The 57,671-nt window shown below is 71.8% G+C and carries 49 protein-coding genes and 1 tRNA gene (2 of these 50 only partly in view); 36 read left to right on the top strand and 14 right to left on the bottom strand.

Annotated features, from left to right (window positions below):
- From ABIE38_RS00785 to secA, 10 genes are all read left to right on the top strand, one after another.
- Nucleotides 1-607, top strand: the 3' portion of a protein-coding gene (locus tag ABIE38_RS00785) for a hypothetical protein (RefSeq protein WP_354053562.1). 488 nt of this gene lie to the left of the window's left edge; only the last 607 of its 1,095 coding nucleotides appear in the window; its start codon lies off the left edge, out of view; it ends in the stop codon at nucleotides 605-607.
- Nucleotides 608-611: 4 nt separating this feature from the next.
- Nucleotides 612-1,853, top strand: coding sequence for a mannose-6-phosphate isomerase, class I (gene manA / locus ABIE38_RS00790; RefSeq protein WP_502914696.1), 1,242 nt, complete (start codon nucleotides 612-614; stop codon nucleotides 1,851-1,853).
- Between the two features lie 60 nt (nucleotides 1,854-1,913).
- Nucleotides 1,914-3,380, top strand: a complete 1,467-nt coding sequence (ahcY, locus tag ABIE38_RS00795) for an adenosylhomocysteinase (protein ID WP_354053564.1) — start codon at nucleotides 1,914-1,916, stop codon at nucleotides 3,378-3,380.
- Between the two features lie 9 nt (nucleotides 3,381-3,389).
- Nucleotides 3,390-4,043: a dTMP kinase gene (locus tag ABIE38_RS00800; RefSeq protein WP_354053565.1), complete on the top strand. Its 654-nt coding sequence runs from the start codon at nucleotides 3,390-3,392 to the stop codon at nucleotides 4,041-4,043.
- A 176-nt stretch (nucleotides 4,044-4,219) separates the two neighbouring features.
- Nucleotides 4,220-4,900 carry an MtrAB system response regulator MtrA gene (gene mtrA, locus ABIE38_RS00805; protein WP_187700704.1) on the top strand — a complete coding sequence of 227 codons (681 nt, stop codon included), beginning with the start codon at nucleotides 4,220-4,222 and terminating at the stop codon, nucleotides 4,898-4,900.
- Nucleotides 4,897-6,624: an MtrAB system histidine kinase MtrB gene (gene mtrB, locus ABIE38_RS00810; RefSeq protein WP_354053566.1), complete on the top strand. Its 1,728-nt coding sequence runs from the start codon at nucleotides 4,897-4,899 to the stop codon at nucleotides 6,622-6,624. Before mtrA ends, mtrB begins: the two co-directional genes overlap by 4 nt.
- A complete protein-coding gene (locus ABIE38_RS00815; RefSeq protein WP_354053567.1) occupies nucleotides 6,621-8,360 on the top strand; it encodes an LpqB family beta-propeller domain-containing protein in 1,740 nt (579 codons plus the stop codon). The genes mtrB and ABIE38_RS00815 overlap by 4 nt, the downstream gene beginning before the upstream one ends.
- A 76-nt stretch (nucleotides 8,361-8,436) precedes the next feature.
- Nucleotides 8,437-9,132: a ComF family protein gene (locus tag ABIE38_RS00820; protein ID WP_354053568.1), complete on the top strand. Its 696-nt coding sequence runs from the start codon at nucleotides 8,437-8,439 to the stop codon at nucleotides 9,130-9,132.
- Nucleotides 9,133-9,375: 243 nt separating this feature from the next.
- Nucleotides 9,376-10,059 carry a ribosome hibernation-promoting factor, HPF/YfiA family gene (hpf, locus tag ABIE38_RS00825; protein ID WP_354053569.1) on the top strand — a complete coding sequence of 228 codons (684 nt, stop codon included), beginning with the start codon at nucleotides 9,376-9,378 and terminating at the stop codon, nucleotides 10,057-10,059.
- A 165-nt stretch (nucleotides 10,060-10,224) separates the two neighbouring features.
- Nucleotides 10,225-13,002 (top strand): preprotein translocase subunit SecA, encoded by a 2,778-nt coding sequence (gene secA, locus ABIE38_RS00830; RefSeq protein ID WP_354053570.1) that lies wholly within the window; start codon nucleotides 10,225-10,227, stop codon nucleotides 13,000-13,002.
- Between the two features lie 22 nt (nucleotides 13,003-13,024).
- Here the strand turns inward: secA and ABIE38_RS00835 are convergent, their stop codons facing one another.
- Nucleotides 13,025-13,612, bottom strand: a complete 588-nt coding sequence (locus tag ABIE38_RS00835) for a hypothetical protein (protein ID WP_354053571.1) — start codon at nucleotides 13,610-13,612, stop codon at nucleotides 13,025-13,027.
- 131 nt (nucleotides 13,613-13,743) lie between these two features.
- Here ABIE38_RS00835 and ABIE38_RS00840 point away from each other — a divergent pair, with 131 nt between their 5' ends.
- From ABIE38_RS00840 to ABIE38_RS00855, 4 genes are all read left to right on the top strand, one after another.
- Nucleotides 13,744-14,154 (top strand): HAD family hydrolase, encoded by a 411-nt coding sequence (locus tag ABIE38_RS00840; protein ID WP_179524785.1) that lies wholly within the window; start codon nucleotides 13,744-13,746, stop codon nucleotides 14,152-14,154.
- 3 nt (nucleotides 14,155-14,157) lie between these two features.
- Nucleotides 14,158-15,564: a wax ester/triacylglycerol synthase family O-acyltransferase gene (locus tag ABIE38_RS00845; RefSeq protein WP_354053572.1), complete on the top strand. Its 1,407-nt coding sequence runs from the start codon at nucleotides 14,158-14,160 to the stop codon at nucleotides 15,562-15,564.
- Between the two features lie 62 nt (nucleotides 15,565-15,626).
- Complete coding sequence (locus tag ABIE38_RS00850) at nucleotides 15,627-16,148, top strand: DUF6912 family protein (protein WP_354053573.1); 522 nt, start codon at nucleotides 15,627-15,629, stop codon at nucleotides 16,146-16,148.
- A gap of 144 nt (nucleotides 16,149-16,292) precedes the next feature.
- Nucleotides 16,293-17,411, top strand: coding sequence for a ferredoxin reductase (locus tag ABIE38_RS00855; RefSeq protein ID WP_179524788.1), 1,119 nt, complete (start codon nucleotides 16,293-16,295; stop codon nucleotides 17,409-17,411).
- 13 nt (nucleotides 17,412-17,424) lie between these two features.
- On the opposite strand, the gene rsgA is transcribed toward ABIE38_RS00855, so the two are convergent.
- Nucleotides 17,425-18,474 (bottom strand): ribosome small subunit-dependent GTPase A, encoded by a 1,050-nt coding sequence (gene rsgA, locus ABIE38_RS00860; RefSeq protein WP_354053574.1) that lies wholly within the window; start codon nucleotides 18,472-18,474, stop codon nucleotides 17,425-17,427.
- A gap of 4 nt (nucleotides 18,475-18,478) precedes the next feature.
- A complete protein-coding gene (gene aroA / locus ABIE38_RS00865; protein WP_354053575.1) occupies nucleotides 18,479-19,801 on the bottom strand; it encodes a 3-phosphoshikimate 1-carboxyvinyltransferase in 1,323 nt (440 codons plus the stop codon).
- Between the two features lie 32 nt (nucleotides 19,802-19,833).
- Here aroA and ABIE38_RS00870 point away from each other — a divergent pair, with 32 nt between their 5' ends.
- The gene (locus ABIE38_RS00870) at nucleotides 19,834-20,634 is read left to right on the top strand and encodes an SOS response-associated peptidase (protein ID WP_354053576.1); all 801 of its coding nucleotides are present in this window, start codon (nucleotides 19,834-19,836) and stop codon (nucleotides 20,632-20,634) included.
- Nucleotides 20,635-20,641: 7 nt separating this feature from the next.
- Here ABIE38_RS00870 and ABIE38_RS00875 read toward each other — a convergent pair whose 3' ends face one another.
- The gene (locus ABIE38_RS00875; protein ID WP_354053577.1) at nucleotides 20,642-21,178 is read right to left on the bottom strand and encodes an aminoacyl-tRNA deacylase; all 537 of its coding nucleotides are present in this window, start codon (nucleotides 21,176-21,178) and stop codon (nucleotides 20,642-20,644) included.
- Between the two features lie 105 nt (nucleotides 21,179-21,283).
- On the opposite strand from ABIE38_RS00875, the gene ABIE38_RS00880 reads away from it, so the two are divergent.
- Together ABIE38_RS00880 and ABIE38_RS00885 are read left to right on the top strand one after the other, a co-directional pair.
- Nucleotides 21,284-21,961, top strand: coding sequence for a sigma-70 family RNA polymerase sigma factor (locus ABIE38_RS00880; RefSeq protein WP_354053578.1), 678 nt, complete (start codon nucleotides 21,284-21,286; stop codon nucleotides 21,959-21,961).
- Nucleotides 21,958-22,287, top strand: a complete 330-nt coding sequence (locus ABIE38_RS00885) for a zf-HC2 domain-containing protein (RefSeq protein ID WP_354053579.1) — start codon at nucleotides 21,958-21,960, stop codon at nucleotides 22,285-22,287. Before ABIE38_RS00880 ends, ABIE38_RS00885 begins: the two co-directional genes overlap by 4 nt.
- Before the next feature lie 74 nt (nucleotides 22,288-22,361).
- Here the strand turns inward: ABIE38_RS00885 and ABIE38_RS18085 are convergent, their stop codons facing one another.
- Nucleotides 22,362-22,436 carry a 50S ribosomal protein bL37 gene (locus ABIE38_RS18085; RefSeq protein ID WP_370650909.1) on the bottom strand — a complete coding sequence of 25 codons (75 nt, stop codon included), beginning with the start codon at nucleotides 22,434-22,436 and terminating at the stop codon, nucleotides 22,362-22,364.
- 104 nt (nucleotides 22,437-22,540) lie between these two features.
- Here ABIE38_RS18085 and ABIE38_RS00890 point away from each other — a divergent pair, with 104 nt between their 5' ends.
- Nucleotides 22,541-22,756, top strand: a complete 216-nt coding sequence (locus ABIE38_RS00890) for a biotin/lipoyl-binding carrier protein (RefSeq protein WP_017836613.1) — start codon at nucleotides 22,541-22,543, stop codon at nucleotides 22,754-22,756.
- A gap of 167 nt (nucleotides 22,757-22,923) precedes the next feature.
- On the opposite strand, the gene ABIE38_RS00895 is transcribed toward ABIE38_RS00890, so the two are convergent.
- On the bottom strand, nucleotides 22,924-23,172 hold the full coding sequence (locus ABIE38_RS00895; protein ID WP_179524794.1) for a WhiB family transcriptional regulator: 249 nt from the start codon (nucleotides 23,170-23,172) through the stop codon (nucleotides 22,924-22,926).
- A 392-nt stretch (nucleotides 23,173-23,564) separates the two neighbouring features.
- On the opposite strand from ABIE38_RS00895, the gene ABIE38_RS00900 reads away from it, so the two are divergent.
- Nucleotides 23,565-23,996: a hypothetical protein gene (locus tag ABIE38_RS00900; protein WP_338404193.1), complete on the top strand. Its 432-nt coding sequence runs from the start codon at nucleotides 23,565-23,567 to the stop codon at nucleotides 23,994-23,996.
- Between the two features lie 38 nt (nucleotides 23,997-24,034).
- Here the strand turns inward: ABIE38_RS00900 and ABIE38_RS00905 are convergent, their stop codons facing one another.
- The gene (locus ABIE38_RS00905; protein ID WP_354053580.1) at nucleotides 24,035-25,327 is read right to left on the bottom strand and encodes an Rv3212 family protein; all 1,293 of its coding nucleotides are present in this window, start codon (nucleotides 25,325-25,327) and stop codon (nucleotides 24,035-24,037) included.
- Nucleotides 25,328-25,353: 26 nt separating this feature from the next.
- Entirely contained in the window at nucleotides 25,354-26,898 is a 1,545-nt protein-coding gene (locus ABIE38_RS00910; RefSeq protein ID WP_354054060.1) for a DEAD/DEAH box helicase, read from the bottom strand.
- Between the two features lie 288 nt (nucleotides 26,899-27,186).
- Between ABIE38_RS00910 and ABIE38_RS00915 the strand changes: the two genes are divergently transcribed.
- Nucleotides 27,187-27,414, top strand: a complete 228-nt coding sequence (locus tag ABIE38_RS00915; RefSeq protein WP_107748545.1) for a DUF3107 domain-containing protein — start codon at nucleotides 27,187-27,189, stop codon at nucleotides 27,412-27,414.
- Here the strand turns inward: ABIE38_RS00915 and ABIE38_RS00920 are convergent.
- Entirely contained in the window at nucleotides 27,411-28,070 is a 660-nt protein-coding gene (locus ABIE38_RS00920; protein WP_354053581.1) for a TetR/AcrR family transcriptional regulator, read from the bottom strand. The genes ABIE38_RS00915 and ABIE38_RS00920 overlap by 4 nt on opposite strands.
- 159 nt (nucleotides 28,071-28,229) lie before the next feature.
- Between ABIE38_RS00920 and ABIE38_RS00925 the strand changes: the two genes are divergently transcribed.
- The 8 genes from ABIE38_RS00925 (at nucleotide 28,230) to nudC (ending at nucleotide 41,489) form a co-directional block, all read left to right on the top strand.
- On the top strand, nucleotides 28,230-29,273 hold the full coding sequence (locus tag ABIE38_RS00925; protein ID WP_354053582.1) for a DUF3152 domain-containing protein: 1,044 nt from the start codon (nucleotides 28,230-28,232) through the stop codon (nucleotides 29,271-29,273).
- Nucleotides 29,270-30,496, top strand: coding sequence for a molybdopterin-synthase adenylyltransferase MoeB (gene moeB / locus ABIE38_RS00930; protein WP_354053583.1), 1,227 nt, complete (start codon nucleotides 29,270-29,272; stop codon nucleotides 30,494-30,496). The genes ABIE38_RS00925 and moeB overlap by 4 nt, the downstream gene beginning before the upstream one ends.
- A 26-nt stretch (nucleotides 30,497-30,522) precedes the next feature.
- A complete protein-coding gene (locus ABIE38_RS00935; RefSeq protein WP_354053584.1) occupies nucleotides 30,523-31,416 on the top strand; it encodes a TIGR02569 family protein in 894 nt (297 codons plus the stop codon).
- A complete protein-coding gene (locus ABIE38_RS00940) occupies nucleotides 31,413-32,645 on the top strand; it encodes an MFS transporter (protein WP_354053585.1) in 1,233 nt (410 codons plus the stop codon). Before ABIE38_RS00935 ends, ABIE38_RS00940 begins: the two co-directional genes overlap by 4 nt.
- Nucleotides 32,646-32,712: 67 nt before the next feature.
- Entirely contained in the window at nucleotides 32,713-36,012 is a 3,300-nt protein-coding gene (locus ABIE38_RS00945; RefSeq protein WP_354053586.1) for a PD-(D/E)XK nuclease family protein, read from the top strand.
- Entirely contained in the window at nucleotides 36,009-39,335 is a 3,327-nt protein-coding gene (locus tag ABIE38_RS00950) for an ATP-dependent DNA helicase (RefSeq protein ID WP_354053587.1), read from the top strand. The genes ABIE38_RS00945 and ABIE38_RS00950 overlap by 4 nt, the downstream gene beginning before the upstream one ends.
- A 62-nt stretch (nucleotides 39,336-39,397) precedes the next feature.
- Nucleotides 39,398-40,477, top strand: coding sequence for a potassium channel family protein (locus ABIE38_RS00955; protein WP_354053588.1), 1,080 nt, complete (start codon nucleotides 39,398-39,400; stop codon nucleotides 40,475-40,477).
- Between the two features lie 97 nt (nucleotides 40,478-40,574).
- Complete coding sequence (gene nudC / locus ABIE38_RS00960) at nucleotides 40,575-41,489, top strand: NAD(+) diphosphatase (protein ID WP_354053589.1); 915 nt, start codon at nucleotides 40,575-40,577, stop codon at nucleotides 41,487-41,489.
- On the opposite strand, the gene ABIE38_RS00965 is transcribed toward nudC, so the two are convergent.
- Nucleotides 41,486-41,758 carry a mycoredoxin gene (locus tag ABIE38_RS00965; protein WP_354053590.1) on the bottom strand — a complete coding sequence of 91 codons (273 nt, stop codon included), beginning with the start codon at nucleotides 41,756-41,758 and terminating at the stop codon, nucleotides 41,486-41,488. The genes nudC and ABIE38_RS00965 overlap by 4 nt on opposite strands.
- A gap of 85 nt (nucleotides 41,759-41,843) precedes the next feature.
- On the opposite strand from ABIE38_RS00965, the gene ABIE38_RS00970 reads away from it, so the two are divergent.
- The gene (locus ABIE38_RS00970) at nucleotides 41,844-43,964 is read left to right on the top strand and encodes an ATP-dependent DNA helicase UvrD2 (protein ID WP_354053591.1); all 2,121 of its coding nucleotides are present in this window, start codon (nucleotides 41,844-41,846) and stop codon (nucleotides 43,962-43,964) included.
- Between the two features lie 21 nt (nucleotides 43,965-43,985).
- On the opposite strand, the gene ABIE38_RS00975 is transcribed toward ABIE38_RS00970, so the two are convergent.
- The gene (locus ABIE38_RS00975) at nucleotides 43,986-45,302 is read right to left on the bottom strand and encodes an ABC1 kinase family protein (RefSeq protein WP_354053592.1); all 1,317 of its coding nucleotides are present in this window, start codon (nucleotides 45,300-45,302) and stop codon (nucleotides 43,986-43,988) included.
- 8 nt (nucleotides 45,303-45,310) lie between these two features.
- Complete coding sequence (locus tag ABIE38_RS00980) at nucleotides 45,311-46,291, bottom strand: hypothetical protein (RefSeq protein ID WP_354053593.1); 981 nt, start codon at nucleotides 46,289-46,291, stop codon at nucleotides 45,311-45,313.
- Nucleotides 46,292-46,414: 123 nt separating this feature from the next.
- Between ABIE38_RS00980 and ABIE38_RS00985 the strand changes: the two genes are divergently transcribed.
- On the top strand, nucleotides 46,415-47,113 hold the full coding sequence (locus ABIE38_RS00985) for a M48 metallopeptidase family protein (protein ID WP_354053594.1): 699 nt from the start codon (nucleotides 46,415-46,417) through the stop codon (nucleotides 47,111-47,113).
- A 73-nt stretch (nucleotides 47,114-47,186) separates the two neighbouring features.
- Here the strand turns inward: ABIE38_RS00985 and ABIE38_RS00990 are convergent, their stop codons facing one another.
- Nucleotides 47,187-48,557 (bottom strand): zinc-dependent metalloprotease, encoded by a 1,371-nt coding sequence (locus tag ABIE38_RS00990; RefSeq protein ID WP_354053595.1) that lies wholly within the window; start codon nucleotides 48,555-48,557, stop codon nucleotides 47,187-47,189.
- 80 nt (nucleotides 48,558-48,637) lie between these two features.
- On the opposite strand from ABIE38_RS00990, the gene ABIE38_RS00995 reads away from it, so the two are divergent.
- The 6 genes from ABIE38_RS00995 to ABIE38_RS01020 all read left to right on the top strand — a co-directional run bounded on the left by ABIE38_RS00995 (nucleotide 48,638) and on the right by ABIE38_RS01020 (nucleotide 55,160).
- Entirely contained in the window at nucleotides 48,638-49,696 is a 1,059-nt protein-coding gene (locus ABIE38_RS00995) for a YlbL family protein (protein WP_354053596.1), read from the top strand.
- A gap of 66 nt (nucleotides 49,697-49,762) precedes the next feature.
- Nucleotides 49,763-52,801, top strand: coding sequence for a UPF0182 family protein (locus tag ABIE38_RS01000; protein ID WP_354053597.1), 3,039 nt, complete (start codon nucleotides 49,763-49,765; stop codon nucleotides 52,799-52,801).
- 113 nt (nucleotides 52,802-52,914) lie between these two features.
- Nucleotides 52,915-52,991 (top strand) — tRNA-Met (locus ABIE38_RS01005).
- 120 nt (nucleotides 52,992-53,111) lie between these two features.
- Nucleotides 53,112-53,663 (top strand): TetR/AcrR family transcriptional regulator, encoded by a 552-nt coding sequence (locus ABIE38_RS01010; RefSeq protein WP_354053598.1) that lies wholly within the window; start codon nucleotides 53,112-53,114, stop codon nucleotides 53,661-53,663.
- Nucleotides 53,656-54,411 carry an ABC transporter ATP-binding protein gene (locus ABIE38_RS01015; protein WP_354053599.1) on the top strand — a complete coding sequence of 252 codons (756 nt, stop codon included), beginning with the start codon at nucleotides 53,656-53,658 and terminating at the stop codon, nucleotides 54,409-54,411. Before ABIE38_RS01010 ends, ABIE38_RS01015 begins: the two co-directional genes overlap by 8 nt.
- Entirely contained in the window at nucleotides 54,408-55,160 is a 753-nt protein-coding gene (locus ABIE38_RS01020) for an ABC transporter permease (protein WP_354053600.1), read from the top strand. The genes ABIE38_RS01015 and ABIE38_RS01020 overlap by 4 nt, the downstream gene beginning before the upstream one ends.
- A gap of 139 nt (nucleotides 55,161-55,299) precedes the next feature.
- Here the strand turns inward: ABIE38_RS01020 and ABIE38_RS01025 are convergent, their stop codons facing one another.
- On the bottom strand, nucleotides 55,300-57,671 hold the 3' portion of the coding sequence (locus tag ABIE38_RS01025; protein WP_354053601.1) for a type II toxin-antitoxin system Rv0910 family toxin. Its footprint extends 571 nt past the window's final position; the window shows 2,372 of its 2,943 coding nt (coding positions 572-2,943); the start codon falls outside the window, past its right edge; its stop codon occupies nucleotides 55,300-55,302.

Raw genomic sequence — 57,671 nt, forward strand, 5'->3', positions numbered from 1 at the left:
CCTCCCGCCGCACCGCGGGGTCCTGCACCATCTGGCCGCCGGGATGGCGGTCCTGACCGCCCTCGGCGTCCCCGGACTGGATGTCGGTGTGGCCGCGGACGCCGTCGACGTCGAACTCGAGGGTCTTGGGCCCGATCTCGCGACACCGGTCAACCCGGCCAAACTCCTCGCCACCGCGGTCGCCGGCTCGGACCCGCTCGTCTGGATCTACTCGGATCCGTTGTCCGCGGCCTACTGCGACAGGGCGGTGGCCGCGTTCTGCGACGCGGGCCGGGTCACGGCGGCCTCCTCCGTCACCGACGCCGTCCGGTCCCAGGCCGAGCGCGCCCGCGGGCTGCCGGCCGTGGACCCCCTCGCGAGTCTGTTCCACGACGACCAGCTGGACGGCGAACGGGAGGACAGGACCATCCGGCACCTCGGTATGGTGCTGAGCGCGGACGAGGATTTCGTCCGCCTGGCCGCGGGCCCGCTCGCGGACGTCGAGTGGATCTCCGATCGTGGTCGGGACACGGTCGGTGCCGCACCGGCCCCGTTGAGCGGAAAGGTGGCCGCGCTCATGGCACGGACCGAACTCTCCGCCGCGTACCTGCTGGTGGGGGGGCTCTAGACCCGTGGTGGCTCTCAGTCCGGTCGTCCAGGCGTACGCATGGGGCTCGCGGACCGCGCTCCCCGAGTTGTGCGGAACCCGCTCCCCGGCACCGCACCCGGTGGCCGAGCACTGGTTCGGCGCCCACGACTCCGGCTCGTCGCTCTGCGCCGACGGGCGGAGCCTGGACGCGCGGATCGCGGCCGATCCCGAGGGAGAGCTCGGTGCGCGCGTGGCCGCGGAACACGGGGGCGGGCTGCCGTTCCTCGTCAAGCTCCTGTCCGCCGAGCAGGCGCTCTCCCTGCAGGCGCACCCGTCCCCGGAGAGGGCGAGGGAGGGTTTCGCCGCCGAGGATGCGCGGGGGATCGCCGTCCACGCCCCGGATCGCAACTACCGCGACACCAACCACAAGCCCGAGATCCTGGTGGCCCTGACCGAGTTCCACGCGTTGGTGGGATTCCGTCCCGTGGCCCGGACCGTGGCGTTGTTCGACGCCCTCGACGTGCCGGCCCTGCGCCCCTACCGCGACATGCTGGACGGCCAGCCGGACGCGGAGGGCCTCCGTGCGGTGTTCACCACCTTCGTGACGATGCCGCACCTGGCGCTGGAGACGGTGGTGGCGGACCTGGTCACCGGCGCCGTGGGTTACCTCACCGCGGAGGGTGTCGCCGGGGAGTGGTCGAACGAGGCCACGACCGTGGTCGAGCTCGCCGAGCGGTATCCCACGGATCCCGGTGTCCTGGGTGCCCTGCTGCTCAACAGGGTGGTGCTCCGGCCGGGACAGGCCGTGTACCTGGGACCCGGTCAGCTCCACGCGTATCTCCGCGGTGTCGGGGTGGAGGTGATGGCCAACTCGGATAACGTCCTGCGCGGGGGCCTGACACCCAAGCACGTCGACGTCCCGGAGCTGATGCGGGTGCTCGCGTTCGACCCGCTGCCGGACCCCACGGTGCGGCCGGTCCCCGCCGATCGCGGGATCCCCGGGGAGGTGGACTACCCCACACCCGAGCCCGACTTCGCGCTCTCGCGCATCGTGCTGCCCGCCGGCGCCGACCCCGTCAGCTACCGGACCGACGGCCCGGAGGTCCTGTTGTGTACCTCCGGCCGGGTGTGCGTATCCGAGAACGGGACCACGGAGACGCTGGGACCCGGCCACGCGGTGTGGGTCCCCGCCTCGACGCCGGTGGTGGAGCTGGAGGGGGCCGAAGGGGCAACCGTGTTCCGCACCCGGGTCGGCGGTCCGGAGACGGGGGCGGCGTACCGGTAGAGCTCCCCGCTAGTGTGGTGCGGAAGTCTTATTTCGAATCACGAGGAGCTGGTCGCACACATGTCCGCTGATCTGCACGTGCAGTCCGTCAACGGTGTCGAGTTCAAGGTGGCGGATCTGTCGCTGGCGGAGGCGGGCCGCAAGCAGATCCGTCTGGCCGAGCACGAGATGCCCGGCCTGATGGCGCTGCGTGAGGAGTACGGGGCGGAGCAGCCGCTGGCGGGGGCCCGGATCGCCGGGTCCATCCACATGACGGTGCAGACCGCCGTGTTGATCGAGACCCTGACCGCGCTGGGCGCGGAGGTCCGGTGGGCCTCGTGCAACATCTTCTCCACGCAGGACGAGGCGGCCGCCGCCGTCGTCGTGGGCCCGGAGGGCACGCCCGAGGCGCCGTCGGGCGTGCCGGTGTTCGCGTGGAAGGGCGAGACGCTCACCGAGTACTGGTGGTGCACCGAGCAGATCATGACCTGGCCCGGCACCGATCCCAACATGATCCTCGACGACGGTGGCGACGCCACCATGCTCGTGATCAAGGGCAAGGAGTTCGAGCAGGCCGGGGCCGTGCCGTCGGACGACTCCGCCTGGTCGGCGGAGGAGAAGGTCTTCCACGCGCTGCTGCGCGAGTCCGTGCCGGCGCACCCGGGCAAGTACACGGCCATCGCCGAGTCGGTCCAGGGCGTCACCGAGGAGACCACCACCGGCGTGCACCGCCTGTACCACTTCCACTCCGAGGGTGTGCTGCCGTTCCCGGCGATCAACGTCAACGACGCGGTCACCAAGAGCAAGTTCGACAACAAGTACGGCACCCGTCACTCGTTGCTGGACGGCATCAACCGCGGCACCGACGCCCTCATCGGCGGCAAGAAGGCCCTGGTGTGCGGGTACGGCGACGTGGGCAAGGGGTGCGCGGAGGCCCTGGCCGGCCAGGGCGCGCGCGTCCAGGTCACCGAGATCGACCCGATCAACGCGCTGCAGGCCCTCATGGACGGCTTCGACGTGGTGACCGTGGACGAGGCCATCGAGGCGGCCGACATCATCATCACGGCCACCGGCAACAAGGACATCATCACCTTCGACCACATGAAGCGGATGAAGAACAAGGCGATCCTGGGCAACATCGGCCACTTCGACAACGAGATCGACATGGCCGGCCTGGAGTCCGCGGCGGACGTCACCCGCATCAACATCAAGCCGCAGGTCGACGAGTTCGTCTTCGACTCCGACGGCCGCTCGATCATCGTGCTGTCGGAGGGTCGCCTGCTCAACCTCGGCAACGCCACCGGCCACCCGTCGTTCGTGATGTCCAACAGCTTCTCCGACCAGGTGATCGCCCAGATCGAGCTGTTCAGCAAGGCCGACCAGTACCCGATCGGGGTCCACCTGCTGCCCAAGATCCTCGACGAGAAGGTCGCGCGCCTGCACGTCGAGGCGCTCGGTGGGTCGCTCACCAAGCTCGCCAAGGACCAGGCCGAGTACATCGGTGTGGACGTCGAGGGCCCGTACAAGCCCGACCACTACCGGTACTGATCGGGTTCCGTGGTCGCGCGTCTGGTCGTCGTCGAGGGGCTCGACGGCGCGGGCAAGAACACCCTGACGACCGCCCTGGTCGGTGAGCTCACCGACCGGGGTGTGTCGGTCGGGCGTCTGGCGTTCCCCCGGTACGGGACCCTGCACGCCGACCTGGCCGCCGACGCCCTGCACGGCGGCCAGGCCGGTACCGCCGACTCCCCGCACGCGATGGCGTTGCTGTTCGCCCTGGACCGGCACGCGGCCCTCGCCGAGCTCCGTGGGCTGGCGGCCTCGCACGACGTGGTCCTGCTCGACCGGTACGTCGCCTCCAACGCCGCCTACACCGCTGCCCGGCTCGGTCCCGGACGGGAGGCGGAGGTGCTCCGCTGGATCGGTGAGCTCGAGTTCGACCGCCTCGGTCTGCCGCTGCCGGACCTGCAGATCCTGCTGGACACGCCGACCGCACTGGCCGCCGAGAGGGCGGGTTCCCGGGAGACGGCGGATCCGGCCCGGACCCGGGACCGCTACGAGAGGGACGCGGCCCTCCAGGCGGCGACGGGGGAGGCCTACCGCCGGCTCGCCGCGTCCGCATGGCGCTCGCCCTGGCGGGTGCTGGGCGTCGACCCCGACGTGCGGCGGTTGGCGGACCTCGTGGTCGGCTCCCGGGTCACCGACGCCTGAGATCCCGAATCCTGAGTGTCGGCGCCCGGGGTCCCGGCTCCGTGGTCCGCCGCTCCGGGGTCCTCGACCACCGACTTCTCGGCCACCGGGCCGAGCCGTGGGCCCGGCCCGTCGGTGCGGCCGGGTAAGGTCTCCATGGACACATGCCGACACTCACGCCGACACAAGTGGTGACAATGACCCCGAAGATCCTCGTCGTCGACGACGACGCCGCACTGGCAGAGATGCTCACCATCGTCCTGCGGGGCGAGGGGTTCGAGACCGAGGTCGTGGGCGACGGCGTCCAGGCCATCGAGACCTTCCGGGCGGTCCAGCCCGATCTGGTCCTGCTCGACCTCATGCTCCCGGGCCGGAGCGGGATCGACGTGTGTCGGGACATCCGCGGCGAGTCCAGGGTGCCGATCGTCATGCTCACGGCCAAGACGGACACCGTGGACGTGGTCCTGGGGTTGGAGTCCGGAGCCGACGACTACATCATGAAGCCGTTCAAGCCCAAGGAGCTCGTGGCCCGCATCCGGGCGCGGCTGCGTCGGGGGGAGGACGAGCCGAGTGAGCTCCTGCACATCGGGGATGTGACCATCGACGTACCCGCCCACACCGTGACGCGTGAGGGGACGCCGATCCCGCTCACGCCGTTGGAGTTCGACCTGCTGGTGGAGCTCGCCCGCAAGCCCCGCCAGGTCTTCACCCGCGAGGTCCTCCTCGAACACGTCTGGGGCTACCGTCACTCGGCTGACACCCGACTGGTCAACGTCCACGTCCAGCGCCTGCGGGCGAAGATCGAGAAGGACCCGGAGAACCCCGAGGTCGTCCTCACCGTCCGCGGCGTCGGGTACAAGGCCGGTCCGGTCTCGTGACCGCACGTCGCCCGGACGACGCGGCGGCGTCCTCCGGCGACGAGCGCGACACCCGGGACATGACCGACTCGTCGTCGACCCTCCTGGACCGGATCCGGGACCTGGACCTGACCGTCCTGGGGATGCGGTTCGCGCGTCTGTGGCGGCGGTCCCTCCAGCTCCGGGTGGTCACCTCCACCCTGGCGCTGTCCATGGGCGTGATCCTCACGATCGCGTTCATGCTCCAGAGCCAGATGGCCGCACAGTTGCTCTCGACCAAACTGGACGCCGCGGTCGAGCAGGCGGGCAGGCTGCGGGTCACCGTCGAGGCGCAGATCGCCGCGACCGACGAGGGGACCAGTGAGCAGTCCCGTCTCGACCAGGCGCGCAGTGCACTGGGGGAGCGGGGCATCGCCTCCGACGGGGAGTCGGTGCACGCGGGCACCTTCGACCCGATCCTGGTGGTGCCCGACCAGACCGGGCGCGGGCAGGTCGTCAGCCCGGCCGACTCGCAGGTGCCCCCGGAGTTGCAGTCACTGGTCCAGCGCGGCCGGGTCGCCTACCAGTACGTCACGGTCGATTTCCGGGGAGAGCCCGCCAAGGCGCTGATCATCGGGACGCCGACGGACTCGTCCATCCCCGGGCTCGAGCTCTACCTGGTCTATCCGCTCATCGCCGAGGAACAGACGCTCGGGATCATGCGGGGGATCGTCGCGACCGCCGGCCTGGCGATCATCGTGCTCAGCGCGGCGATCGCGTGGATGGTCGCCCGCCAGGTGGTGCTGCCGGTCCGCCAGGCGGCGTCGATCGCCCAGCGGTTCGCCAACGGTCACCTCAAGGAGCGGATGGTGATCCGGGGGGAGGACGACGTCGCCCGGCTGGCGATGGCGTTCAACGACATGGCCCAGAGCCTGTCGGACCAGATTACCCAGCTGGAGGAGTTCGGCGACCTCCAGAAGCGCTTCACCTCGGACGTCTCGCACGAGCTGCGTACCCCGCTCACCACGGTCCGTATGGCGGCGGACATCATCTCCGACTCCGCCGGTGACCTCGATCCCCCGACCAAGCGGGCCGTCGAGCTGTTGGAGTCCGAACTCGACCGGTTCGAGAGCCTGCTCACCGATCTCCTCGAGGTCTCCCGCCACGACGCCGGTATGGCAGAACTCTCGGTGACCGCGTTGGACGTGCGGGGGGCGGTCGAGGACGCGGTGTCCACCGTGTCGCACATCGCGGAGTCCGCAGGCGTACAGGTCGAGCTGGACATGCCGGCCGAGCCGGTGGTGGCCGAGGTGGACTCCCGGCGGGTGGAGCGCATCCTGCGGAACCTGGTGGCCAACGCTCTCGACCACTCGGAGTCCAAGCCCGTCCGGGTGACCCTCCGCGGGTCCGAGGCGGCCCTCGCGGTCTCGGTGCGCGATCACGGCGTCGGGCTCAAGCCCGGCGAGGAATCGCTCGTGTTCAACCGCTTCTGGCGGGCGGATCCCTCCCGGGTCCGTCGGTCGGGCGGGACCGGGCTCGGTCTGGCGATCGCGCTCGAGGACGCCAAGCTGCACGGCGGCCGCCTGGACTGCTGGGGCAGCCCCGGGGAGGGCTCGTGCTTCCGGCTCACCATCCCCCGGCGCCACGGCGGCACCCTCACCTCGAGCCCGCTGCCGTTGACCCCGGAGGACGAGGCTCGGCTGGTGAGCACCGGTTCCCCGACCCCGCTCGACCGAGTCCCCGGGACCGAGGAGGCCCGCTCGTGAACCGTGTGCGGGCACTGGCCGCGGCGGTCGCGCTGATCTGCGTGGCCGCGCTCGGTGCCACCGGGTGCGCGACGCTGCCCTCGTCGTCGTCGCCCCAGGTCATCGACACCTTCTCTCCGTCCGGGGCCGGCCTGGCCGTTCCCACCCCGGTACCCGACCAGGAGCCGGACCTCCTCGTCCGGGACTTTCTCAAGGCGGCCGCGATCGCCGACCAGCGACACGCGGCGGCCCGTCAGTTCCTCACTCCGGAGGCCGCCGAGACCTGGGACGATTCCGCCGAGACGACGATCGTCCTCCGGGCGGATCTCAGCGCGGAGGGTGGCCGGGGCGCGGACCGGGCCGAGTACACGTTGCGCGCCGAGAAGGTCGGTTCACTCGACCCCGGTGGCATCTTCAGGGAGGACGTGGGGCAGCTGGAGGTGACGATCGGACTGGCCCGGCGGGACGGCCAGTGGCGCATCGACCGGTTGCCCCCGGGGGTCGTGATCGAACGGACCGAGTTCGTCTCCACCTACGCCCAGCGTGACCTGTTCTTCCTGTCCGGTTCCGGGGACTCGCTGGTCCCCGACACGAGGTGGACGGCCGCGGACCGGACCGATCTGGGCTTCTCGCTGGTCAACCTGCTCGCCACCGGGCCCCGACCGGGGCTCGAGTCCGCCGTGCTCTCCCGGGTCCCCTCCTCGGTGTCGGTCCGCCCCGACGAGACCACCGGGGGGGAGGACGTCAGCGGGACCTCCATCGACTTCACCGGCCTCCCGGTGCTGAGCAGCCAGGCCACCATGCAGTTCGCCGCCCAGGTCGTGTGGACCCTGGCCCGCGCGGATGTGCCCGGTCCGTACCGACTCGAACGGGACGGCGCGCCCCTGGACGAGCGCTTCGTGGACGGGTGGACCACGGAGGACGTCCGGACGTTCGACCCGTATCCGCCCGTGGAGCCCATGCGCAACGCGCTCACCGCCGCCGACGGGCTGGTGCGGCTCGAGGCGACCGGCGCCCGACCGGCCGGAGGTCCCTGGTCGGAGGTCCGCGGGGGACGGAGCGCGACCATGTCCCACGACGGTAGGGTGCTGGCGGTCGTCGCCGGCGAGGACCGCGCGGGTCCCCGGAGGCTGCTGATCGGGGCGATCGACGGCGAGCCCGCCGAGGCCCTGGCCGCCCGGACCCTGACCGGACCGACGTTCCACCCCGTGGACGGACGGGCCTGGGTGATGGCCGACGACGCCAGGCTGGTGCGGATCGGCGCGGGAGGTGACTCCCCGTCGGTCCAGGAGATGGACGGCGCCCCGATCCGCGCACTGGGGTCGCGGGTCACGGGGCTGCGGATCGACCAGTCCGGGGCCCAGTTGGCGGTGGTGGTCGACGGCAAGGTGTTCATCGGCGCCCTCTCGGCGGAGACCGGGCAACCGCTGGCCGGCACCTTCCGGCAGATCGGCCGGGCGTTGGGGGAGTCGGCCACCGTCGTGGCGTGGCGTGACCGGTCCACGATCGTCGTGGGTCGTGACACCAGCGAGGCGCCGGTCACGACGATCACGGTCGACGGTGCGATCACCACACCGTTGTCCCAGCGGAACATCGCCGGACCGGTCACCGCGATCGCCGCGGCGGGCCCCGAGGTGTACGTGGTGGACCAGCGGTCCCTCCTGAGGCTCGACACGGAGGCCGAGACCGGGGATCGCTACTGGCGGGAGATCAACGGACTGGCCGCCATCCGGGCGGACCCCGTCGTCGCGGGCTGACCCGGTGTCGACGGGGGCCGGCGGGAGACGGGGGCGCCCACGTGGACCCGGGTGGGCCGCGGCCCTGGCGGATCTCGTGATCCCCCTCGAGTGCGCGGGGTGCGGGTGCGCGCGGGAGCGGTGGTGCCCACGGTGTGCGTCGACCCTGGCGGCGGGCCCACTGCACGTGCGGACCCGCGCGGATCTCGGTGTGCCCGTGTGGGCGCTCGCCCGGCACGCCGGTCCCGCGGCCCGCGCGGTGTCGGCCTACAAGGACCGCGGTCGTCCCGACCTCGCCTCCCCGATCGGTGCCGCGCTCGCCGCCGGGGTCGATGCGCTGAGAGCGGCGGGTGAGATAGCGGAGGCGTCCGAACGCCCGACGGTGCTCGTCCCGGCACCGGCGTCCGCGCGGGCTCGTCGCCGACGTGGGTTCGACCACGTCCGCGGGTTGGTGGACGTCCTCGCCGCCGAGCTGGCGGGGTCCGTGCCGGGCGGGCCGGTGGCCGTGGCCCCGGTGCTCGAGGTCCGGGGCAGGGTCCGCGACGCCGCCGGACTGGGCGCGCGGGCGAGGGCGGACAATCTGTCGGGCCGGATCCGTCGGCGGCCGCAGGGCACCCCGATACGGGCCACGCCCGGGGCCCCGTCGACGGTCGAGGAGTTGATCGCGACCCCGGCGACGGTCCTGCTGGTGGACGACGTGGTCACCACGGGGACCACCGCCGCCGCGTGTGTGGGGGTGTTGGCAGAGGGCGGGCTGCGGGTCGACGGGGTACTCGGGGTCACCGCCGCGTGAGGTCCGGGGCTGCCCGAGGGTGAGTTCGGCGACGACTTGCCGCGACTACGGTCCGCTGCCCAGACGACCGGGTATCGTTGGGTTCGGACGGGGTTCACCAGCACTTTCACTGGATTTGTCCGGTGGTTACCCCGTCCGGAGAGTGTCCACTCAGCCATGTGGGTGTGCCCCTCGACCGGGGTCCCGGGCGGTAACCGGGTCGGTCGCAGAGGCCCGCCGCAGGCCCGATGAGGAGGAGCTTCGATGGCGAAGACCCCCGCAGTCCTGCTCGACCCCGCCACCTTCGACGGTCCGTCGACCGACGACCCCGGTGCCCCTGATGCGCAGGTGACCATCAAGGGCCGGAACGTCGAGGTCCCCGACCACTTCGCGACCCGGATCCACACCAAGCTCGCGAAGATCGAGAAGATCTCGCCCGCGATCACCCGGTTCGACGTGGTCCTCCTGCACGAGAAGAACCCACGCCTGGCCAAGGCCAGCCAGCGGATCGAGATCACCCTCAAGGGCAAGCCGGGTGTCGCCCGCGCCGAGGCCGCGGAGGACACCTTCTACGCCGCCCTGGAGTCGGCGGTCGCCAAGCTCGAGCGGCAGATGCGCAAGGCACGTACCCGCCGGAAGATCAGCCACTCCGGGCACCGTCGACCGCAGTCCGTCGCCGAGGCCACCGCGGAGCTCGCGCCCGAGGCCGCACCGGCGGATGTCATGGACGAGTACGCGGACGGGGTCGACGACCAGCTCCCCGGCCAGATCGTGCGCCGCAAGGAGCACGACGGCACCCCGATGACGGTCGACGAGGCCCTGGAGAAGATGGAGCTCGTGGGACACGACTTCTACCTCTTCCGGGACGCCGAGTCCGGCAACGCCACCGTCGTCTACCGGCGGCACGCGTTCGACTACGGACTCATCACGCTGAGTGACGAGGCCTGACGGTCGCAGCCCACACGCCCCGGGGGCGGCCCGGTCCGCATGGACCGGGCCGCCCTCGGCGTGTATCCGCGGCCGACAGCACCTAGGATGAACCGAGGGCCCGTGTGGCCCCCGCGCAGGTAGCCAGATTTCCCGATCAACCCGACCACGAGGACGTTCGAGACTGTGTCCATCCTTTCCAAGCTGCTCCGAGCCGGCGAAGGTCGAAAGCTCAAGCGGTACAGCGCTCTCGCCGAGTACGTGGATACTCTGTCCGACCAGACGGAGAAGCTGAGCGACGACGAGCTCCGCGCCAAGACCGACGAGTTCAAGGCCCGGTTGGCTGAGGGTGAGACGCTGGACGACCTGCTCCCGGAGGCGTTCGCGGTGGCCCGCGAGGCCGCCTACCGGGTCCTCGGACAGCGGCCGTACAAGGTGCAGATCGTCGGCGCCATCGTGCTGCACACCGGAGCCGTGGCGGAGATGAAGACCGGTGAGGGCAAGACCCTGACCTGTGTGCTCCCCGCGTACCTCAACGCGCTGTCGGGTCAGGGCGTGCACGTGGTGACGGTCAACGACTACCTGGCCAAGCGCGACGCGGAGTGGATGGGCCGCGTGCACCGGTTCCTCGGACTGTCCGTGGGCGCGATCCTCGGTGGCATGACCCCGGCGCAGCGCCGGGAGTCCTACTCCGCCGACATCACCTACGGCACCAACAACGAGTTCGGCTTCGACTACCTCCGCGACAACATGGCGCACGACACCGCGGAGCTGGTCCAGCGGGGCCACCACTACGCGATCGTCGACGAGGTCGACTCGATCCTGATCGACGAGGCGCGGACCCCGCTCATCATCTCGGGCCCGGCCGACGGATCGAGCAAGTGGTACGCGGAGTTCGCCCGCATCGCGCCGCTGCTCGAGGAGGGCACGCACTACGAGGTCGACCGCAAGAAGCGCACGATCGGCGTGACCGAGCCGGGCGTCGAGTTCGTGGAGGACCAGCTCGGGATCGACAACCTCTACGAGGCGGCCAACTCACCACTGGTGAGCTACCTGAACAACTCCATCAAGGCCAAGGAGCTGTTCACCAAGGACAAGGACTACATCGTCCGCGACGGCGACGTGATCATCGTCGACGAGTTCACGGGGCGCGTGCTCGACGGACGCCGCTACAACGAGGGCATGCACCAGGCCATCGAGGCCAAGGAGCGGGTGGAGATCAAGGCCGAGAACCAGACCCTGGCCACCATCACCCTGCAGAACTACTTCCGCCTCTACGAGAAGCTGGCCGGGATGACCGGTACGGCCGAGACCGAGGCAGCCGAGCTCTACTCGATCTACAAGCTCGAGGTCATGCCGATCCCGACCAACCGGCCGATGGCGCGCGAGGACCAGGCCGACCTCATCTACAAGACCGAGGAGTCGAAGTTCACCGCGGTCGTGGAGGACATCGCCGAGCGCGTCGAGAAGAAGCAGCCGGTCCTCGTGGGCACCGCGTCCGTCGAGCGTAGTGAGCACCTGTCCAAGCTGCTCACCCGCAAGGGCATCAAGCACCACGTGCTCAACGCCAAGTTCCACGCCTCGGAGGCCCAGATCATCGCCCAGGCCGGCCGCCCGGGCGCGGTCACTGTGGCGACCAACATGGCCGGCCGTGGTACGGACATCGTGCTCGGTGGCAACCCGGACATCATCGCCGACCTCAACCTCCGTGAGCGCGGGCTCAACCCCGTGGACACCCCGGAGGAGTACGAGGAGGCGTGGGACGCCGAGATCGAGCGCATGCGCAAGCTCAGCAAGCAGGAGGCCGAGCGCGTCCGCGAGGCCGGCGGTCTCTACGTGCTGGGGACCGAGCGCCACGACTCGCGGCGCATCGACAACCAGCTGCGTGGTCGTTCGGGTCGCCAGGGCGACCCGGGTGAGTCCCGGTTCTACCTCTCGCTGGGTGACGAGCTCATGCGCCGTTTCAACGGTGCGGCCGTCGAGGCGATCATGAACCGGTTGAGCCTGCCCGACGACGTGCCGATCGAGGCCGGGATGGTCTCGCGAGCCGTCAAGAACGCGCAGACCCAGGTCGAGTCGCAGAACTTCGAGATCCGCAAGGACGTCCTCAAGTACGACGAGGTGATGAACCAGCAGCGCACCGTGATCTACGGCGAGCGCAAGCGGATCCTCGAGGGCGAGGACATCACCGACCAGGTCGAGTCGATGATCTACCAGGTGGTCAGTGCCTACGTCGACGGTGCCGCCGCCGAGGGCTACGTCGAGGACTGGGACCTGGACAAGCTGTGGGACGCCCTGGGGCAGCTGTACCCGGTCTCGATCACCGCGCAGTCGATCATCGACGGCGACGAGTACGGGGCGGCGGGTGACCTGTCGGCCAAGAACCTCAAGGACGCCATCCTCGACGACGTCTTCGCCCGATACGACGAGCGTGAGTCCGAGATCGAGGGCATCGGCGGCGATGGCGCCATGCGCCAGCTGGAGCGCTCGATCATGCTCCAGGTCCTGGACCGTAAGTGGCGAGAGCACCTCTACGAGATGGACTACCTCAAGGAGGGCATCGGGCTGCGGGCCATGGCCCAGCGCGACCCCCTGGTCGAGTACCAGCGTGAGGGCTACGACATGTTCGCGGCCATGATGGACGGGGTACGCGAGGAGACCGTCGCGTTCCTGTTCAACGTCAAGGTCGAGGCCAGCCCCCAGCAGAAGACGCTGGCCGCCCCCTCCGCGGCGCAGGCCGCGTCTCTCGCGGGCGCCAATCCGATCCTGCAGGCAGCGGGCACCGGTCGCGACGTCACCGACGACCAGATGCAGTTCTCGGGCCCCTCGGAGACGGGGGAGGCCCAGCTCGTCGACGAGGGCGTCCCGGCGAACCGTGCCGAGCGTCGCTCCCAGGAACGTCAGGACCGGCTCGAACGACGCGAGCGGGCCGCCAAGGCCGCGGCCCGGGGGCGCAAGAGCTGAACGAGGTCAGACCAGAACGAGGCTAGACCAACCGGAGGGCCGTGCAGGTCGCCCCGGTATCGGTGACCCTGATGCGGGCCGCGACGGCGAACAGTCGCGGCCCGCGGGCGTACGTGGCGCACACCTCGTAGTCGGCACTGGCAGTGCCACTGCCACTGCCACCGCCACCTCCCCGGGACCCGGGAGCGATCCCGCCGCCGGGGGCCCCGGGGTCGGCGGCGTGGATGTGGAGGCGGTGGACCCGCGCGGGACCGAGATGCCGTCCCGGGACCCCTCCGCGGGCCAGAGTCCTGAGCATCTCGACGAGGTGGGGTGGGAACGCGCCCCGGGTGTGGTGTGGGGCCCGCTTCCGGTCGACGACCTCGAGGGCCATGATCACCAGGGCGTGGGCCGCCCGCCTCGCCGGGACCGGTACCGCGCACTCGGGGTCCGGCACAGGCACCGGCACCGCCACCGAATCCGCGACCGGCGGGCTCGTCCGGTCGTGCCGTCGGGCAGCGGAGCCGGGTTCGGTCGAGGGGAGTGGTCTGACCCTGCACTCGTCGGACGAGGCCTCCCGGGAGGGCGCGGATCGGCCCGTCGACGGCGATGACACGGGTGTCGGGGCCATGTGTTCTCCTGCTCCCTCCGGCGCGGACCGGGCCGGTCTCGCGTTCTTCTATGGTGTTCGACGCGCGGGCAGGTGCGGTCGGTTCCGGCTCCGCTCCTGCACCGTCGACGGGCGTTGCCTAGGCTGTCCCCATGCGAGGACTGATTGTCGACTACTTCGGGGTGCTGGACGGCACGGATGAGGACCGCGAGAGCTGGCGGGAGATCCTCCTCGGTGCGCGTGCCAACGACGTGCGCCTGGCGGTCCTCAGCAACGAGCCCGAGGGGCCGGGGGCCGATCGGGTGCGTGAGGACGCCCGCGCGTACGGGATCGATCACGTGGTGCTCAGCGGCCGGACCGGCGTGGAGAAGCCCGATCCCGAGGCGTTCCTCGAGGCGGCGCGACGGCTCGAGCTGGAGCCCCGCGAGTGCGTGATGGTCGACGACGCCATCGAGAACGTCCTGGGCGCCGTCCAGACCGGCATGATCGGCGTGTTCTACCAGGTGTTCGACCGGGCGGCCGTGGAGATCCGGGGGCTGCTCGGGCTGGACGAGGCGGTCTGACCCGTGGCGACCAGGCTGGCGACGGCGGACGCGGACCTGCTCCTCGGGGACGCCACCCGATCGCGGAGTCGGCACTCGTGTTCCCTCGCGCTCGTCTCCCGCGACGATCCATGGGACATCGACCGCGTCATGGAGTTCGTGGACGCCAGACTCGCCGACGCCCCCAGGTTCCGCCAGCGCATCCGGTACGTCCCGTTCGGGCTCGCGCGGGCGGTCTGGGTCGACGATCCGGACTTCGACCTGAGCTTCCACGTCCGCAGGTCCGCCCTGCCGGCGCCCGGGGGTGTGCGGCAGCTCGCCGATCTGGTGGCCAGGCTGGTCGACCGCCCGCTCGAGCCCGGCCGACCGCTGTGGGAGCTCTACCTCATCGAGGGACTCGCCGACGGACGGCTGGCGGTGCTCACCAAGACCCATCACGTCCTCCTGGGCGGCCCCAACGCCGTGGATCTCGCGCAGGTGCTCATGACCGACGAGAGGGCGTCCGCGGACGTGGACGAGGTGGCCACCTGGACCCCCGTGCCCTCGCCGGGCGACGGCGTGCTCGTCCTGGACGCGCTCATCACCATCGCCACGGACCCGTTGGAGTTGGTCCGGCGCTCCGCACGACTGGTCAACGCGGTGGAGCGGGCGAGCCGTGGTCTGGTCGGGGCCGCGAGTCTGACGGTCCTGCGTCCGCCCGGGGGGCTGGCGGAGATGTTCCGGACCTCCCGACCCCGCGGTAGCCGCGTGGGACTGGCCTCGTTCCCCCTGGACCGGGCGCGGGCGATCGCCAGGGAGCACGGGTGCAAGGTCAACGACGTGGTCCTGGCCGTCCTGTGCGGGGCACTGCGTTCGTGGATTCTGTCCTGCGGCCACCCCCTCTCGACGGCCGACACCCTCCGGGCGATCGTGCCGATGGCCGTCTCGTCGGAGGCCGGTCCGGTCGAGGGCTCCGAGGCCTCCGCCGAGGCCACCTCCGCGGAGATCGCCTCCGCCCTCATCGGGATGCCGGTGGGTGAGCCCAATCCCCGGATGCGGCTCGCGCAGATCTCCAGGGAGACGGCCACCCAGCGCCACCCCAGGCAGGCCGTCGGCGCCAAGTCGTTGGCCCGCCTCTCCGGATTCGCCCCGCCCACCCTGCACGCGCTGGGTTCCCGGGCGGCGATCATGTTGCCGTCGGACAGTTACGACCTGGTCGTCACCAACGCGCCCGGACCGCAACACAAGATGTTCTGGGGCGACGGCGAGCTCGCCGAGGTCTACCCCGTCCCCGCGCTGCTCGACGGTCAGGCGCTGGCCGTGTCGATGAGCAGCTACTCGGGGATCGTCTACTGCGGATTCACGGCGGATCGTCAGGCGGTTCCGGACGTGGAGGAGATCGGCGAGCTCATCTCGTCGGCACTCGACGAGCTCACCGGTACCGCCCGCTGACCGGTACCGCCCGACCGGTACTGACCGCCGACCGGCCCCGCCCACCCGAGGAAGGCACCACCATGCGTCTGTTCATCCCTGCCACGCTCGCGATGCTGGAGACCCTGCTCGACGGCGGAGAGATGCCCGTGCGCAGCGCGACCGCGTTCGCCGCGACCCCCGCGCTCGTCGAGTCGTATGCCCAGGGGGACACCGAGGAGATCGAGCACGTGGCGTTCCTCGAGGCCGCCCGCGCCTCGCTCCGGCTGCTCGGCGGTGAGATCGACTCCGGCGCCGTGCACGAGGCGCACCCGTACCGCCGCGTGGTGGTGAGTGTGGACGTCCCCGACGCCGACGCCCAGCCCCGGCCCGACCTGGACACCGCGGTCGTCCGCCTGACGAGGGGGACCGTGGCGATGGACGAGGTCGCGGCCGTCCATGTGGACCTGGCGGGCGCGGCCGGTGCCGTCGAGGCCGCGGTCGCGGCCGTGGATCGCGCCGACCTGGGTGACGAGGACGCGGAACTCACCGTGGGGGACGCTCTCGATCTCGATCTCGCCTGGTACGACGCGGCCGAACTGCCGTTCCTGTTGAATCTGCTCTGAGAGCCCCGGAGGGCCGGCCCGGTTACCGGGATCACGCCCGTGCGGTATCCGTCAGACGCTAACCTTCGCTACCGTAGGTTCTCATCTCCGGCACCGTCGGCCCGCTCCTCGGGTCGCGCGGTCCCCGGCTCCAAGGAGGCACCAGTGACCGAGTCGACCAGTGGACTCAACCGTGTACTGCGGGCAGCGGCCGCGAGGGTTCCCGAACCGCGGGCCGCGCATCGCTTCCTCAACCGCCTCACACACCCGCTGCGGATGGACGACTACTCCTCCCTCATCTACCCGTTGTGGTCCTCCCGGGAGCTGCGTGGAGAGGTGGTCACGGTGCGTCGTGAGGCGGAGGACACCGTCACCCTCGTCATCAAGCCCGGGTGGGGCGCGACCCCGCACTACCAGCCGGGACAGTACCTGGGTATCGGCGTCCTCCTCGACGGCCGCTGGACCTGGCGTTCCTACTCCCTGACCTCGGCTCCGACCACCGGTCGGGGTGAGTACTCGGTCACCGTCAAGGCCCTGCCCGAGGGGTTGCTCAGCAACCACATCGTCGGCACCGTCGAGCCCGGCACCATCGTCCGCCTCGCCGCTCCGGCGGGGGATTTCCACCTGCCCACGCCGACCCCGCCCAAGCTGATGTTCGTCACGGCCGGATCCGGCATCACCCCGGTCATGGGCATGCTCCGCTCGTTGGACCGTCGTTCGGTCACCGAGCCGTTCCCCGACGTCGTCCACGTGCACTCGGTGCGCGAGAGGGAGGACGCACTGTTCCTGGAGGAGCTGCGCGCCCTCGAGAAAACCCAGCCCGGGTACGTCCTGCACCTGCGGGTCACCAGCGAGGAGGGACGCATCGACTCCCGCCAGATGTCCGCCCTCGTCCCCGACTGGTCGGAGCGGCCGACCTGGGCGTGCGGGCCCAACGCGATGCTCGACGAGCTCGACGAGCACTTCGACGCCACCGGCCGCGACGACCTCCACGTGGAGCGCTTCACGGTCAACCGGGACGCCGGGGCCTCGGGCGGGACCGTCACGTTCGGGTCGACCGGCAAGACCGTGGAGCTGGACGGCGCCACCACCATCCTCGAGGGCGGCGAGCAGGTGGGCGTGCAGATGCCGTTCGGCTGCCGGATGGGGATCTGCCAGACCTGCGTCGTGGGACTCGACGAGGGGCATGTCCGCGACCTGCGCAACGGCACCGACCACGGCCCCGGCGAACGGATCCAGACCTGCATCTCGGTGGCGTTGGGAGACGTCGAGCTCAAGCTCTGACCGCGGCGGACCGTCAGTCCTGGTCGGTCCCCAGCGCCCACGCGTCGTTGGACTGCAGGACGCCGAGGAGCTCGCGGACGGCCAGGGCGCGCCGGTGTACGGCGGGGTCGGTGACGGCGTCGAACCTGCACTCCGGGTCCGCCGGCGGGCCCTGGTGGGTACAGCCCCGGGGGCAGTCCTGCACGATCTCGTCCAGGTCGGAGAACGAGGCCACCACGTCGTCGGGTGAGACGTGCGCGAGGCCGAAGCTGCGGATCCCCGGGGTGTCCACCACCCAGCCCCCGGTACCCAGTTCGAGGGCGACCGACTGGGTCGAGGTGTGTCGGCCCTTGCCGACCCCGGAGACCACGCCGGTCGCCCGGTGGGCGTCGGGGATCAAGCGGTTGACGAGCGTGGACTTGCCGACGCCCGAGTGGCCGATCATGGCGGAGATCCGACCGTCGATCCGTTCGTGCAGCGCGGCGAGGTCGTCGTCGATCCCCGTCCGGAGCACGGGGACGTCGAGCGCCTCGAACTCGGCGGCGAAGACCGACGGGTCGTCGAGATCCCCCTTGGTCAGGCAGAGGACCGGCTCGAGTCCGCCGGTGTAGGCCGCCACGAGCGCGCGGGCGACGAAGCCGGCGCGCGGCGGGGGGTCCGCGACCGCGACCACGACCAGCAGCAGTTCGGCGTTCGCCACCACCACCCGCTCGTACGGGTCGGAGTCGTCGGCGGTCCGGCGCAGGACCGTGCTCCGCTCCTCGACCCGGACGATCCTCGACAGGGTGTCCCGGGTGCCGGTGAGGTCTCCCACCACGCCGACGTGGTCGCCCACGACGATCGGCGTGCGGCCCAGCTCCCGGGCCCGCATGGTGACGATCCGGGTCCCGGCCACGTGCTCCGGGCCGTCGTCCAGCAGCACACATCCCCAGCGTCCGCGGTCGACGCTCACGACCATCGCGGACGCGGCGTCGGAGTGGCTGGGCCTGCGCTTGGTGCGGGGTCTCGACCCCTTGCCCGGCCGGATCCGGATGTCGGACTCGTCCCAGCCGCGCGCCCCGCTCCCGCCCCGCCTGGTGGCCATGGCCCTACATCGCCCGCCCGGCGAGCATGGCGGTCCACATCGAGGTGAAACCCGGCATCGTCTTGGCGGTGGTGTCGATGTCGTCCACCTCGACCCCCGGCACCACGAGGCCGATGATCGCGCCCGCGGTCGCCATGCGGTGGTCGGCGTAGGCGCGCCACGGGGCACCACGCAGGGGGCCCGGGATGATCTCGAGGCCGTCGTCGAGCTCCGTGACACCGCAACCCACCGCACCGAGTTCGGCGGCGAGGGCGGCGAGACGATCGGTCTCGTGCCCGCGCAGGTGCGCGATCCCGGTCAACCGTGACGGGCCGTCGGCGAGCGCGCACAGTGCGGCGATCGTGGGGGTCAGTTCACCGACGGCGGACAGGTCCGCCTCGACGGGGGAGAGGCGGTCGGGCCCGACAACGACGAGGGTTCCGTGCTCGGCCCCGTCGGCGGTCTCGAGCGTGACGGACGCGCCCATGTCCTCCAGGATCCCGCGGATGGCGTCCCCGGGTTGCGTGGTGGAGACCGGCCAGCGGGGGACGCGGACGGACCCGCCGGTGACGGCGGCCGCGGCCAGGAACGGGGTCGCGTTGGACAGATCGGGTTCCACCACGCGGTCGACGGCCGAGATCGGCCCCGGTGCCACGTGCCAGGATGACGCGGTGGGGTGCTCGACGGCCACCCCGGACTCCCGCAGCATCGCCAGTGTCATCTCGATGTGCGGGCCGGACGGGACAGCGGCCCCGCCCACGTGGATCAGCTCCACCCCTTCGTCGAAGCGGGCAGCGGAGAGCAGGAGGCCGGAGACGAACTGCGACGAGGCGGAGGCGTCCATCTCGACGCGGCCACCCCGAAGGGAGCCCGTCCCGGCGACGGAGAACGGGAGGCTGTCCCCGGTGACGTCGGCGCCCAGTGCACGGAGCGCGTCCAGGACCGTGGCCTGGGGTCGCACCCGCGCGGCCGGGTCGCCGTCGAACGTCGAGGTGCCGGTGGCGAGTGCGGCCACCGGTGGCACGAACCGCATGACCGTCCCCGCCAGGCCGCACTCCACGTCCGCCCCGTGCAGGCTCCCCGGCGTGACGACCAGCTCGGTGTCGACCGGCGCGAGCGGCCCCGTGGGGCCCTCGATCCGGGTGCCGAGCGCGGTGAGCGCCCCGATCATCAGGTCGGTGTCCCGGCTGCGCAACGTCCCGCTCAGCCGGGCGGGGGCGTCGGCCAGCGCGGCCAGGACCAGGGCTCGGTTGGTCAGCGACTTGGACCCGGGTACCGGGACGACGGCACCCACGGGCGTGCCGGCGACGGGGGCGTTCCAATGACTCACCAGGTCATTGTCGCGCATCGGTCCCGATCCCACCCGGTCCGGGTGGGAGGATGGACCGCATGTGTGGACGGTTCTCCCTCTCCTCGGATCCCGCGCGACTCGCCGTGGAGCTCGATGCCGTCGACGAGGCGTCCTCGCCGCCGCCGGGGTTGTGGCCCGACCAGGGCCCGGTCTCCCCGAGGTTCAACATCGCGCCCACCACCACCATCCCCGCCCTCGTCCTGGACACCCCGCGCGAACGCCTCGACGATCCCGCCGGCCCCCGACGGATCCTGCGTGCGATGCGCTGGGGCCTGGTGCCCTCCTGGGCCAGGGACCCGGGCAGGCTGCCCACCCTGTTCAACGCGCGGGTCGAGACCGCGTTCGAGAAGCCCTCCTTCCGTACCGCCGTCGCGCGGCGCCACTGCGTGGTCCCGATGGACGGGTGGTACGAGTGGGTCCCGGGGCAGCCGGCGACGCCCGGCGGCAGGGCGGGCCCCAAGCAGCCGTTCCACATGAGCATTCCCGGCGACGAGGGGCTGCTCATGGCGGGGCTGTGGGAGGCCCGGCGTGACCCCCACTACACCGTCACGCAGTTGTCGTGCTCGATCCTCACCACCGAGGCACTCGGACCGTTGCGCCGGGTCCACGACCGCATGCCGCTCGTGGTGCACCCGTCCGCGGTCTCCGACTGGCTCGATCCCTCCGTGATCGGTGACCCGAGGGCCCTGGTCGACGGCGCGGGCGGCGATCTGGGGCAGTGGGCCGAATCGGTGGAGATCAGGCCGGTCTCACGCGCGGTCTCCCACGTCCGGAACGAGGGTCCGGAACTGGTCCGGCCGGTGGACCCGACCGCCGGGATGCTCTTCTAGCAGGCCGTCACCGGGCGGCGATCGAGGCCGCCGTGGCTCCCGTGAGGCCGACGAGGTCCGCGGGTGCCAGTTCGATCTCCCATCCCCGCCGGCCGGCGCTGCACAGGATCGTGGGGTGATCCCACGCGGAGCTGTCGACCACGGTCGCCAGCCGTCTCTTCTGCCCGAGGGGGGACACTCCGCCGACCACGTACCCGGTGGCCTTCTCCGCGACGTCGACGGGAGCGAGCGAGGCCTTTCCGCAGGACAGCGCGGCGGCCGCCGCTTTGAGGTCGAGCATCGCCGTGACCGGCAGGACCGCGACGGCCAGGGGGATCCGGCTACCCGCCGGCGGACGGGCGGTGGAGACCACCAGGGTCTTGAACACCCTGGCGGCGTCGACTCCGAGTCGCTCGCCCATGACGCGGGCGGCCTCGTCGCCGAACGCGCCTGTTCCCGCGTCGTAGGTGTGCACCCGGTGGTCGACCCCGGCGGACCGGAGGGCGGCGAGGGCGGGGGTCGCCGCCGAGTCGGACCTCCCGTGTCCCGGGCGCTTGCGGCTCATCCTGCCCAGCCTAGTGACGGCGTCGGCCGGAATAGCGTGACGGTGGACGGCGTTGAGGAGAGCAGGTACCCGGGACCGTCCCCGGGATCGGGAGAGGAGGGTGCGATGCGGACCGCGGTCCTCGACGCCCCCGGCGTGCGGATAGACTCCGGGTCACCGACAGGTGAGGAGTACCGGTTGCCGACCGAGTTGCAGCCCGACGAGTCCGACCAACGCGCCGAGCAGTTCGAGGAGTTGGCCATGCCGCTCCTCGATCAGTTGTACGGTGCCGCGCTGCGGATGACCCGCAACCCGGCCGATGCGGAGGACCTGGTGCAGGAGGCGTACGCGAAGGCGTACGCGGGTTTCCACTCCTTCAAGCCCGGGACCAACTTCCGGGCCTGGATGCACCGCATCCTCACCAACGCGTACATCAACCACTACCGCAAGCGGCAGCGCCAACCCGCCCAGTACCCGACCGAGGAGATCACGGACTGGCAGTTGGCGGCGGCGGCGGAGCACACCTCCACCGGCCTGCGCTCGGCGGAGGTCGAGGCGATGGAACTGCTGCCGGACGACGAGATCCGGTCCGCGCTCGCCCAGCTTCCGGAGGAGTTCCGGATGGCCGTGTACTACGCGGACGTCCAGGACCTGCCGTACAAGGAGATCGCCGAGATCATGGACACCCCGCTGGGGACCGTGATGTCGCGCCTCCACAGAGGACGCAAGCAGCTCCGCGAGCTGCTCCGGGACGTGGCGACGGAGCGTGGCTTCGGTCGTGACAGGACGGAGGGCGCGAAGTGACGAGGCAACACGACCCGCGGCTCGACCAGATCGACTGTGAGGCCGCCCGACGCGACCTGTCCCTGCTGGTGGACCTCGAGTGCGACGACGCCTGTCGTTCGAGGCTCGAGCATCATCTCGCCGGATGTCCGCCCTGCCGGGAGCTCTTCCTCTCGGAGCGACGGCTCAAGGCCAAATTGTCCCGCTCGTGTTGCGAGAAGGCGCCGTCGGGGCTGAGGGAACGACTCATGGTGGAGATCCGGCGCACCACGGTCACCACGACCGATTCCGACGGGACGACGGTGGTGCACCGGACCACGACCGTCCACCGGCGGGACCCGCACTGACATCACCGCCAGACGAGGCGAGGGGCGGACACCGACACGGTGCCCGCCCCTCACTCGGTTCTGATGGTCCGGACTCAGCTGTTCGGACGCTTGCCGTGGTTGGCGTTCTTCTTGCGGCGATCCCGCCTCTTGCGGCCACGCTTGCCCATGGTCGCCTCCTTTCGTCGGTGTACAAGTCTCCCATGAGAACCCCCGTGTGGTTGCATTGAGGAGTCCGGGGGCCGCCGCGTGAGGAAAGCAGAGGAACATCCGAATGACTGAACAGGTCCGTGCCGAGATGGTCGCGAACGTCATGGAGGTCGTCGCAGCCGTCGGCACCGAGGTCGCCGAGGGCGACACGATCGTGCTCCTCGAGTCCATGAAGATGGAGATCCCGGTGTTGTGCGAGACGGCCGGCACCGTCACCGAGGTGGCCGTCGCCCCCGGCGACGTCATCCAGGCCGGAGACCTCATCGCCGTCATCGGTTGACGATCGACCGTCACGACGAAGGCCGGCTCCCCTCCCACGTGGGAGGGGAACCGGCCTTCGTCGTTCTCGTGAGGTCAGGTGTCCGTGCAGGTCGCCGACCAGACCGCGTACCGTGGGATCGCGGTCACCAGAATGTGGTGCTCAGGTGCGGCGAGCAGGCGACGTGATCAGACCGCGGTGCGGGTGCGGGCGCGACGACGCTTGAGCGCGCGACGCTCGTCCTCGCTCATGCCGCCCCAGACGCCCGCGTCCTGACCGGACTCGAGGGCCCAGGCCAGGCACTCGGAGGTGACGGGGCAACGGTTGCAGACGATCTTCGCCTCGGCGATCTGCGCGAGGGCGGGTCCGGAATTGCCGACGGGGAAGAACAGCTCGGGATCCTCGTCGCGGCAGATGGCCTTGTGGCGCCAGTCCATGGGAACTCCTTACGGTTACGAGACCGTTATCGGGTCAACCGGACACGAGAAGACGCCGCCGACGCGCCGATCTGCGAGGATCGGCACGCGGACGTACGCGCTGTGTCACATCCGGTGATGTGGTGGGGGTGTACCCGTTCCGAAGGCTCGCTCCGCGAGGAGCAGCTCCCGGTTAAGGCAAGGCAAACAATGTGCGTCTGCGCTGTTACGAATGATCGTGCCACGATTCCATGACAAGTCAACCCTCTCCCGCTGCGATGTGGCAAAGGTCACCCCGGTTGTCAAATCGAACCGAAACCCCACGCCAGAGGCGGTAATGGGTTAATCGGAGTCCAGTCCGCGAGGGTGGTGAGGGCCCGGCCGTCACCGCGACATAGTCTGTGGAGGTGAACGTGAGCCGACCTGACGACCACCGCCCCCCGCCGGATCGCCTCGATCCCCGCACCGCGATCCCCACGCCCGTGCGGCTGGCCGGGTGGATCTCCTCCGCGCAGGGCCTCATCGGCGTCGGGGTGGCGGTGGCCCTCGCGATCCGCGCGGCCGGAGGCCATCGCGAGGAGACCGTCGTCATCAGTGGCTACGGCACCGCGGTGTGGTTCGCGATTCTCGGGGGCGGTCTTCTCGCGGCCGGTGTGGGACTGTTGCGGGGTCGCAGGTGGGGCCGGGGACTCGTGGTGATCGCGGAGTTGTTGTTGCTGTTCGTGGCCTGGTACGTGGGGGTGGGATCGGACCAGTACCTCGCCGGACTGATCCTCGCCGTGGTCTGCGCCGTCGCGCTGGTGTCGCTGTTCCGCAGGGACGCGATTGAGTGGTACGCCGTCTGACCCTCCCCGCGCACACGTCCCCGGATCCGTCCCGGGGGTCAGGCGACGAGCTTGTACGCGCGGATCTCTCCCCCGTGGCGTTCGTAGAGGATGTCGCCGATCTGGGCGAGCCCCGTCACGCCCGCCCCCGGTGCCGCCTCCCCGGGGAGGCGACGGACCTCGCGCCCGGTGTCGTGGTCCAGGAGCGCGAACCCGTCGGCGACCGGCACGAGCACCCACTCGCCTCTCGCGTGGGCCGCGGGGTCGGCGGACCAGCCACCGGTCAGTCCGGGACCCGTCGATCCGCCCAGGGTCCACGAGTATCTCCCGGACGGCCCGTCGAAGGCGTGCGTGGAACGGCCGTCGAACCACCTGACCTGAGCACTGTCGCCGGAGACGGATTCGGGGGAGGGCCGCACGGCCGGCTCACCTTCCAGAGCGAGCACGGTCGAATGCTCGGTGGGGGAGGTGAACCACTCGACGGTCCAGTCGGGGCCCTGGTTCCGGAGCGCCAGGACCCCCTGCTCGGTCACCTCGATGATCCACAGACCGTCGGCACCGGTCGGGTCCGAGGCGATCTCCTCGGGGGCGCGATTGTCCTCGGGGACGGTCTTCGAGATGGTCAGCCTGACGGAGTCCTCCCCGGGGCAGCGCTCCGTCACGGCGAAGCGCTCGTCGGTGAGGTCCGCGGTCACCAGGGTGCACCCGGTGCGGGGCTGCATCCCGGCCTCCTGCGGCGCCTCCACGGCCCCGTACTCGACCGTCCGGACCAGGTCGTCGCGCCAGATCTCGAGGCGGTCCGGGCTGAACGCCAGGACGTGCTTCCACGAGCCGGTGAGTTCCATCGAGTCCGGATACGCACTCTGTCTGGTGCTCGCGTACTCCTGCCGGGTCGGGTCGAGTGACGTCACGTCACTGCAGCCGGAGGCGCCGTCGAACGCGGCGACGAGCCGGTCGGCGTAGAACGTTCCGGCACAGAACCGTCCCGCGTGCGTGTAGGACCAGCTCTCCTCCCCGGAACCCGCGTCCCGGCCGACCAGCACCCCGTCCGGGGAGACGGTGACGAGGTTGCCCTTGGTGGTGAGCGGGGCGCCGGTCCCGGCGGATCCGTGCGTCCAGAGCGGTTGGAGCGACGTGGGGGGATCGGTGGCCGGGCCGTACTCGGGCTGCTCGGTGTCCGCGGCACGAAGCTCCGACCCGGTCGCGCTCCCGGACGCCAGCACGGCGACCGCCGTCACCACCATGACGACGGCGATCACCGCGGCGGTGGCCAGGTCTCGTCGCGTCCGGCGTTCGGGGGGGACGTCGACCAACGGCAGCCGACGTCCGGACCCGCTCCTGAGTGTGCGCACGTGTCTTCCAGGGGGTGGGGGTCGGGTCAGTCCCGACCGGTGGAGTCGGAAGACGACGAGGGGCGACGTCGCCGACGCCGACGCCGCGGGGCGCCGTCGGCGGGGGGCGCGGTACCCGCGCCGGCGTCCCCGCCCGGGGCGGCGTCGGAGGCCGCGGGGGCGGGGGCATCCGCTGCGGGGGACTGCGAACCGGGGGAGGACTCCGCGGTCCGGGGGCGACGGCGGGGAGCGCCGGATCCGCGTCCGGATCCCCGGGCATCTCGATCGGCCGGTCGCCGGCCGGAGCCGGTCCCCGTCGCCGCCCCGACCCGGCCCCCCGCGCCCTCGGGGATCCCGAGTTCGGCGCGCAGATGGGGGGAGGTCGAGTAGGTCTCGGCGGGCTCGCCGTGCCCCAGGCCGAGCGCCTTGTCGATGAGTCCCCAGCGGGGCAGGTCGTCCCAGTCCACGAGGGTGACCGCGACGCCCTTGCGGCCGGCCCGACCGGTTCGGCCGATCCGGTGGACGTAGGTCTTCTCGTCCTCGGGGCACTGGTAGTTGATGACGTGGGTCACGTCGTCGACGTCGATTCCGCGCGCCGCGACATCGGTCGCCACGAGGACGTCGACCTCCCCGGAGCGGAACGCCTTGAGCGACTTCTCGCGTGCGCCCTGACCCAGGTCGCCGTGGATAGCCCCCACGCGGAAGCCCCGGTCGGCCAGGTCGTCGGCGAGCTTCTGGGCCGTGCGCTTGGTGCGGCAGAAGACCATCGTGGCACCGCGCCCGTCGGCCTGCAGGATCCGTGAGACCACCTCGGGCTTGTCCATCGAGTGCGCCCGGTAGACGAACTGGGTGGTGTTCTCGTGCGTGGCGCCGGAGTCGGCGGCCTCCGCCCGGATGTGCGTGGGCTTGGTGAGGAACGTCCGCGCCAGGGTGATGATCGGTCCCGGCATGGTGGCCGAGAAGAGCATGGTCTGCCGTTGCTCCGGGACCATCCGGAGCAGCTTCTCGATGTCCGGCAGGAAGCCCAGGTCGAGCATCTCGTCGGCCTCATCGAGGACCAGCACCTCGACCTTGCCGAGCACCAGCTTCGACTGGTTGGCCAGGTCGAGCAACCGGCCGGGTGTCCCCACCACCACGTCGACACCCTTCTCCAGGGCGTCGGTCTGCTGCTCGTAGGGGGTTCCGCCGTAGATGGCCAGCACCTTAAGCGGCCGGGTTCCCGATCCGCCTGGGGCGGTGAGCCCGGTGGCGGCGATCTTGAGGTCCTGGGTGACCTGGACGCACAGCTCGCGGGTGGGAACGATGATGAGGGCCCGTGGCGTGCCGTCGAGCTCCCGGGTCACCTCGCCCGTCGAGATGCGGTGCAGGAGGGGGACGCCGAAGCCGTAGGTCTTGCCCATCCCCGTGCGGGCCTGGCCGATGAGGTCCGACCCCGCCAGCGCCAGCGGGAGGGTGAGTTCCTGAATGGCGAATGTGTGGGTGATGCCGCGCTCACCGAGCGCGGTGACGATCTCGGGGCGGACGCCGAGTTCGGCGAAGCTGGGGGAGGAGTCGGAGGACGGGGCGTCGACGACCGCGGTCGTCGTGGCCATACCGTCGACGTCGCTGGTGGTCACATCTGTTGTGGACAGGGCGGTGCCTTTCTCGTCTCGCGCGCGGGAGGACGGGCCTTCCGATGGACGGCCTCGGCGAGCGGGGCGCGCGCACATTTCCATGCGGATCATCGGTGCGGGGTCCGACCAGCGGACCGGGCGCGGGTGTGATCCACGTGGGTCCACCCTATCCCGTGACGCCGCGGGACACCGGGTCCGGGCTAGCCTGGGTCCCACGTATCACCGACGACGGCGTGGCATGCGCCGACGATGAGAAGGGCAGGCACCGTGGAGGTCAAGATCGGCATCGCCGACAGCAATCGCGAGCTCGTGTTCAAGACCGGGATGAACCCGGAGGACGTGCACGCCCGCGTGGAGGCCGCTCTCACCGCGGAGAGCAAGGCAGTGTTGGAGCTGGACGACGAGAAGGGCCGGCGCTATCTCGTGTCGACCGACCGGGTCGCCTACGTCGAGATCGGTGAGTCGGCGCGGCGCGCGGTGGGGTTCCTCTCCTAGGACTCCGGAGCGGGCCGGTCCCCGCCCTGACGAGGGATCTTCGACAGCCCGCCCCAGCACAGGGTGACGGTCGTGGAGACGGCGTCGGCGCGGGAGATCGGTCGGCCCGCGTCGAGCCAGTGGCCGGCGCTCACCCGGCTCGCACCCACGAGGCCCACCGCGAGCAGACGCGACCGGTGCGCGTCGAGCCCGGAATCGCCCCTGACCAGGTCGTGTACGGCGTCGATGCAGCCGTCGGTGGCGCGGTCGAGCTCGCGCCGGACCTCGTCGTCGCCGGATTCGGAGGTGAACACCAGCCGGAAGCCGCGTGTGTCGGCATCGGCGTAGGCGAAGAAGGTGTCCACCGCCGCCTCGACGCGACGCCGGTTGTCGGAGGTCGAGTCGAGCGCTGCCCGGATGCGGCCGAGAAGCTCGTCCACGTGATGTCGCAGCACCTCGATGTACAGGTCGCGTTTGGAATCGAAGTGCTGGTACAGCACGGGTTTGGAGACCCCGGCGAGGACGGCGATGTCGTCCATCCCGGAGGCGTGGAACCCCTGGTCCACGAACACGGTCCCCGCGGCGTCGAGGAGCTGACGTCGTCGGGCTCCACGGGGCAGCCGGGTCGCCCTGGCGCGCCCCGGAGCCGTCGGGGACGGTCCGCCCGGGCTTGTCATCGTCTGGCTCCTGTCCTCCCGGACGTCGGGTCGACGGTCGACCGGGCCAGACGGACAATACCCGTACCGGCGGAGTGCCGGAGAAGGCGACCACCTCGGGATGTGGGATCGTGGAGACCTTGACTCGGGCCTGACCGGATCGGACGTGGAGGTGTGCGGATGAGCGACGGCCGTCGCCGGACGTCTGACGGTGTCGACGTCGGGTCCACCTCGCGGGCCGACGCTCCGGGACACCGCGGGGACGGCTCTCCGTACTACCCTCCCCATGGTGAGCCGCTGCGGGCTCCGTGGGATCCGGAGGAGGAGACGACGCCCGGTCGTCGCCGCTCGGTCCCCGGGGCCAGGGACCACCTGCGCAAGCAGAGCCCCGTCGGACGGTTCTTCACCACGTGGGGCTGGCGGGCGTACGCGATCCCGGTGCTGGTCGTGCTCACGGCGCTCGTGATCGCCGACTCCGTGGCGGGTACCGGGGCGGGCGACGGCGCGTCCGTCGGCGAGGCGGAGGAGACGCCGGCGCTCATGGGGGAGCCACCCCGGGGCGAGGTGCCCCCGAGCGGGGAGCTGCCGGACGGGGGACCGTTCGCCGAGGCCGGCGAGGGCCTGTTCCGGATCGTGCCCGGGGGCACGGATCGTGTCGGGCGCCCCGACGCCGAGCAGTTCACCTACACCGTGGAGATCGAGGAGGGCGTCGACACGACGGACTTCGGTGGCGACGACTCGGTGGCCCGGATGGTGGATGCGACGTTGGCCAATCCCAAGAGCTGGACGGCGGACGGGGCCGTGGCGTTCCAGCGCACGGCCCGGGACGAGCCGGCGTTCCGGGTGACACTCGCCAGTCCCCTCACGGTCCGCGAGAACTGCGGGTACGAGATCGAACTCGAGACCAGCTGCTACAACCCGTCGACCGAGAGGGTCTACCTCAACCTGGCCCGGTGGATCCGTGGGGCGCGGTCCTTCCAGGGGGACATCGGGTCCTACCGTCAGTATCTCGTCAACCACGAGGTCGGCCACGCGATCGGCTACCCGGACCACGAGCCGTGCCCCGCGGACGGAGCGCTCGCGCCGATCATGATGCAACAGACCCTCGGGGTGGCCAACAACGAGATCTTCCTGCTCGACAACGAGGGAGTGGTCCCGGACAACGACGACACCTGTCTCTACAACGCGTGGCCGTTCCCCGACGGCCCGCCGGTGGCCCGGTGAACCCCGTGACCGGCGGGGTGTCCGGGGCGCTCCCCCCGCTCGTGGACCCGGTGCCGGAACTCTCGGCCGACGAGCGCGCGCGCTATTCCCGGCATCTCCTGCTCGGTGCCATCGGTGACGAGGGGCAGCGTCGCCTGCGCGCCGCGTCGGTGTTCGTGGTGGGCGCGGGGGGACTGGGCGCGCCGGTCCTGATGTACCTCGCCGCGGCGGGTGTCGGGCGGATCACCGTGATCGACGACGACGAGGTGGACCTCGGCAACCTGCAACGGCAGGTGATCCACTCCGTACCGGCCATAGGCCGCCCCAAGGTCGAGTCGGCCCGGGATCGACTGGCCGAGTTGGCCCCCGGGGTCAGGGTCGAGGCGGTCCACGCCCGGCTCGACGCGGTGAACATCGACGCCCTCCTCGAGGGCCACGATCTGGTGCTGGACGGAAGCGACAACTTCGCCACCCGGTACCTCGTCTCCGACGCCTGCGAGATCGCCGGGATCCCGGTCGTCTGGGGGACCATCGACCGCTTCCGGGCCCAGCTCGCCGTCTTCTGGTCGCGTCCGCCCGCGCCCGTCGACCCCGTCACGCTCCGGGACCTCTACCCGGCCCCGCCGCCGCCCGGTTCGGTGCCGAGCTGCGCCGAGGCCGGCGTGGTGGGCGCACTGTGCGGCACGGTCGGTTCGATGATGGTGATGGAGGCGGTCAAGCTGATCACCGGGGCCGGCAGGCCACTGCTCGGTCGGCTCGTGTTGATGGACCTCCTCGAGACCACCCACCGGACCGTGACCATCCGGCCGGACCCGTCCCGTGCCCCGGTGACGTCCCTGCCGGAGGGCGCCGACGAGACCTGCGCCGTCCGACCGGCCGACGTGGACGACGTCCCCACCGTCTCTGCTGTGGACCTCGCCGCCGAGATGGCGGAGGCGGGGCCGTCCGGTTCCGTCGCGCCCGTCCTGGTCGACGTCCGCGGTGCCGGGGAGCGGGCCGTCGCGATGATCGACCCCTCGGTCTGGGTTCCGCTGGACTCGGTCGCCGAGGCGGCGACCGACCCGACCGGGGTCCTCGGGCGCGCCGCGGCCCGCGGGCCGATCGTCGTGTACTGCAAGTCGGGGGTGCGCTCGGCCCGCGCGGCGGCCACGCTGACCGGGGCGGGTTTCGCCGGCGTGCGGTCGCTGGAGGGCGGTATCGAGGCCTGGACCCGCGACGTCGACCCGTCCCTGCCCGGGTACTGACCCGTGGGGTGGGTACGGTGAACGACGTGAACGACGTGACCGTCCCCGACCACGTCCGCGGCGCCTTCGGCGTGGTGGAGGGCGCGGCCGTACCCGTGGTCGCCGGTTCCGGGACGGGTTGGCTCGTCGCCTCGCCGGGGACCCCCGTGGTCTTCCGTCCGGTCGCGGACACGGCCCTGGCCAACTGGTCCGCCCGCGTGCGGGAGGAACTCGACGTCACCGGTCTACGCGTGGCCCTGCCGGTGCGGTCGACCGACGGGAGACACGTGGTCAGCGGGTGGCGGGCCGATCGGGCGGTGTCCGGACGCCCCGAGGCCCGCGCCGACGAGACCATCGCCTGGTCGGCGAGGATCAACGCCGCTCTGGCCGGTGTCGACCGGCCCCGTCTGACCCGTCGCCCGGCCGCCCGCCCGTGGACGGAGACCGATCTGTTCGCGATCGCCGAGACCGCGGCCTGGGACGGCGACCCCGAAGTCGACCTCGGACCCGGCATGGAGGACAGCGGGACCCCCTTCGCCACGCACCGCGCGGCCGCGCTTCTCGGGGCCACAGGGCTCATCCGGCTCCGCCGACCGGTCGCCCCGGTGGCGGGTAGCGGGGTGGTGCACGGCGATCTCGCGCGGGGCCTGCTGTTCGACGCGTCGGACGAACCCGCGATGACGGACGTCGTCCCCTACGCCCGAACCGCCTCGTGGTCGGCGGCGGTCGTCGCGATCGACCACCTCTCGTGGGGGACCGTCGACAGCGGGGTTCTCGCGCGGTGGCGCCACCTCGACGACTGGCGGCAGATGGTGCTGCGCGCGGCGGTGTTCCGGCTTGCGGTGCACGCGCTGCACCCCGGATCCCGACCGGCGGCGATGGACGGACTGCAGGCCATGGCCCGGACAGTCGAGGAGTTCATCGGCGACCCGGACGCATGAACGGCCGCTCCTCGCGAGCGGGCTCCGCGTCGGGCGCGCTGGCGTTCCCCGTGGTGGCCCTGCTCGGCGTCGTCCTCGTCTCGCTCAACCTCCGTACCGCGGTCACCTCCCTGAGTCCGCTGCTGGGGGTCATCGACGCCGAGATCGGCCTCGGCGCAGGGGGCATGGGACTGCTCGGGATGGTGCCCACGGCGATGTTCGCCCTCTGGGGCGTCCTCACCCCGATTGTGCTGCGTCGGATGGGACTCGAACTGCTGACCGTGCTGGCGATGACGGCGGCCGCGGCCGGGCAGGTCGTCCGTGCCCTCGCCCACGACCCGTGGGTGATGGGGGTGGGATCCCTGGTCGCACTGGCCGGGATGGGCATCGGCAACGTGGTGGCCCCGCCACTGGTCAAGAAGTACTTCCCCCGGCACGTCGCGGCCGTGAGCATGGCGTACATCACCGGACTCCAACTGGGTACGGTCGTGCCGGCGCTGGTGGCGGTCCCCGTGGAGGAGGCCGCCGGGTGGCGGGTCTCCATAGGGTGGTGGGCGGTTCTCGCGATCGTCGCGGCGGTGCCCTGGGTCGTCGAGATCCTGCGGGGCGGATCGGACACCGCCGGGCCCCCCGCCGTCGGGGCCGTCGGCGGGACCGGCCCGGCACAGCGGGTCCGGCCGTGGCGCTCGCCCGTCGGGATCGCCCTGGCGTTGTTCTTCGGGACCAACTCCCTGTGCACCTACGCCTTCTTCACGTGGCTCCCGGCCGTGGCGGAGTCGATCGGGATGACCCGGGCCGAGGGGGGCCTCGCGCTGGCGGTGTACTCGGCCATCGGTCTCATCGCCGCTCTGGTCGTCCCCTGGGCGGCGGGCCGGTTCGAGGACCCGTACCCCGTCGTCGTCGTCTCGGTGGTCTCTTACCTGGCCGGCTTCGCGGGCCTGCTCTGGGCGCCCGGTGCCGCGCCGTGGGTGTGGATCTGCCTGCTGGGTGTCGGACCCAGTACGTTCCCCCTCTGCCTGACGCTCATCAACCTCCGCACGCGGACCCAGGCCGGATCCGCCGCCCTCTCCGGGTTCTCGCAGGGCGTCGGCTACACGGCGGCGAGCCTCGGCCCCCTCGTCTTCGGTTTCCTCCTGTCCGGTCCGGGTCTCGGCGGGGGTCTCGCCTTCCTGACGGGGGTGCTCGCGGTGATGTGCGTGGTCGGCCGGATCGCGTGTCGTCCCCGGATGCTCGAGGACACCCTGCGCTGACGCCGCCGACCCGCCCCACCGGATCACCGGCCGCGGCACTGTCGTAGTGGTGTGGTCTCATCTAGCCGTGACAGAGTCCGCAGCACCGACCGCCGGAGCGCCGCACTCCTCCCACACCGTGGAGGCCGCGCCGCTCCGGCGATGGCCGCCCGAGCTCGGTGACCTGATCGGACGGGACTGGGGTCCCCGCCCGGCCGGTCGTCAGGACCGCTGGGTCGTGCGTGGCGGGCCCGGGAGTGGGAAGACCTCGCTCGTCGTGGACGTGGTCCGCGCCGCGGTGACGGGCGGGGTGGGGATGGACGGCGTCCTGGTCCTCGCCGGATCCGCGACCGCCGGGTCCGCACTACTCGGGGAGGTCACCCGTGGGCTCCCACCGGAGTCCGTCGTCAGCACGGATTCACCGGTCCGCACCGTCCATTCCCTGGCCCACGCCGTGGTCCGGCTGGCGGCCGCCCGTGTCGACGCCCCGCCTCCGCGGCTCCGGACGGGAGCGGAGCACGACGCCCTGATACGGGAGACCCTGCTGGGCGAGGTCGCCGACGGCGCGCCGCACTGGCCCGAGCAGCTCCGGCCCGCGCTGGCCGCCGTCGGTTTCGCCCGCGAGCTCCGGGACCTCCTGCTGCGATCACTGGAGCGGGGGATCGGCCCCCGTGAGCTCGCGCGGCTGGGCCGGTCGGCGGGCAGGCCCGCGTGGGTCGCCGCGGCCGGGTTCTTCCGCCGCCACGAGGAGCAGATGGCCCTGCGCTCGGGACTGCGGGGTGGGGAGTCGGACGTCCCCGAGGCTCTCAACGCCGCTGAGCTCGTGGGTGCGGCGCTGGACGCGTTGACCGCGGATCCACGGCTCAGGGAGTTGTTCCGCTCCCGCCGACTGGTGGTGGTCGACGACGCGCACCACCTCGACCCGCTCGCGGCCGAATTCGTGGCCGCGGTCGGTGGAGGGGCGGAGGTCCTGCTGGTCGTCGAGGACGGGGACCAGTCCGTGTTCCGTTTCCGCGGCGCGGACGGTGGTCTCGCCCGCGCGGTCGTGGACCAGGGCGGCCGGGCGGTGGACCTGCGGGTGGGGCACCGGATGGACCCCGCGGTCGCGGCGGTGGCGGCACGGATCGGCTCCCGCCTGCCCGGGGCGGCCCGTCACCGGCCACGTGAGGTCGCGGGCGGCCCGGGGGCCGACGGGCCCGGCGGGGAGGGCTCGGTGACGGTCACCGTCGCCCGCTCGGCCGCCGCGGAGGCCGCCGTGGTCGCGGATTTCCTGCGCAGACGCCACGTGCTGGATGGTGTCGACTACGGGGAGATGGCGGTCGTCAGCAGATCACTGCCCGCGGTGGTGGACACCCTGCTGCCCGCCCTCGACGCGGCCGGGGTCCCGGTGGTCGACGCGGGCGCCGAGCTGCCCCCGGCACACGACCCCGTGGTGGCGGCGCTCCTCCTGCTGGTGAGGTCGGCGCTGCAGGGGGCGGACGGGACGGATGCCGAGCGCATCCTCGCCCTGCTGTCCGGACCGATCGGACGGGCCGACGCCGTCGCGATGCGCCGGCTGCGGCGGGGGATCCGCCGCTCCGGGATCGGCGGATCCGAGCCGAGCGCCGAGACGCTCCGCTCCCTCGTGCTGGCGGAGGTGGACCCGGCGCCGTCCGGTCTCACGGCGGTCGAGCTCGCGCCCGTCACCCGGATCCGGTACGCCCGGACCGCGGTGGTCGAGTCGCTACGAGAAGGAGCGGCGGTCGAGGAGGTGCTCTGGGCGGCGTGGTCGGCCTCGAGGATGGAGCGACGGCTCGTCCGGCAGGCCGTGGCCGCGGACCCGTGGTCCCGCTCGGCGGACCGGTCCCTGGACGCGGTGGTGTCCCTGTTCGATCACGCGGCGGACTACGTGGACCGCGTCCCCGGGGGGTCCGTCGCCCTCTTCTGCGAGGTGGTGTCGAGGGAGGACCTCCCCGCCCCCCGACGCACGGACACCCGCGCCCGGGGCGGGGCCGTGAGCGTACTGTCCGCCCACGCCGCGGTGGGTCGGCAGTGGCGCTCGGTGGTCGTGTGCGGGGTCCAGGACGGACGCTGGCCGGCCCTCCGCCGTCGGTCGGGTCTGCTCGGGGTCGACGAGCTCGTGGACCTGACGGAGGTGGCCGGCGACGGTCCACTGCCGTCGGAGTCCGAGCGGACCGTGTCCTCCGCCGCGGCCCGCGCGGCCGAGGAACGGCGGTTGTTCTACGTGGCCTGCTCCCGGGCGCGGAGCCACCTGCTCGTGACCGCCGTCGAATCCCCGGAGGAGGGTGACGTCGCCGCGTCGCGGTTCGTCGACGAGATCTCGGACCTCGCCACGACGAGCGGCGACGCGAGCGGTGCGGACGGGCTGCGTCCCGGCGCCGAAGCGGTGGCCGCCACCCGCCACACCCCGACGGTGTTCACCCTGCAGCACCTGGCCGTCGATCTCCGGGCCGCACTGCTCGATCCGTCCACGGCCCCGGCGGACGCCACCCATGCCGCGGGTCTCCTGGCAGGGCTCCGCGACGCGGGGGTCGCCGAGGCGGACCCCGGGACCTGGTACGGCTCGGGCGGGCCGTCCACCGCCGCGCCGCCATTCCCCGTGGAGCCGGGGGAGCCGGTGGTCGTGCTGTCTCCGTCGGGGTTCGGTGCGCTCGAGGAGTGTCCGCTCCGGTGGTTCCTGCAGAGTGTCCGTGGAGACTCCGCCGATCCGGGGTCGGAGGCGGCCCTCATCCGTGGTTCGGCGGTCCACGCGCTCACCCAGGCGGTGGAGGGGGGGATCGGCGAGGACGCCCTCCGGGCGGCGGTACACCGCCGGGCCGAGGCGCTCACGCGTGCCCGCGGCTGGTTCGCCGAGCGGGGTGCGGAATCGATGGTGGGTATGGCCGAGACGTTCCGGCGGTGGCGAACCGAGACCCGGGACGAGTACACGACCGCGGGGGTGGAGGAGGCGTTCGCCTTCGATGTCAGGGGTGGGGTGCGGATCCGGGGGCGGATCGACCGGCTCGAGGCCACCCGCGCCGGCGAGGTGGTCCCCGTGGACATCAAGACCTCACCCGGCGCCGTGTCCAAGGCTGTGGCCGCGACGCATCCCCAGCTCGCCCTGTACCAGCTGGCGGTGTCGGAGGGCGCTGTCGAGTCCGCCGCGGGTCGTGCGTCGGGGGGAGGGCTCCTGGTGTACCTCGGGGGCCGGGAGGGCCGCATGCCCACGGAGCGGGTCCAGGATCCACTCGGCAGCGAGGGTGCGGAGGCCCTGACCGAGCGCGTGGTCGCGGCCGGTCGAGCGACGGTGGGGCCGGACTACACGGCCCGCGTGGGACGGTGGTGCGACCACTGCGGCGTCCGTTCCAGCTGCCCCGCCCAACCCGAGGGTCGGCAGGTGAGCGGGTGACCTCGTCGACAGGATCCCACGACATCGCTGACGCCCTCGGCGTCCACCGTCCGACCCCGGAGCAGGCCGCGGTCATCGCCGGTCCCACCGAGCCGACACTCGTCCTGGCCGGCGCCGGCGCGGGCAAGACCGAGACCATGGCCGCCCGCGTGGTGTGGCTGGTGGCCAACGGTCATGCGCGGCCGTCGGAGATCCTGGGGCTCACCTTCACGCGCAAGGCAGCCCAGCAGCTGTCCAGGAGGATCCGGCGACGGCTCGAGGCGCTGGCCGCGAGCCCGCTGTGCACCGGCCCCGGGGCGGATCCCCGGATCGCGGAGTCGATACGCACGGAGGACCCGCAGATCTCGACCTATCACGCGTTCGCGGGCACCCTCCTCGGGTCCTACGGCCTGCTCGTCCCGGTCGAACCGGACTCCCGCCTGCTCACGCCGACGGCGGCGTTCCAGCTCGCGTACGACGTCGTCTCGCGGTGGGAGTCCCCGCTCGCCACGGGGTCGTCCGCCGCGCAGGTGACCCGCGACGTCCTGACACTGGCAGGGCAACTGTCCGAGCACCTCGTGAGCACCGACGACCTGCGGTCCCACCCGGACCTCCTCACCACCCTCGTCGCCACCCTGCCCGGCGGGCCCGGCCAGCGCGCGGCCCCGACCAGGTGGCTCGACGAGGTCGCCACCGTCCAGGGCCACCGCGACGAGCTGGCCGACCTGGTCGACGCGGTCTCCGCGCGGATGCGCGAGGAGTCCGCGCTGGACCACGCCTCACAGATGGCGCTCGCCGCGACGGTGGCCCGCGACCATCCCCAGGTCGGTGAGGCCGAACGTCGGGCGTTCCGGGTCGTGCTGTTGGACGAGTACCAGGACACGGGACACTCCCAGCGGGTCCTGCTGACCTCGTTGTTCGGCGGCGGCGCGGGCCCGGTCCCCGCGGTCACGGCCGTGGGGGACCCGATGCAGTCCATCTACGGGTGGCGCGGGGCCTCGGCCTCCAACCTCGACCGCTTCCGCGACGACTTCCCCCGACCCGGAGGGCAGCAGTCCCACCTCCGCGAGCTCACCACCTCGTGGCGCAACCCCCCCGAGGTGCTCTCCCTGGCCAACCGGATCACCCTGCCGCTGCGGGACCGGCCGGGCTCCGTGCCGGTCCCACAGCTGCGCGCGCGCCCCGGGGCCCAGCCCGCGGATCTGAGGGTGGCGGTGTTGGACACGGCGGAAGCCGAGCGGGAGTGGCTGGCCGATTCGCTGGCGTCCCGGTACCGCTCGGCGGTGGCGGCCGGCCGTGTCCCCACCGCCGCCGTGTTGGTGCGCCGCAACGGCGACTCCGGGCTCATCGCCGAGGCGCTGGCGGCCCGCGGGTTGCCGGTGGAGATCGTCGGGGTGGGCGGGCTCCTGGACGTCCCCGAGGTGGCGGACGTGGTCTCCCTGCTCACGGTGGTCGCCCGTCCCGGTGCCGGTGCACCACTGGTGCGTCTGCTCAGCGGCCCCCGGTTCGCCCTCGGGGCCGCCGACCTGGCCGCGTTGGCCAGACGGGCATCCGTGCTCTCGCTCCGGCGTCCGGGCGGGGCCGGGGGAGCGCTGTCCGCCCTCGGGGAGCTCGAGGACGTCCTGGACGCCATCGCCCGGGGGGAGGAGACCGACGCGGCGGGACTCGCGGACGCGCTCGCCGATCCGGGCCACGAGGGCGACTACAGCCCGGCCGGCCTCGCCCGGATCACCGAGCTCTCCCGCATCATCACCGGGCTCAGGGCCCGGTCGTCCGCGCCCCCGGCCAGGCTCGTGGCCGCCGCGGAGCAGGCGTTGGGTCTGGATGCCGAGGTACGCCTGCGGGAGCGGGCAGGTGGAGGAGAGGCCCGCGAGCAACTCGACGAACTGCAGGAGGTGGCCGCGGGGTTCCGGGCCGACCGGGGTCCGGGGCTGGACGCTTTCCTGGCACATCTCGACCTGGCGCGCACCGTGGACGGCGGGCTCGCCCGGGGTGAGGTCGCGGCCACCCCGGGTCGGGTGCAGATCCTCACCGTGCACTCGGCCAAAGGATTGGAGTGGGAGATCGTCGCCGTGCCCCACCTGTCGGTCGGGATCTTCCCGTCCGACCGGGCGCCCCAGACCTCGATCCGGGCGGCCACCCACCTGCCCGAGGAACTGCGCGGTGACCGGGAGGACGGGGACAACCCCGGCGGGGTGCCGGTGCCCCGGCTCGACGGGGTCGCGGACCGCAAACTCCTGGAGGCCGCGCTCAGGGCACACATCGACCGCGTCAGGAAGCGTTCGCTCGACGAGGACCGACGCCTGTTCTACGTGGCCGTCACCCGAGCGGAACGCTCTCTGCTGCTCTCGGCCTCGCACTGGCACGGGAGCGGTTCCACGCCCCGGGGCCCGTCGGAGTTCCTCGACGAGGTACTCGACTCGTGCCGGGGACCCGAGCCGCTGGGGGAGACAGACCACCTCGTCGTCACTCCGTCGGCCACCAATCCGGCCACCGAGGCGGTGGTGGAGGCCACCTGGCCTCGTGCGGCGCAGGCCGACCGCACGTCCGCGGCCCGCGCGGTGGCGCTGGCCGCGCCCGTGGACCCCGAGACCGACCCGGTGCCCGATCACGGGCCCGCCCGGGGTTGGCACCTCATGGCGGCGCCGCTCCTCGCGGATGCGCGCAGGGCTGCCCGGCAGCGCGACGCCGTGGTCCTGCCGCGGCGGCTGACCGCGGGTGAGGTGGTGGCCATGGCGACCGATCCTGACGCGTTCACCGATCGCCTCCGCCGACCGGTGCCGTTCCGGCCCGACCGCTTCGCCCGTCGCGGAACGCGGTTCCACCTGTGGCTGGAACACCGCTTCGGGGCCACCCACCTGCTTGACATCGACGATCTCCCCGGTGCCGGGGACCGGGGCGCGGTCGACGGTGTGTCGGAGTCGGACCTCGCGGCGTTGCAGGAGGCCTTCGAGTCGTCGCGATGGGCTCGACGGACGCCCGAGGCGGTGGAGGTGCCGTTCGAGGTCGGACTCGGGGAGCATCTGCTGCGTGGCCGCATGGACGCGGTCTTCGCGGACGGGGACGACTGGATCGTCGTCGACTGGAAGACCGGGCGGGTCCCGGGTCCCGGGGAGATGCCCGCGGTCTCGCTCCAGTTGGCGGTCTACCGCTACGCGTGGGCCAGAGTCGCCTCCGCCAGGCTCGGACGACCGGTCGAGCTCGACAGGGTCCGGGCCGCCTTCCACTACGTCCGCGCCGGGAGGACCGTCGAACCGGCCGATCTCCCCGACGCGGAGGAGCTGCTCCGGCTCCTCTCCACCGGTCCCGGGAGAGGCCGGTTGTTGTCCGACGGTGACCGATAGGCCACGATGGTCCCGGTGACCCCGATGATCGACGGCGGTCCCGTCCCGGAACGGAGCTGCCGATGGTGAGGAAGCGCGCACTCACGTCCCGTACCCGTGGTAGCGACCCCCTGGACGAGAGCCCCGACCACATCCTCGTGGGCGTGGTGAGCATCCCGGCGAACGCCGAGAGCCCGTGGCGGCTGATCGGCAAGCGCGTGCTGATGGCCGTGCTCACGCTGGCTCTGGCGGCCCTCGTGGTGTACCTCGATCAGGAAGGGTATGAAGGCGGCGGTGGTGTCGACGGCAGGATCACGGTCGTCGACGCCTTCTACTACGCCACTGTCTCCCTCTCGACCACGGGTTACGGAGACATCTCACCGATCACCCAGCAGGCGCGCCTGCTGAACGCCATTCTGATCACGCCGCTGCGCGTGCTCTTCCTGATCCTGCTCGTCGGTACCACCCTGTCGGTGCTCACCGAGCAGTCCCGTCAGGCCCTCAGGATCCAGCGCTGGAGGAACCTCGTGCGTAACCACACCGTCGTCGTCGGCTACGGCACCAAGGGCAGGTCGGCCGTTGCGGCGATGCTCGCCGACGAGATCGCGCCCGACGACATCGTCGTGGTCGACACCGACCCCCAGGCGCTGAGGTCCGCGGCCGCCCGCGGTCTGGTCACCGTCCAGGGGTCGGCCACCCGCTCGGACGTCCTCAAGCTCGCGGGTGTCACCCGGGCCGCGGCCGTGGTGGTGGCGACCAACTCCGACGACACCGCGGTGCTGGTCACGCTGACCGCGCGGGAGCTGGCGCCGAACGCCAAGATCGTCGCCACGGTTCGAGAGTCGGACAACAAGCATCTGCTGAAGCAGTCGGGCGCGGACTCCGTGGTGGTCTCCGCCGAGACGGCGGGGCGCCTGCTCGGCCTGGCGACCATCACCCCGACCGTCGTGGGGATGATGGAGGACCTGCTGACCCCCGACGAGGGGTTCTCCATCGCCGAACGGCGCGTGGAGGAGACCGAGGTCGGCGGCTCGCCGCGCCATCTGGCCGAACTCGTCCTAGGGGTGGTCCGCAAGGGTCAGTTGATCAAGGTCAACGAACCCGAGGCCGACGCGCTGGAGACCGGCGACCGCCTGCTCTACATCAGGATGGTCTCCGGCTGAGACCGGGGCCGGCGACGCGGGCGGTCCGGGTGGCCACGGCGTCCACCGGGCAGGCACGCTGACCGCCCCTCACGATCTGCGAGAAGGAACCCCGACCATGCCGCTGGACTTCAGCCTCGACTCCGACCCCGTGCTGTCCGTCGCCGCGCCCGACCGGGCCGCGCCGCTCAGGCAGGACGCCGATGGTCTGTCGCGGGGATGGGCCACCGCGCGGGTGCTGCGGGTCGACCGCCGCAACCGGTTCGCCACGGACCCCGCGGCCGGGGGCCGTCGACGCATCCGGTTGGAACCCGCGTCGGATCACGCCGAGGAGTTGCCGGAGACCGCGGTCTTCCTCGGGCGGACGGACGAGGGACGCCACATCTGGGCCGTGCCCGTGGAGGAACTGCCCGATGACCCGGCGGTGGCGTCACTGCGGGCGAGCGGAGCGGACCTGGTCGAGGGCGACGGTTCACTGGCCTCGCAGGCCCTCGCGCTGCTCGGCTGGCACCGGGACACCGTGCGGGGCCGGGAACCGCAGCACCATCCGCGCCGCGTGGACGCGGGCTGGGCCATCGAGGACCCGTTCCACGGAGGACCCGAATACCCCCGCACGGACCCGGCTGTGATCTGCCTGGTCCACGACGGTGGGCGCCGGGTACTCCTGGCCCGTCAACCGGTCTGGCCGGCCGGGATGTACTCCCACGTCGCCGGGTTCGTGGAGGCGGGGGAGTCCCTGGAGGGCTGCGTCCGGCGCGAGGTGAAGGAGGAGGTCGGCGTGGAGGTCGACCGGGTCCGCTACCTCGGCAGCCAGCCCTGGCCGTTCCCCCGCTCGCTGATGGTGGGATTCCACGCGGTCGGCGACCCGGACGCGCCGATCGTCCTCGAGGACGAGGAGATCAGTGAGGCCGCCTGGTTCGACGTCGACGAGGTCCGCGCCGCGCTCGACGGCCGGGGCGAACTCATGGTGGCCCCACCGGTATCGATCGCGCACGTCATGCTCCGGTCATGGGTGACCGCGGTAGACGGCTAGGCGTCCGCGAGCTCCGCGAGCTTGGCCCGCACCTGGGAGGCCGGGGGGTTGGTGGCGGTGGTGCCGTCCGAGTACAGCGCGGTCGGGACGACACGGTTACCGCCGTTGACGCTCTCGACGAACGCCGCGGCCTCGGCGTCCGCATCCACGTCGATCTCCGTGTAACCGATCTCCTTCTCGTCCAGCAACTTCTTGAGCCGGGTACAGAAGGGGCACCACGTGGTGGTGTAGAGGGTCAGGGCCTCGGCGTCGTTCGTGAGTTCGCTCATGACGGGGTCCAACGCGCGGAGACGCAGGAATCATCCCGGGGGAGGCCCACGGCGATGTGTCGGGGCCGGATGCCACCATGGTGGCGTGGATGACGTGCGGCGTGACCGGGACTCGGCCCTCGACGGACTGGACCCCCAGCAGCGGCGGGCCGTCCTGGCGCCCCGCGGCCCCGTCTGCATCCTCGCAGGCGCGGGGACGGGCAAGACGCGCACCATCACCCGGCGCATCGCCCACCTGGTGACCACCGGACACGTCCGGGGGGACCAGGTCCTGGCCGTCACGTTCACCGCCCGCGCGGCAGGGGAACTGCGCATGCGGCTCGCCGGACTGGGCGTGGCGGACGCGGGGACGGGACCGGTCCAGGCGCGGACCTTCCACTCGGCGGCCCTGCGCAACCTCTCCTACTTCTGGCCGCGGGTCTACGGCGAGGAACCCTGGCAGCTGCTCGACGGACAGTTCCGGGCGGTGGCGCAGGCGGTCCGCCGGGTGGGGCTGGATCCCTCGACGGAGACGATCCGGGACGTCCTCACCGAGATCGGCTGGGCCAAGTCCAGTCTGCTCACGCCCGACACGTACGCCGAGCGGGCGGTCGCGCTCAGTCGTGACCTCCCGGCCCCCGCCCCGGAGGTGGCGCGGGCGTTCCGGGCGTACGAGGACCTCAAGGTGTCGGGTCCGGTCCGCATGCTCGACTTCGACGATCTGCTGGGGCACATGGCGGAGCTGGTCGAGGAGGTCCCGGCGATCGCGGAGGAGTTCCGGGACCGCTACCGGTGTTTCGTGGTGGACGAGTTCCAGGACGTCACCCCCGCCCAGCAGCGTCTGCTGTCGGCCTGGCTCGGTCGGCGCGACGACCTCACCGTGGTGGGCGACGTCAACCAGACCATCTACTCCTTCGCCGGGGCCGACCCGAATTATCTGCTCGGATTCTCCGAGCGCTACCCGGAGGCGACCGTCGTCCGCCTGGAGTCGGACTACCGGTCCACCCCGCAGGTTGTCGACCTGGCCAATGCGGTGATCGGGGCCGGCGCTGGGCGGTTCCGATCAGCCGGTCTCACCCTCCGCGGAATGCGTCCGGCAGGGCCCGACCCCGTCCTCACCGAGTATCCGGACGAGGATGCGGAGGCGGAGGCGGTCGCGGGGGCGATCGCCGATCTGGTCCACGGTGGGCTCGACCCCTCGGAGGTCGCGGTCCTCTACCGCGTCAACGCGCAGTCGGAACGCATCGAGGCCGCGCTCGACGAGGTGGGGATCGGCTATCGGCTCAAGGGTGGGGAGGGCTTCTTCGAACGGACGGTGATCAGGCGCGCGATGTCGGCGATCGACAGGCTGGTCGACGGCACCGACGAGGCGGTCACGGAGGAACACTCCGCGCTCACCGACCCCACCGACGTCGCACGGGTGATCCGGGCGTCTCTGGAACCGTTGGGTCTCACGACCGCCGAGCCGTCGGGCGCCCAGGCCAGGGAGAAGTGGGAGTCGCTGACCGCGCTGATGGGCCTGGTGGAGGAGATCGCCACCACCGAGGATCGCCCCGGACTACTCCCGGTGGTCGCCGGTCTGAGAGCCCGCGCCGCCGCGAGGCACGCCCCTGACCAGCGCGGGGTCACCCTGGCGTCGTTCCACGCCGCCAAGGGGCTCGAATGGGATGCGGTGTTCCTCCTCGGGGTGCACGAGGGCAGTCTGCCCATCAGCCACGCGATCAAGGCCGGTCCGGACGCCATCGAGGAGGAGCGGCGACTGCTGTACGTGGGGGTCACCCGCGCACGGGAGCACCTGTCCGTCTCGTGGAGTCGCAGCCGCCGGGCCGGGGGGCGCGCCACACGCCGTCCCAGCCGCTTCCTCGACCCGGTCCGCCCGGCACCGACTCCCGTGGGAAGCCGCCAGACGACCGACTCCCCGGACAAGGGGCGTTGTCGCGGATGCGGGGAGCGGCTGACCGGGCCGATGCACCGGGCGTTGGGATCGTGCCCCGACTGCTCGGTGGAGGTCGACACCGGGTTGTTCGAGCGGCTGCGCGACTGGCGCAGGGAGACGTCGGAACGCATCGGCAAGCCCGCCTACACGGTGTTCACCAACGACACACTCGTGCAGATCGCCCGCGAGCGTCCCGCGGACACCCGATCGCTCGGGCGCATCGGCGGGATAGGGGCGCACAAGCTCGGCGAGTACGGGGACGAAGTCCTCCGCCTGGTCAGGGAGGGCTGACCCCGGCCGGTCCGGAGTGGGTCACTCCTCGTCGGGGAAGATCTCCGGCATCCAGCGGTGGACGATCTGCCGGTACGGGGCGGTCGCCTCGAGTTGGCACAGCATGCCCACGGAGGCCGAGAGCACCCGGTGGATGAGGACGTACTCGCGGGGGAGAGTGAAGGACCGCGAGGTCCGGAACTCACGGCCGGAGACGTCTCCGTACACCGCCATGATCCCCTGCATCCACTTGCGGTCGAAGTGGAACTCGGGCTTGCGCATCGGCTCGATGAAGGGCCCGAGGAAGGCCATCGCGTCCGCGGGGTCCAACCCGCCCCGGCCCACGTACCCCGAGCGCGTCATGAGTGCGAGCAGTTCCTCGGACTCCCCGGCCAGCGCGAGCCGCATCATCGAGGTGAGGACCGAGGGCATGCCGTCCGGCAGCGGGAGTGATGCGCCGAAGTCCAGCACCACCATCCGACCGTCGTCCGCGAGGAGGAAGTTGCCGGGGTGCGGGTCGCCGTGCATCATCCGGGCACGGGTGGGGGAACAGAACTGGAACTCCGCCAGCAGTCCACCGGCCCGGTCGCGTTCCTCCTGCGTCCCGCTCGCCGCGATCCGGCCGAGCGTGCGACCCTCGGCCCACTCGGTGACCAGGACCTTCGGGGCGGAGGCGAGCACGGCGGGGACGCGGATCAGCGGATCGTCGCGGAACGCGGCGGCGAACACCCGCTGCGTGTCGGCCTCCCCCCGGTAGTCGAGTTCGGCCACGGCGCTGTCGTACAACTCGTCGATGACCCCTTTGACGTCGGTTCCGGGGTTGAGGGGCCGCAGGAGGGGTGAGAGACGTCGGAGCTGACGGAGGTCCGAGCGCAACGCCTCGTCGGCCCCGGGGTACTGGATCTTCACGGCCACCTCCCGACCGTCCGACCAGACCGCGCGATGCACCTGGCCGATCGAGGCGGCGGCGGCCGCGGAGGTGTTGAACTCGGCGAACCGCTCCCGCCACCGCAGGCCGAGCTGGGTGTCGAGGACCTGCTCGACCTCGGCGGGGGGCAGGGGTGGCGCCTCGGCCTGGAGCTTGGTGAGCGCCTCGCGGAACGGGCCCGCGTACTTGTCGGGCATCCCGGCCTCGAACACGCTGAGAGCCTGGCCCACCTTCATCGCCCCGCCCTTGAGCTCTCCGAGCACGGCGAAGACCTGTTCGGCCGCCTGGTCGGCGAGCTCCTCGGTCAGTACGCCCTCGCCCCTGCCCAGAGCTCGACGGCCCAGCGATCCGGCGGCTCGTCCGGCGATTCCCAGGGGCAGGCCTGCGAGGCGCGCTGCTCGGCGGGATGAGGTGCGGGGGAGATCGGCCACGCCTCCAATCATGACAGAGGATGCCGATATGTCGCCGCGCCGCAGGTACAGCGATCGGAGGCCGGCCACTCGAGCCTCTTCCACAGCCCTTCGGCGGGGTTGATCTCGACGGACGCCCCGATGGTCTGGAGGGGGCGGTCGGCCTCACGGCTGGCGGAGACCTCGGCGAGGACCAGGGCCGCCGCCGCCGTGAGCGCGGGCACACCGGCGGAGGGGGATCGACCGACGAGCTGGGCGGCGACGAACGGCCACCGCGGGTCACGCCCGGCGCGGAACAGGTCCACGCACCGTAGACACGGACTCGCCCCGGGGATCACGGTGGGTCCCACCACCACCCGGCCGTCCCGTGCGTACACGTGCAGATGCACCTGGCCGGCGCGGGTGAGGGCGGAGGCCACCACGGGATCCACCGCGATCGAACCGGTCAGGATCACCAGGTCCGGTGTCGGTCCGCGCCGGTTCCAGGGTGGCCGATCGCGGTCGAAGGCCAGGCCCGGGTCAGGACCGGTCGTCACCCGGCAGCCGTTGACCGACAGTGGCCCGCGCAGTACCTCTGACAGCTGGCCCCTCCCGAGGATGTGGACCTGCCGGACGGTGGTGGGCCGCGGGTTCGGCGCCGGCTCCGGCTCCGGCGTTGCGGCGTCCGGGCCGGTGAGCCGGACGTGGCCGAGCTCGGCCAGGCGGGCCAGGATCCTGGCGACAGCGGGCAGGTCGGCGGCGTCGACCCCTGCCCGGGTGGCGACGTCGTCCAGGTCCGCGCCTGCCTCGAGGTCGAGGAGCAGCGAGGCCAGTCCCCTGGGCCCGCACGAGGTGGGGGCGACCACCACGACCGCGCGGTCCGGAGCCAGGCCCACCTGTACCGACTCGTGGTCTCGCACCACCACGACGGTCCCGGCCCGCAGGACGGCGCGGACGGGGTTCCCGGGGGCGGGGGCACTGTCCGGGGGAGCGTGGGGCGGGAGGACGACGGAGTCGGTCGCTGGTGACACGGGCACATCGTGGCACGCGCACGGTCGCCGTGGGGGAGCTCGTCCGGGGTTGTCCACAGGCCCGGCGCGCCAGGTGCCGCCTGTGGAGAACGGCGTGATCCGACGTCGTCTACCGTGGTCGGCGTGTCGCCCCCGCCCCGCCCGGAACCCGATGTCGACCCGGACCTCCGACCTGACGACGGGCTGCCCACCAGCCCTGATGACCCCCGGATCGAGGTGCGGCGGTCGCGCCGACGGAAGCGGACGGTCTCGGCGCGCGTGGAGGGCCGCACCGTGGTGGTGCTCATGCCGGCGGGGCTGCCCCGGGCCGAGGAGCGTCGACTCGTCGTGGACATGCTGGCGCGCCTGCGTCGTTCGGGAAGGCGGTCGGGCAGCCGCGCGTCCGACGAGGATCTGATGCGACGCGCGACCACCCTGTCGGCCAGGTGGATGGACGGGCGCGCGCGTCCGGCGTCGATCCGGTGGGTGCCCGCCATGACCACCCGCTGGGCCTCGTGTTCACCGGGGTCGGGGGAGATCAGGGTCAGCGACGCGCTGCGTGAGGTCCCCTCGTACGTGCTGGACTACGTCGTCGTCCACGAACTCGCCCATCTCGTGGTACCGGGCGGGCACACACCGCAGTTCTGGGAGGAGGTGCGGCGCTATCCCCGCACCGAGCGGGCCATGGGTTTCCTGGAGGCGTACGCGAGGACTCCCGGGCCGGCCGGCGACGGAGCATCCGGTGGCGGGGAGGGAGTGGGGGACCTGGTGCAGGACGACGATTCGCGGGCCGACGGCCCGGAGTCCGCGCACGGACCCGACGGAACCGCCGATCGACGATAGGTCCCCCGACCCTTCGACCCGCCGACCCTCACACCAGCCGGTCAGGCCGTCGGACGGTCCGCCGGGCAGGTGGTCAGGCGTCCCGTGCGGGACCGTCCGTATCGCTGTCGCCTGATCCGTCCCCGGACCCGGACTCGCGCAGGAACTTCTCGATCTCGTCCACCCCGGACTGGTCCCCGGTGGTCTCGTCGAGGAGCCGGTCGATCACCGCGGCGGGGTTCTCGAGGTCCTCGCCCACGGGGAGCAGGTCCGGGTGGCTCCACAGGCCGTCGCGTCGATCCGTGCCGACCGCCTCTCCGACGCGGCGCCACAGCTCCGAGGCCTCGCGCGCCTTCCGCGGACGCAGCTCGAGACCGACGAGACCGGCGAAGGCCTGCTCGGCCGCTCCACCGGTGGCCCGGCGTCGCAGCCACATCTCGCGCAGCTTGTCGGCGCTGGGCAGGCGGTCACCGACCGCGGCGGTGACAACCGCGTCGACCCAGCCCTCGACCAGGGCGAGCAGCGTCTCGAGGCGGCCCAGCGCGGCCTCGTTGACATTCGTCACCTTGGGGCCGATGGCGCCCGCGCCGCCGGACAGCAGTTCCTGGAGTTTGGTGGGGTCCTGGAGGATGGACGGGTCGAGTCCCGAGGCCAGGTCGTCCAGCCCCGAGGTGTCGACCCGGATCCCGCGGGCGTACTCCTCGACGGTGGCCAGCACCCGCGCCCGCAGCCAGGGCGCTCCGGCGAACAACCGGATGTGCGCGGCCTCGCGCGCGGCCAGGAACACCACGACCTCCTGGCGGGGAAGTTCGAGCTCCTCGGCGAACGCATCGATCGCGGTCGGGCACAGGGCGGCCACGCCGTCGTCCCCGAACGGGAGCCCCACCTCGGAGGAGAACAGCACGGCGGGGGCGAGCTTGCCCAGCCCCTGGCCGAGCTGCATGCCGAAGCCCATTCCGCCCATCTGGTCGAGCATCCCCAGGAGCGGGCCGGCGAGCTGGCGCGCCTCCTCGGGCATCGCCCCCTTGGTGGCCGAGTTCATCTGCTCGGCGACCGGGGTGCAGATCTTCTCCCACGTGGGCAGGGACTGCTCGACCCACTGCTGGGGGGTCCACACCTCGGTCCGGTGCACGCCGGAGGGGAACACCGTGGTCTCGTCCAGCCACAGTTCGGCCAGCCGGACGGACTCCTCGGCTGCGGTCCGGGAGGCATCGCTGACGACCGGGGTGCGGCCGAGGGCCTGCAGCGCCACGGTCCGGGCGAGCTGGTAATTCACCGGTCCGGAGGCGCCGGGTCCACTCATCGCCGACCCCATGGAGCCGAGCATCTGCCCGAACTGGGAGAGCATCTGACCGAACTGACCGAACTGGGAGGGGTCGAAACCGCCGGAGCCGCCCGGGTCGCGGCCCCGGTCGTCGTCGCGACCGTCGTCATCGGAAGCGGAGAAACCGAAGGGCTGGTTCATGCCACAACGGTACAGCCCGTCGGGTGCGCAGGTCCGGGCGCGACGTCACGGTTCCGCCCGCGCGGACTACCCTTGCCCCCGTGAGTCGCCGACTGCTGACCCTCCTCGCCGCTCTGGTCCCGGCGGTGCTGCTGCTCGTCCTGGCCACGTCGGCGACCGTGCCGCTCGTGGCCATGGGCCCCGGACCCACCTACGACACCCTCGGTGAGGTCGAGGTCGAGCGTGGGGACGGGGTGGCGACGGTCCCCGTCGTCGAGGTCAGCGGGCGGGAGGCGGACGAGACCTCCGGGACACTGCGGATGACGACGGTCGCGGTCCGCGACAACCTGACCCTGCTCGACGCCATGAGGTTCTGGCTGGATCCGGTACAGATGGTGGTCCCCCGCGATCAGGTCTTCCCCCCGGAACGGTCCAGGGACGAGGTCCGCGAGTCCAACGCCGCGGAGATGGTGGGGTCGGAGAACTCGGCCGAGGCCGCCGCCTACGGATACCTCGGGATCCCGATGCAGCCCCGGGTGGAGGCCGTCGATCCGGAGGGCGCCGCAGCCGACCGCCTCCGGGAGGGCGACGTGTTGACCTCGATCGACGGGGAGCCGGTCTCGGATTCGACAGCGGTGGTCGAGCAGGTCAGCGCCCACCGTCCGGGCGACGAGGTCCGGATCGGGTTCACGAGGGACGGGCGCGAGGAGACGACGACGACGACGTTGCAGCCCGCGGGACCGGACGGCGATCCCGACCAGGGCCGCCTGGGCATCCTCGTCGGCGACACACCGGCCGACGGGACGGACGTCGAGATCAACATCGACCCGAACGTGGGCGGCCCCTCGGCGGGGCTGGTCCTGGCGGTCGCGATCGTGGACAAGTTGTCCCCGGGCGAGTTGACCGGCGGGGCCGAGGTCGCCGGATCGGGCACCATCCGGGTCGACGGGACCGTCGGGCCGATCGGGGGGATCACCCACAAGATCCGGGCCGCCCGGGATGCGGGAGCGACCGAGTTCCTCGTCCCCGCCGGAAACTGTGCGGAGGCCGTGCAGGACCCACCGGGTGGGATCCGCCTGATCGAGGTGGACACCCTCCGGGGCGCGCTGGAGGCGCTGGAGGAGGCCGTTTCCGGGGGAGAGCCACCGACCTGCGGGTGAGGCGACGCTTTTCCGTAAGGTGGGTTCCACGAGCATGTCCGCCCCAGCAGTCCAGGAGCTTCCCCGGTGTCCGTCCGCCCACCCGGTAATCCCGGTCGGCCGATCGCGATCTCACGTCGCGGCCGAGCCGTCGCCATCTCCATCGTCGTCCTCATCGTCCTGATCCAGGTACTACCGAGGATCAACTCCACCTACACCAACTGGCTGTGGTTCGGCTCGGTCGACGCCACCAGTGTGATGAGGACCGAGCTGCTCACGCGGATCGGTCTGTTCGTCGTGGTCGCCCTCCTGGTGGGACTCGCGATCGCCGCGGGGATCCTGCTCGCCTTCCGATACCGGCCGGTGTTCCTGGCGCAACCGGGGATGCCCGATGCGTTGGCGAGGTACCGGGCGGCTCTCGGTGACTCGCCGGCCAAGACGGTGTTGTGGGTCCCTGTCGCGATCGGGCTCCTCGCCGGTTCGGTGGCGCAGTCGGGCTGGCAGTCGGTCCTGGCGTTCTTCAACTCCACGCCGTTCGGGCAGACGGATGCCCAGTTCGGGCTCGACATCTCCTTCTACGCCTTCGAGCTGCCGCTGTGGCGGTCGATCGTCACCTGGCTCATGGTGGCCGTGGTCCTGGCGTTCCTCGCCAATCTCGTCACGCACTACCTGTTCGGTGGGCTCCGTCCCGGAGCGCGTGAGGGTGCGCTGACCCGCGCCGCCCGGATCCAACTGGTCAGCCTCGCCGGACTGTTCATCCTGCTCAAGGCGGCCGCCTACTGGCTCGACCGCTACGAGCTGCTGTTCCGTGAGAACGCGACGTTCACCGGTGCCGGACACACCGACGTCAACGCGCTGATCCCGGCCAAGATCTTCATGTTCTCCGTGGCCATCGTCTGCGCGATCGCCTTCTTCTCCGCCATCGTGATCAGGGACCTGCGCATCCCCGCGCTCGCCACCGTGCTCCTGCTGTTCTCCGCGCTCGTCGTGGGCTCGGCCTGGCCGCTCGCCGTGGAGCAGTTCTCCGTCAACCCCAACCGCGCCGAGAAGGAGCGGGAGTACATCGCCCGCAACATCGAGGCCACGCGGGCCGCCTACGACATCGGTGACGACCGCGTGACCTACATAGAGAACTGGGGCTCGGCCGACCCCAACCCGCGGGAGGCGGGCTCGGACGTCACGACACTGTCCAATGTCCGCGTGCTCGACCCCAACGTCCTCTCGCCCACGTTCACGCAGCTGCACCAGCTGCGGAACTTCTACGGCTTCCCCGAGACGCTCGGCATCGACAGGTACACGATCGATGGTGAGATGCGGGACTTCCTCGTGGCCGCCCGTGAGCTCAACCCTGAGTCCCTGCAGGCCAACCAGCGGGACTGGATCAACCGGCACACCGTCTACACCCACGGCAACGGGTTCGTCTCCGCGCCCGCCAACCGCGTCAACGAGATCGCGGACGACGCCGGTTCGGATCGCGGCGGACTGCCGAACTTCCAGGTCTCCGACCTCGAGGCGATCGCCAGTGGCCAGGAGATGGTGATCCCGGTGACCCAGCCACGGACCTACTTCGGTCCGCTCATCGCCCAGTCCGACCCCGACTACGCCATCGTCGGCGACAACGGTGAGGGCCCCCGCGAGTACGACACGGACACCGAGCAGTACACCTACACCGGCGAGGGCGGGGTCCCGATCGGCGGTTGGATCAACCGCACGGCCTACGCGCTGAGGTTCGCCGAGCGCAACATCCTGCTGTCCAGCCTGATCGGCGCCGATTCCAAGATCATCTACGACCGCGACCCCCGGGACCGTGTCCAGAAGATCGCACCGTGGCTCACCACCGACACCAACACGTACCCGGCCGTGATCGACGGCCGGATCAAGTGGATCGTCGACGGGTACACCACCCTCAAGACCTATCCGTACGCCGAGCTCAGTTCGCTGGAGGCCATGACGGCGGACTCGACCAACGAGGCCGGTGGCCGGGTGCTGCCGGACGAGGAGGTCTCGTACATCCGCAATTCGGTCAAGGCCACGGTCGACGCCTACGACGGCACGGTGGACCTCTACGCGTTCGACGAGTCGGACCCGGTGCTGCAGACCTGGATGAAGGCCCTGCCCGGCATCGTGCAGCCGCGGGACGCGATCTCGGAAGAGCTCGAGGAGCACCTGCGGTACCCGGAGGACCTGTTCAAGGTCCAGCGTGAGCTGCTGGCCAAGTACCAGGTCGACGACCCGGGCCAGTTCTTCACCAACGACGCCTTCTGGTCGGTGCCCTCGGATCCCACAGTGACCTCGTCGATCCAGAACCCGACCCCGCCCGCGGGCGGGCCTGCCGGTGGGCCGGCGGGTGCGCAGGCCGCCAACCGCGGTCCGGTGGAGGGCCCGAGCCAACCGCCGTACTACGTGGTGGTCTCCGACCCGACCGACCCCGAGTCGGACGAACCGTCGTTCCAGCTGATCTCCGCGTTCCGCGGGTACGAGCGTGAGTTCCTCGCGGCACACATGTCGGCGAGCTCGGACCCGGACACCTACGGCGACATCACGGTCCGGGTCCAGCGACCCACCGAACCGCTGTCCCAGGGCCCGAACCAGGCGCAGGACATCATGATCGCCTCCCCGGCCATCGCCGAGGACCGCCGGTTGTGGGGTGAGACCGCCGAGATCACCGAGGGCAACCTCCTCGCGTTGCCGTTGGCGGACGACTCGGTCCTGTACGTGGAGCCCATCTACACCCAGCGAAAAGACCAGGACACGGCGTTCCCGCGGTTGCTGCGAGTGATGGTCTCCTACGATCGCGCGGTGGGTTACGCGCCCACTCTGTACGAGGCACTCCGGCAGGTGGGGATCGAGGCCGACCCCGACGTCGTGCGGATCGACGAGAGCGGCGAGGCCGAGGCCGAAGCCGAGGCGGAGGACTCGGGGTCCCCGACCGCCGCCAGCATCCCGCGGCCGGCGGCACCCGCCACCGGCGGAGCGGACGAGGCCGAGCGGGCCACCGCCGTGCGGAACATCAATCAAGCCCTGAACGCGGTCCGTTCGGCACAGGGCGGGGACCTGTCCGCGCTGGGACAGGCTCTCGAGGATCTGCAGGAGGCGGTCGATGCCTACCAGGCCCTCGGGAACTGACCTGACCAGGGGATATGCCGCCCCAGTTGTGAGTTAGGTCATGTTCTGTTCGTTTCGCGTCCACCGATTTGCCTTCCGCGGTGACTGGCACGTAGTGTCATAGACGCAAACGACGCGGGGTGGAGCAGCTCGGTAGCTCGCTGGGCTCATAACCCAGAGGTCGCAGGTTCAAATCCTGTCCCCGCTACCACGAAAAGGCCCCCTGACCGGGTGAAGATCCGGTCAGGGGGCCTTTTTCGATCGTGCGACAGGGCGCCGCCAGAAGTGCGGGCATTGCGCGCGACCGGCGTTAGTCACTAACATTCGGTGCATGGGCCGATCCGAGCAGACGCGCGAGCGACTACTTCGTGCCGCCTTGGAACTGATGGGTGACCGCGGGTACGACGGCGTCACCACAGCGGCCGTGGCCAGACGAGCGGGCGTCAGTGAGATGACCCTCTTCCGCCACTTCCCGACCAAGGCGGCGCTACTCGTGGACGACCCCTACGACCCCCTCATCGCGGACGCGATCGCGCGCCGGCCGGCGGACGAGGCCCCGTTGACGGCGGTCGTTCGCGGGATCAGGGACTCGTGGCACTCGGTGCCGGAGCCCGCCGCCGAGGCCGTGCGCGAGCGTCTCCGGATCGTCGCCGAGGCCCCGTCTCTCGCGGGTGCTCTCGCAGCGGGGAGCCGGGCCACGGAAGACGCGATCGTCTCCGCTCTCGCCGGGCGCGCCGTGACCCCGCCCGACGCCCGCATCGCCGCCGCCGCCGTCGTGGCCGCCCTCAACGCGTCGCTCCTCGAGTGGGCGGTCGGCACCGATCCGGATCTCGACAGCGCCCTGGAACACGTGTTCCGTGTCCTGGAGGGCCGCGATGACTGAGCCCGCGATCCGCGCCGAGCGGGTGACCCGCTGCTTCCGCGACGGCGCGGGCATCCACGGCGTCGACCTCACGGTGGAGGAAGGGGAGATCGTGGCGCTCGTGGGGCTGAACGGAGCGGGCAAGACGACCCTGTTGCGTGTCCTGCTCGGGATGCTGCGTGCGGATGCGGGCCGTGTGCTCCTGCGCGGTCGCGTGCTCGCCGGCGCCTCTCCTCCCGCCGAGGAGTGGGCCTGCGTCGGGCAGTTCGTCGACGGAGCTCCCGGATACCCGGAACTGACCGTGCGTCAGAACCTCATGTCGAGCGCGAGGCTACGGGATGCTCGGGATCCCGGCGCGATCGTCGACTCGGCGATGCGCACGTTCGCCCTGGAACCGTACGCCGACCGGCGCCTGCGGGTGTTGTCGCTCGGTAACCGGCAGCGGGTCGGGCTCGCCGCGGCCCTGCAGCACTCGCCGTCCGTCGTGGTGCTCGATGAGCCGGGCAACGCCCTCGACCCCCGGGGTGTCATCCTCCTCCGCGAACACCTCGTCGGGCTCGCGGGCGCGGGGGCGGGCGTCCTCGTGAGCAGTCATCACCTCGACGAGGTCGCCCGTATCGCCGACCGCATCGTCGTGATGAACGGCGGACGCGTCATCGGGGAGCTACCGCCCGGGGGGTCGGAGCTCGAGAGGGCCTTCTTCGAGGCGGTCCGGCTCGACGACGAGTCCGCACAGGACGCCGCGGCCGAGGGCGGCGACCCGCGGTGAGTCCCGCGCTGTCGACCGAGGCGGTGAAACTGCGGTCCTCGCTGGTGGGGGTCGTCGCCACGACCGCGATCGTCGGGGGGATCGCCGTGCTGTCGGGTGCGATGCTGCTCGCGGTGACCTCCGGGCAACCCGACCTCGTGGCGAAGCTCGGCCCCGGAGCCACCGCTGACTGGGCCGGCCTGCTCTTCTCGGCAGCGCAGATCACCGGCGCCGGGGGCCTCCTCGGCTACGGCATCGTGCTGGCCTGGATCTTCGGGCGCGAGTTCTCCGACGCCACCGTGAGCGGGCTGTTCGCCCTGCCGGTCGGGCGGGGGTCGATCGCGGCGGCCAAGATCGTCGTGTTCGCCCTGTGGAGCGTCGGGACGGCGCTCGCCCTGACCGGTGCGCTCGTGGTCGTCGGTCTGGTCGGGGGGCTCGGAGCCCCGCCGTCCGAGGCCTGGGCCGGCCTCGCGCGTCAGGCCGCGCTCGGGGTGTTCACGAGTGCGATCGTCACTCCCGTCGCCTGGGTCACGACCCTGACGCGATCGACGCTCGCGGGAGTCGCGGCGACGATAGCTATCGTCATCGTGGCCCAGGTGGGCGTTCTCGCCGGCGCCGGGGGATGGATGCCCTTAGCCGCCCCCACGCTGTGGGCGATGGGCGACGGGGGCGCGGTATCCCCACTGCAGCTGGCCCTCGTCGGGGTGATCCCTGCGGCATCGGCCACCCTCACCATCGTGGCGTGGCGCCGTCTTCGGCTCGATCGCTGACGGTCGGCGGACGACCGGACCGTTGCGCGTGGTCCTGTCTCCGCCCGAGTGCGCGAAAGGCCGGTCGACCGAGGGCTACCACGCACTCAGGCCCGGTTCCTCTTATGGAACCGGGCCTGAGTCCATTTCGGGCGCGTGCCTAGCGGCCGCTCCAGCGGGGCTCGCGCTTCTCCGCGAACGCGGCCACGCCCTCACGGGCGTCGTCGGACAGCAGCACCGGGCTGGCCAGCTCGCTCTGGATACCGAACGCCTCCTCCGGGCTCCAGGTGGGCGCCTCGTCGATGATCCGCTTGCCCGCGCTGACCGACAGCGGGGCATTGGCGGCGATGCGCCGGGCGATCTCCATCGCGGTCTCCAGCGCCTTGCCCTCGGGCACGACCCGGTTGACCAGACCCAGCTCGGCCAGTCGCGAGGCGGGGAGGCCGTCTCCGAGCAGCGCGAGCTCGAGCGCCACCGGCCGCGGCAGGCGGGTGGCCGATCGCCACAGCCCTCCGGCCGCGGCGAGGAGGCCGCGCTTGACCTCGGGGAGACCGAACGAGGAGTTCTCGGCGGCCACGATGAGGTCGGCGCACAGCACGAGCTCGAAGCCCCCGGCGAGCGCATGTCCCTCGACCGCGGCCACGGTCGGCTTGGTGGGCGGTTCGGCCGTCAGACCCAGCGGGCCACGGCGGTCGGTGACCGGCACCTGGCCGCGATTGGCCCCGGAGAGGTCCATGCCCGCGCAGAAGGTGTCCCCGGTCCCGGTGAGGACGATGGCGCGCACGGCCGAGTCGTCCTCGGCGTCGTCCACCGCGCGCTCCAACTGGATCGCGGTGGCCTGGTCGATGGCGTTCTTGGCGTGGGGACGGTTGAGCGTGATCACCCACACCGAGCCGTCACGGCGGGCGAGGACCGGCGCGGTGGGAGGCTCGGGGAGTTCCTGCCGCTCGCCCTCGATGACGACGCGGTCGCCGTCGATGCGCAGAGTCCGGCGCAGCGGGGCGCCGGAGGTGAGCGCGGCGATGTCCTCGGCGCCCTCGCGCCGCAGGAGGACGCGGGCGCCGTCCGGGGTGATGGCGGAGACCACGGCGGCCTCGGCCGCGCCGTCGCGTCCGTGGGGGACGGTCACGGCCTCGACCACCGCGGGGCCGTCGAGCTCCGTGCGGGCCGGCCGCGGCGCAGGACGCTCGATCGCCGGCTTGAGGTGCGCGAACGGGCGGCTCGGGGGCTTTCCGGAGTAGATGCCGAGTGCATGTTTGGTGGCGTACCAGCCGAGCGAGGTGGACAGGCCGTACTGGTCCGGGTTCTCGCGCAGCAGCGGGACCAGAGTCGAGACGGCGTGCAGCCCATAGTTGTTGCCGGGTCCGCCGGCCGAGGTGAGTCCGCCGGTCACGCTGAGAGGCCGCGACGGATCCTGCCAGGGCAGGCCGAGGGCGCGGGCGCCGAGCTGCACGGCCGAGGGGAAGCAGGAGTAGAGGTCGATGGGGCCGAGGTCGCTCGCCGTGATGCCCGCGTGGCCGAACGCGGCGGCGCCGGCGGCGGCGATCGCGGGGGAGCGGGTGAGGTCGGCGCGCTCGGAGACGAACCACTCGTCGGTCGCCGAGGCGCCGGCGTGCAGGAACACCCACTTGTCCTGGGGGATCCCGAGGGCCCGGGCCGCCGCGACGCTGGCCACGATCACGCCCGCGGCGAGGTCCACCTGGAGGTTGGCGCACATGAGCTTTGTGTACGGGGCCGAGACGGTGCGGTTGGACGCGCTCGGGTAGCCGATCCCCTCAGGCGTCCGGGCGGTGGGGTCCCACGCGTACGGGTTCTCGGCCGCGATCGCGCTGTGGCGCGACCACAGGTCCGCGATGTGCTGCTGGTGCGCCTCGGCCGTCTCGCCCGAGTCGGACTGGAGGGCGGATTCGATGAGCGAGTAGACGTAGATCGGGGCGCCCAGCCCGACGCTGGTCTCGGCTTCGTTGTTGGCCGGCCGGTCGACCCCGATCACCCGGTCGGGGCCGCGGTCCGGGTCCTGGGTGGTCCACTCGGGCTCGCGTCCCCGGGCCTGCAGCGCCGCGACGGTGGCCCCCGCCTCGGCGCCGCTGACCAGCGCCAGGTGGGCGGTCCGGTCCGCGATCCGCTGGGCGGCGTCGTTGACCGCCAGCTGGGCTCCGTCGCCGCCGTAGGGGGAGGTCTGCACGGTCTCGGCGAACTCCGCGCCGACGGCCTCGGCCACGAACCCGGCCTGGTCGGGGTAGGTCCAGGAGGCACTCGGAACCGCGTAGACCAGATCTGCGCGGGCCAGCAGCGGCCCCTCGGCCCCGGTGTCGGCGGCGGCGGCCTCGAGGGCCTCGACGGACATGACGGCCGGCTCGGCGGCGGTGGCCGGATCCGGGTCGCGGCGGACGATCTGGCCCACGCCGATGATGACCGGGGTCGACGGGTCGAGCATCTCGCCGGTGCGCTCGTGGCGGACGGCCTCATCCGCGTAGCGGCCTGGTCCGCCGCCGCCGTCGACGAGGCCCGCCAGCGCGTCCAGCGAGTCGG

This window comes from Dietzia sp. 2505 (assembly GCF_040546785.1).
Taxonomy (GTDB): domain Bacteria; phylum Actinomycetota; class Actinomycetes; order Mycobacteriales; family Mycobacteriaceae; genus Dietzia.

Excerpts from the sequence above, each read along its gene's own strand:
- ABIE38_RS01010 (WP_354053598.1), top strand. The coding sequence starts at position 53,112 with ATGGGCCGATCCGAGCAGACGCGCGAGCGACTACTTCGTGCCGCCTTG.
- ABIE38_RS00925 (WP_354053582.1), top strand. The coding sequence starts at position 28,230 with ATGAGCGACGGCCGTCGCCGGACGTCTGACGGTGTCGACGTCGGGTCC.
- aroA (WP_354053575.1), bottom strand. The coding sequence starts at position 19,801 with ATGCGCGACAATGACCTGGTGAGTCATTGGAACGCCCCCGTCGCCGGC.
- ABIE38_RS00965 (WP_354053590.1), bottom strand. The coding sequence starts at position 41,758 with ATGAGCGAACTCACGAACGACGCCGAGGCCCTGACCCTCTACACCACC.
- ABIE38_RS00880 (WP_354053578.1), top strand. The coding sequence starts at position 21,284 with ATGCGGACCGCGGTCCTCGACGCCCCCGGCGTGCGGATAGACTCCGGG.
- rsgA (WP_354053574.1), bottom strand. The coding sequence starts at position 18,474 with ATGGCCACCAGGCGGGGCGGGAGCGGGGCGCGCGGCTGGGACGAGTCC.
- ABIE38_RS00850 (WP_354053573.1), top strand. The coding sequence starts at position 15,627 with ATGCGTCTGTTCATCCCTGCCACGCTCGCGATGCTGGAGACCCTGCTC.
- ABIE38_RS00910 (WP_354054060.1), bottom strand. The coding sequence starts at position 26,898 with ATGGCCACGACGACCGCGGTCGTCGACGCCCCGTCCTCCGACTCCTCC.
- ABIE38_RS00955 (WP_354053588.1), top strand. The coding sequence starts at position 39,398 with ATGGTGAGGAAGCGCGCACTCACGTCCCGTACCCGTGGTAGCGACCCC.
- ABIE38_RS00890 (WP_017836613.1), top strand. The coding sequence starts at position 22,541 with ATGACTGAACAGGTCCGTGCCGAGATGGTCGCGAACGTCATGGAGGTC.
- ABIE38_RS00875 (WP_354053577.1), bottom strand. The coding sequence starts at position 21,178 with ATGAGCCGCAAGCGCCCGGGACACGGGAGGTCCGACTCGGCGGCGACC.
- ABIE38_RS01015 (WP_354053599.1), top strand. The coding sequence starts at position 53,656 with ATGACTGAGCCCGCGATCCGCGCCGAGCGGGTGACCCGCTGCTTCCGC.
- ahcY (WP_354053564.1), top strand. The coding sequence starts at position 1,914 with ATGTCCGCTGATCTGCACGTGCAGTCCGTCAACGGTGTCGAGTTCAAG.
- nudC (WP_354053589.1), top strand. The coding sequence starts at position 40,575 with ATGCCGCTGGACTTCAGCCTCGACTCCGACCCCGTGCTGTCCGTCGCC.
- ABIE38_RS00840 (WP_179524785.1), top strand. The coding sequence starts at position 13,744 with ATGCGAGGACTGATTGTCGACTACTTCGGGGTGCTGGACGGCACGGAT.
- ABIE38_RS00835 (WP_354053571.1), bottom strand. The coding sequence starts at position 13,612 with ATGGCCCCGACACCCGTGTCATCGCCGTCGACGGGCCGATCCGCGCCC.
- ABIE38_RS00870 (WP_354053576.1), top strand. The coding sequence starts at position 19,834 with ATGGACCGCATGTGTGGACGGTTCTCCCTCTCCTCGGATCCCGCGCGA.
- ABIE38_RS00920 (WP_354053581.1), bottom strand. The coding sequence starts at position 28,070 with ATGACAAGCCCGGGCGGACCGTCCCCGACGGCTCCGGGGCGCGCCAGG.
- ABIE38_RS00990 (WP_354053595.1), bottom strand. The coding sequence starts at position 48,557 with ATGAACCAGCCCTTCGGTTTCTCCGCTTCCGATGACGACGGTCGCGAC.
- ABIE38_RS00940 (WP_354053585.1), top strand. The coding sequence starts at position 31,413 with ATGAACGGCCGCTCCTCGCGAGCGGGCTCCGCGTCGGGCGCGCTGGCG.
- hpf (WP_354053569.1), top strand. The coding sequence starts at position 9,376 with ATGGCGAAGACCCCCGCAGTCCTGCTCGACCCCGCCACCTTCGACGGT.
- mtrA (WP_187700704.1), top strand. The coding sequence starts at position 4,220 with ATGACCCCGAAGATCCTCGTCGTCGACGACGACGCCGCACTGGCAGAG.
- ABIE38_RS00895 (WP_179524794.1), bottom strand. The coding sequence starts at position 23,172 with ATGGACTGGCGCCACAAGGCCATCTGCCGCGACGAGGATCCCGAGCTG.